At 35.3% G+C, this 57,671-nt stretch carries 59 protein-coding genes and 2 tRNA genes (2 of these 61 only partly in view); 49 read left to right on the top strand and 12 right to left on the bottom strand.

Going from position 1 to position 57,671, the window contains the following annotated elements; genetic code table 11:
* The 9 genes from ESZ47_RS05430 to ESZ47_RS05390 all read left to right on the top strand — a co-directional run.
* Positions 1-307, top strand: the end of a protein-coding gene (locus ESZ47_RS05430) for a valine--tRNA ligase (RefSeq protein ID WP_148605454.1). 2,375 nt of this gene lie to the left of the window's left edge; only the last 307 of its 2,682 coding nucleotides appear in the window; the start codon falls outside the window, past its left edge; it ends in the stop codon at positions 305-307.
* 172 nt (positions 308-479) lie between these two features.
* Positions 480-1,448 carry a beta-ketoacyl-ACP synthase III gene (locus ESZ47_RS05425; RefSeq protein ID WP_148605452.1) on the top strand — a complete coding sequence of 323 codons (969 nt, stop codon included), beginning with the start codon at positions 480-482 and terminating at the stop codon, positions 1,446-1,448.
* Positions 1,449-1,766: 318 nt separating this feature from the next.
* Positions 1,767-3,053, top strand: coding sequence for a LysM peptidoglycan-binding domain-containing protein (locus ESZ47_RS05420; RefSeq protein ID WP_148605451.1), 1,287 nt, complete (start codon positions 1,767-1,769; stop codon positions 3,051-3,053).
* Between the two features lies 1 nt (position 3,054).
* A complete protein-coding gene (locus tag ESZ47_RS05415; protein WP_148605449.1) occupies positions 3,055-3,411 on the top strand; it encodes an NlpC/P60 family protein in 357 nt (118 codons plus the stop codon).
* 183 nt (positions 3,412-3,594) lie between these two features.
* Entirely contained in the window at positions 3,595-4,737 is a 1,143-nt protein-coding gene (locus ESZ47_RS05410) for a LysM peptidoglycan-binding domain-containing protein (RefSeq protein WP_148605447.1), read from the top strand.
* Between the two features lie 76 nt (positions 4,738-4,813).
* A complete protein-coding gene (locus tag ESZ47_RS05405; protein WP_148605445.1) occupies positions 4,814-6,067 on the top strand; it encodes an aminoacyltransferase in 1,254 nt (417 codons plus the stop codon).
* Between the two features lie 87 nt (positions 6,068-6,154).
* A complete protein-coding gene (locus tag ESZ47_RS05400; protein ID WP_148605443.1) occupies positions 6,155-8,197 on the top strand; it encodes a peptidoglycan D,D-transpeptidase FtsI family protein in 2,043 nt (680 codons plus the stop codon).
* Positions 8,198-8,436: 239 nt separating this feature from the next.
* Positions 8,437-10,425, top strand: coding sequence for an ABC transporter ATP-binding protein/permease (locus ESZ47_RS05395; RefSeq protein WP_148605442.1), 1,989 nt, complete (start codon positions 8,437-8,439; stop codon positions 10,423-10,425).
* A 160-nt stretch (positions 10,426-10,585) separates the two neighbouring features.
* Positions 10,586-11,746: an LCP family protein gene (locus ESZ47_RS05390; protein ID WP_148605440.1), complete on the top strand. Its 1,161-nt coding sequence runs from the start codon at positions 10,586-10,588 to the stop codon at positions 11,744-11,746.
* 31 nt (positions 11,747-11,777) lie between these two features.
* Here ESZ47_RS05390 and ESZ47_RS05385 read toward each other — a convergent pair whose 3' ends face one another.
* A complete protein-coding gene (locus ESZ47_RS05385; protein ID WP_148605438.1) occupies positions 11,778-12,176 on the bottom strand; it encodes a YbaN family protein in 399 nt (132 codons plus the stop codon).
* A gap of 59 nt (positions 12,177-12,235) precedes the next feature.
* On the opposite strand from ESZ47_RS05385, the gene ESZ47_RS05380 reads away from it, so the two are divergent.
* The 21 genes from ESZ47_RS05380 (at position 12,236) to ESZ47_RS05280 (ending at position 31,017) form a co-directional block, all read left to right on the top strand.
* A complete protein-coding gene (locus tag ESZ47_RS05380; RefSeq protein ID WP_148605437.1) occupies positions 12,236-13,159 on the top strand; it encodes a Ppx/GppA phosphatase family protein in 924 nt (307 codons plus the stop codon).
* Positions 13,152-14,357 (top strand): hydroxymethylglutaryl-CoA reductase, degradative, encoded by a 1,206-nt coding sequence (locus ESZ47_RS05375; RefSeq protein ID WP_148605435.1) that lies wholly within the window; start codon positions 13,152-13,154, stop codon positions 14,355-14,357. Before ESZ47_RS05380 ends, ESZ47_RS05375 begins: the two co-directional genes overlap by 8 nt.
* Positions 14,341-15,291, top strand: coding sequence for a nitrate ABC transporter ATPase (locus tag ESZ47_RS05370; protein WP_148605433.1), 951 nt, complete (start codon positions 14,341-14,343; stop codon positions 15,289-15,291). The genes ESZ47_RS05375 and ESZ47_RS05370 overlap by 17 nt, the downstream gene beginning before the upstream one ends.
* Before the next feature lie 15 nt (positions 15,292-15,306).
* A complete protein-coding gene (locus ESZ47_RS05365) occupies positions 15,307-16,011 on the top strand; it encodes an NAD-dependent protein deacylase (RefSeq protein ID WP_148605431.1) in 705 nt (234 codons plus the stop codon).
* Positions 16,012-16,100: 89 nt separating this feature from the next.
* Positions 16,101-17,024 (top strand): cation diffusion facilitator family transporter, encoded by a 924-nt coding sequence (locus ESZ47_RS05360; RefSeq protein WP_244307559.1) that lies wholly within the window; start codon positions 16,101-16,103, stop codon positions 17,022-17,024.
* A gap of 377 nt (positions 17,025-17,401) precedes the next feature.
* Positions 17,402-18,793, top strand: a complete 1,392-nt coding sequence (locus ESZ47_RS05355; RefSeq protein ID WP_148605430.1) for an Nramp family divalent metal transporter — start codon at positions 17,402-17,404, stop codon at positions 18,791-18,793.
* 36 nt (positions 18,794-18,829) lie between these two features.
* Positions 18,830-19,300, top strand: a complete 471-nt coding sequence (locus tag ESZ47_RS05350; protein ID WP_148605428.1) for a universal stress protein — start codon at positions 18,830-18,832, stop codon at positions 19,298-19,300.
* Between the two features lie 74 nt (positions 19,301-19,374).
* Positions 19,375-19,677, top strand: a complete 303-nt coding sequence (locus ESZ47_RS05345; protein WP_148605426.1) for an ArsR/SmtB family transcription factor — start codon at positions 19,375-19,377, stop codon at positions 19,675-19,677.
* A 67-nt stretch (positions 19,678-19,744) separates the two neighbouring features.
* Positions 19,745-19,828, top strand: a tRNA-Leu gene (locus tag ESZ47_RS05340).
* A 327-nt stretch (positions 19,829-20,155) separates the two neighbouring features.
* Positions 20,156-21,103, top strand: a complete 948-nt coding sequence (gene rihC, locus ESZ47_RS05335; RefSeq protein WP_148605424.1) for a ribonucleoside hydrolase RihC — start codon at positions 20,156-20,158, stop codon at positions 21,101-21,103.
* Between the two features lie 76 nt (positions 21,104-21,179).
* Positions 21,180-21,899, top strand: a complete 720-nt coding sequence (rsmG, locus tag ESZ47_RS05330; RefSeq protein WP_148605423.1) for a 16S rRNA (guanine(527)-N(7))-methyltransferase RsmG — start codon at positions 21,180-21,182, stop codon at positions 21,897-21,899.
* Positions 21,900-21,917: 18 nt separating this feature from the next.
* Entirely contained in the window at positions 21,918-22,679 is a 762-nt protein-coding gene (locus ESZ47_RS05325; RefSeq protein ID WP_148605421.1) for a ParA family protein, read from the top strand.
* On the top strand, positions 22,669-23,568 hold the full coding sequence (locus tag ESZ47_RS05320) for a ParB/RepB/Spo0J family partition protein (protein WP_148605419.1): 900 nt from the start codon (positions 22,669-22,671) through the stop codon (positions 23,566-23,568). Before ESZ47_RS05325 ends, ESZ47_RS05320 begins: the two co-directional genes overlap by 11 nt.
* Entirely contained in the window at positions 23,568-23,777 is a 210-nt protein-coding gene (locus ESZ47_RS05315; protein ID WP_148605418.1) for a DUF951 domain-containing protein, read from the top strand. Before ESZ47_RS05320 ends, ESZ47_RS05315 begins: the two co-directional genes overlap by 1 nt.
* A 1-nt stretch (position 23,778) precedes the next feature.
* Complete coding sequence (ychF, locus tag ESZ47_RS05310) at positions 23,779-24,879, top strand: redox-regulated ATPase YchF (RefSeq protein ID WP_148605416.1); 1,101 nt, start codon at positions 23,779-23,781, stop codon at positions 24,877-24,879.
* Between the two features lie 46 nt (positions 24,880-24,925).
* Positions 24,926-25,624: a DUF1129 domain-containing protein gene (locus ESZ47_RS05305; RefSeq protein ID WP_148605414.1), complete on the top strand. Its 699-nt coding sequence runs from the start codon at positions 24,926-24,928 to the stop codon at positions 25,622-25,624.
* Between the two features lie 37 nt (positions 25,625-25,661).
* Positions 25,662-26,354: a response regulator transcription factor gene (locus ESZ47_RS05300; RefSeq protein ID WP_148605412.1), complete on the top strand. Its 693-nt coding sequence runs from the start codon at positions 25,662-25,664 to the stop codon at positions 26,352-26,354.
* On the top strand, positions 26,351-27,436 hold the full coding sequence (locus ESZ47_RS05295; RefSeq protein WP_148605410.1) for a sensor histidine kinase: 1,086 nt from the start codon (positions 26,351-26,353) through the stop codon (positions 27,434-27,436). Before ESZ47_RS05300 ends, ESZ47_RS05295 begins: the two co-directional genes overlap by 4 nt.
* Positions 27,437-27,444: 8 nt before the next feature.
* Entirely contained in the window at positions 27,445-28,773 is a 1,329-nt protein-coding gene (locus tag ESZ47_RS05290; protein ID WP_148605408.1) for a D-alanyl-D-alanine carboxypeptidase family protein, read from the top strand.
* Positions 28,774-28,914: 141 nt separating this feature from the next.
* Positions 28,915-29,616 (top strand): glucosamine-6-phosphate deaminase, encoded by a 702-nt coding sequence (gene nagB / locus ESZ47_RS05285; RefSeq protein ID WP_148605740.1) that lies wholly within the window; start codon positions 28,915-28,917, stop codon positions 29,614-29,616.
* A 48-nt stretch (positions 29,617-29,664) separates the two neighbouring features.
* Positions 29,665-31,017 carry a glucose-6-phosphate isomerase gene (locus ESZ47_RS05280; RefSeq protein ID WP_148605406.1) on the top strand — a complete coding sequence of 451 codons (1,353 nt, stop codon included), beginning with the start codon at positions 29,665-29,667 and terminating at the stop codon, positions 31,015-31,017.
* Between the two features lie 46 nt (positions 31,018-31,063).
* Here the strand turns inward: ESZ47_RS05280 and ESZ47_RS05275 are convergent, their stop codons facing one another.
* On the bottom strand, positions 31,064-31,684 hold the full coding sequence (locus ESZ47_RS05275) for a GntR family transcriptional regulator (protein WP_148605404.1): 621 nt from the start codon (positions 31,682-31,684) through the stop codon (positions 31,064-31,066).
* A 215-nt stretch (positions 31,685-31,899) separates the two neighbouring features.
* On the opposite strand from ESZ47_RS05275, the gene ESZ47_RS05270 reads away from it, so the two are divergent.
* Positions 31,900-33,093, top strand: coding sequence for a quaternary amine ABC transporter ATP-binding protein (locus ESZ47_RS05270; protein WP_148605402.1), 1,194 nt, complete (start codon positions 31,900-31,902; stop codon positions 33,091-33,093).
* Positions 33,086-34,801, top strand: a complete 1,716-nt coding sequence (locus tag ESZ47_RS05265; protein WP_148605400.1) for an ABC transporter permease/substrate binding protein — start codon at positions 33,086-33,088, stop codon at positions 34,799-34,801. The genes ESZ47_RS05270 and ESZ47_RS05265 overlap by 8 nt, the downstream gene beginning before the upstream one ends.
* 15 nt (positions 34,802-34,816) lie before the next feature.
* Here ESZ47_RS05265 and ESZ47_RS05260 read toward each other — a convergent pair whose 3' ends face one another.
* The 5 genes from ESZ47_RS05260 to ESZ47_RS05240 are packed head-to-tail and all read right to left on the bottom strand — an operon-like array spanning position 34,817 to position 38,087.
* Positions 34,817-35,281: a substrate-binding protein gene (locus tag ESZ47_RS05260; RefSeq protein WP_148605399.1), complete on the bottom strand. Its 465-nt coding sequence runs from the start codon at positions 35,279-35,281 to the stop codon at positions 34,817-34,819.
* Positions 35,282-35,293: 12 nt separating this feature from the next.
* Entirely contained in the window at positions 35,294-36,517 is a 1,224-nt protein-coding gene (locus tag ESZ47_RS05255) for an ABC transporter permease (protein WP_148605397.1), read from the bottom strand.
* Positions 36,510-37,403, bottom strand: a complete 894-nt coding sequence (locus ESZ47_RS05250; RefSeq protein ID WP_148605395.1) for an ABC transporter ATP-binding protein — start codon at positions 37,401-37,403, stop codon at positions 36,510-36,512. The genes ESZ47_RS05255 and ESZ47_RS05250 overlap by 8 nt, the downstream gene beginning before the upstream one ends.
* An 11-nt stretch (positions 37,404-37,414) precedes the next feature.
* Complete coding sequence (locus tag ESZ47_RS05245; protein ID WP_148605393.1) at positions 37,415-37,882, bottom strand: hypothetical protein; 468 nt, start codon at positions 37,880-37,882, stop codon at positions 37,415-37,417.
* A complete protein-coding gene (locus ESZ47_RS05240; RefSeq protein WP_148605392.1) occupies positions 37,875-38,087 on the bottom strand; it encodes a helix-turn-helix transcriptional regulator in 213 nt (70 codons plus the stop codon). Before ESZ47_RS05240 ends, ESZ47_RS05245 begins: the two co-directional genes overlap by 8 nt.
* A gap of 211 nt (positions 38,088-38,298) precedes the next feature.
* Between ESZ47_RS05240 and ESZ47_RS05235 the strand changes: the two genes are divergently transcribed.
* The 6 genes from ESZ47_RS05235 to ESZ47_RS05210 all read left to right on the top strand — a co-directional run bounded on the left by ESZ47_RS05235 (position 38,299) and on the right by ESZ47_RS05210 (position 42,600).
* Positions 38,299-39,066 carry a helix-turn-helix domain-containing protein gene (locus ESZ47_RS05235; RefSeq protein WP_148605390.1) on the top strand — a complete coding sequence of 256 codons (768 nt, stop codon included), beginning with the start codon at positions 38,299-38,301 and terminating at the stop codon, positions 39,064-39,066.
* 81 nt (positions 39,067-39,147) lie between these two features.
* Entirely contained in the window at positions 39,148-39,363 is a 216-nt protein-coding gene (locus tag ESZ47_RS05230) for a P8 family protein (RefSeq protein ID WP_148605388.1), read from the top strand.
* A 97-nt stretch (positions 39,364-39,460) separates the two neighbouring features.
* Positions 39,461-39,532: transfer RNA gene (locus ESZ47_RS05225), tRNA-Glu, on the top strand.
* A gap of 426 nt (positions 39,533-39,958) precedes the next feature.
* Positions 39,959-40,222, top strand: a complete 264-nt coding sequence (locus tag ESZ47_RS05220; protein ID WP_148605386.1) for a hypothetical protein — start codon at positions 39,959-39,961, stop codon at positions 40,220-40,222.
* Between the two features lie 280 nt (positions 40,223-40,502).
* Positions 40,503-41,309 carry an MBL fold metallo-hydrolase gene (locus tag ESZ47_RS05215; protein WP_148605384.1) on the top strand — a complete coding sequence of 269 codons (807 nt, stop codon included), beginning with the start codon at positions 40,503-40,505 and terminating at the stop codon, positions 41,307-41,309.
* 385 nt (positions 41,310-41,694) lie between these two features.
* Entirely contained in the window at positions 41,695-42,600 is a 906-nt protein-coding gene (locus tag ESZ47_RS05210) for a DMT family transporter (RefSeq protein ID WP_148605382.1), read from the top strand.
* Positions 42,601-42,763: 163 nt separating this feature from the next.
* Here ESZ47_RS05210 and ESZ47_RS05205 read toward each other — a convergent pair whose 3' ends face one another.
* Both ESZ47_RS05205 and ESZ47_RS05200 read right to left on the bottom strand, forming a co-directional pair.
* Positions 42,764-43,048: a YciI family protein gene (locus tag ESZ47_RS05205; RefSeq protein ID WP_148605380.1), complete on the bottom strand. Its 285-nt coding sequence runs from the start codon at positions 43,046-43,048 to the stop codon at positions 42,764-42,766.
* Between the two features lie 462 nt (positions 43,049-43,510).
* A complete protein-coding gene (locus ESZ47_RS05200) occupies positions 43,511-43,879 on the bottom strand; it encodes a nuclear transport factor 2 family protein (RefSeq protein WP_148605378.1) in 369 nt (122 codons plus the stop codon).
* A gap of 519 nt (positions 43,880-44,398) precedes the next feature.
* Between ESZ47_RS05200 and ESZ47_RS05195 the strand changes: the two genes are divergently transcribed.
* Positions 44,399-44,881, top strand: a complete 483-nt coding sequence (locus ESZ47_RS05195) for an HXXEE domain-containing protein (protein ID WP_244307558.1) — start codon at positions 44,399-44,401, stop codon at positions 44,879-44,881.
* A gap of 270 nt (positions 44,882-45,151) precedes the next feature.
* Here ESZ47_RS05195 and ESZ47_RS05190 read toward each other — a convergent pair whose 3' ends face one another.
* Positions 45,152-45,619, bottom strand: coding sequence for a TspO/MBR family protein (locus ESZ47_RS05190; RefSeq protein WP_148605376.1), 468 nt, complete (start codon positions 45,617-45,619; stop codon positions 45,152-45,154).
* A 384-nt stretch (positions 45,620-46,003) separates the two neighbouring features.
* On the opposite strand from ESZ47_RS05190, the gene ESZ47_RS05185 reads away from it, so the two are divergent.
* Positions 46,004-46,453, top strand: coding sequence for a GNAT family N-acetyltransferase (locus ESZ47_RS05185; RefSeq protein WP_148605374.1), 450 nt, complete (start codon positions 46,004-46,006; stop codon positions 46,451-46,453).
* 171 nt (positions 46,454-46,624) lie between these two features.
* Here ESZ47_RS05185 and ESZ47_RS09380 read toward each other — a convergent pair whose 3' ends face one another.
* Positions 46,625-46,777 (bottom strand): hypothetical protein, encoded by a 153-nt coding sequence (locus tag ESZ47_RS09380; RefSeq protein WP_167497044.1) that lies wholly within the window; start codon positions 46,775-46,777, stop codon positions 46,625-46,627.
* 492 nt (positions 46,778-47,269) lie between these two features.
* The gene (locus ESZ47_RS05180; protein WP_148605372.1) at positions 47,270-47,890 is read right to left on the bottom strand and encodes a Type 1 glutamine amidotransferase-like domain-containing protein; all 621 of its coding nucleotides are present in this window, start codon (positions 47,888-47,890) and stop codon (positions 47,270-47,272) included.
* Between the two features lie 503 nt (positions 47,891-48,393).
* Here ESZ47_RS05180 and tgt point away from each other — a divergent pair.
* The 9 genes from tgt to gtfA form a co-directional block, all read left to right on the top strand.
* Positions 48,394-49,614: a tRNA guanosine(34) transglycosylase Tgt gene (tgt, locus tag ESZ47_RS05175; RefSeq protein ID WP_148605370.1), complete on the top strand. Its 1,221-nt coding sequence runs from the start codon at positions 48,394-48,396 to the stop codon at positions 49,612-49,614.
* 91 nt (positions 49,615-49,705) lie between these two features.
* Positions 49,706-50,068 (top strand): preprotein translocase subunit YajC, encoded by a 363-nt coding sequence (yajC, locus tag ESZ47_RS05170; RefSeq protein ID WP_148605368.1) that lies wholly within the window; start codon positions 49,706-49,708, stop codon positions 50,066-50,068.
* 58 nt (positions 50,069-50,126) lie between these two features.
* The gene (locus tag ESZ47_RS05165; protein WP_148605366.1) at positions 50,127-50,861 is read left to right on the top strand and encodes an alpha/beta fold hydrolase; all 735 of its coding nucleotides are present in this window, start codon (positions 50,127-50,129) and stop codon (positions 50,859-50,861) included.
* Complete coding sequence (mprF, locus tag ESZ47_RS05160; protein WP_148605364.1) at positions 50,848-53,382, top strand: bifunctional lysylphosphatidylglycerol flippase/synthetase MprF; 2,535 nt, start codon at positions 50,848-50,850, stop codon at positions 53,380-53,382. The genes ESZ47_RS05165 and mprF overlap by 14 nt, the downstream gene beginning before the upstream one ends.
* Positions 53,383-53,428: 46 nt before the next feature.
* The gene (locus ESZ47_RS05155) at positions 53,429-54,082 is read left to right on the top strand and encodes a YfbR-like 5'-deoxynucleotidase (RefSeq protein ID WP_148605362.1); all 654 of its coding nucleotides are present in this window, start codon (positions 53,429-53,431) and stop codon (positions 54,080-54,082) included.
* A 1-nt stretch (position 54,083) separates the two neighbouring features.
* A complete protein-coding gene (locus ESZ47_RS05150) occupies positions 54,084-54,578 on the top strand; it encodes an NUDIX domain-containing protein (protein ID WP_148605360.1) in 495 nt (164 codons plus the stop codon).
* A complete protein-coding gene (locus ESZ47_RS05145) occupies positions 54,575-55,234 on the top strand; it encodes a histidine phosphatase family protein (RefSeq protein WP_148605358.1) in 660 nt (219 codons plus the stop codon). The genes ESZ47_RS05150 and ESZ47_RS05145 overlap by 4 nt, the downstream gene beginning before the upstream one ends.
* Before the next feature lie 194 nt (positions 55,235-55,428).
* On the top strand, positions 55,429-56,619 hold the full coding sequence (locus ESZ47_RS05140) for an MFS transporter (protein ID WP_148605356.1): 1,191 nt from the start codon (positions 55,429-55,431) through the stop codon (positions 56,617-56,619).
* A gap of 2 nt (positions 56,620-56,621) precedes the next feature.
* Positions 56,622-57,671 carry the 5' portion of a sucrose phosphorylase gene (gene gtfA / locus ESZ47_RS05135; RefSeq protein ID WP_148605355.1) on the top strand. 429 nt of this gene lie beyond the right edge of the window, so only the first 1,050 of its 1,479 coding nucleotides appear in the window; it begins with the start codon at positions 56,622-56,624; its stop codon lies beyond the right edge, outside the window.

Here is a 57,671-nt window from a genome sequence, read left to right as displayed (position 1 = left end):
TAAAACGTTAACAATTAATGATGATGTGCAAGCTCCTGATTTGGCGATGTCACAAGTAATTTCCGGCGCAGAAATTTATGTGCCATTGGCTGAATTGATTGATATCGATGAAGAAATTACACGTCTGCAAGCTGAAGTGAAAAAGTTTGCTGGAGAAGTAAAACGAGCTGAAGGAAAACTAGGAAATGACAAATTTGTTTCTGGAGCTCCTGAAGCTGTTGTTAAGGCAGAAAAAGAAAAGTTAGCCGACTGGCAAGCCAAACTTACTGCAACAGAAGAACGATTAGAAACTTTAAAAGCTAACTAATAATCAGTTTAAAATCACTCCATTAGGGGTGATTTTCTTGTTATGTTAAAATAAATTACGCTAGTATGTTAAGAGTTAAGTAGTGGACTTTTTTTTATAATTCGATACAATAGTTAGAGTATAAAATAGCGTGTAATATATGGCTGTATGCAATTTTTGAAGGAGAGTTACAATGTCCGGAAGTAAAATACTAGCAAGTGCGCATTATGTGCCTAGAGACATCGTGACTAATGATGATTTAGCAGATATCATAGATACCAGTGATGAATGGATTCAAGTTCATACTGGTATCAAAACACGACACATATCCTTGCAAGGTGAAAATACGAGTGATTTAGCAACATCTGCTGCTGAACTAGCATTACATCAGGCCAATATCAAAGCAGAAGATATTGATTTGATTATTGTAACAACATTTACCCCTGATGGATTAGCACCATCAACCGCTGCTTTAGTACAGCGCAATCTACAAGCTAAAAAGGCTTGGGCTTATGATATTATGACTGCTTGTGCAGGTTTTGTTTTTGGATTAAGTACAGCAGATAAGTTCATTAAATCAGGTCAGTATAAAAATGCCTTGGTTATAGCATCTGAAGTTAATTCTAAGATGATGGATTTTAAAGATCGAACGAGTACGGTTTTTTTTGGTGACGGTGCAGGTGCAATTGTTATGACAGCGACTGATGAAGGAATTGTTAAGGCTGAAAAAATGCATACAATTGGCAATGCTGACGTTGTTCATTCAGGAAGAATCGAACCACTAAAAGAATTATCTGTGGATAACTATCCAAAAATTGATGCTTTTTCCCAACAAGGGCGTAGTGTATTTAACGAGGTAACAACCTCAATTCCACAACATATTCGCGAATTTTTGGAAGAGCAAGGACTAACAACAGGTAGTATTGATTACTACATTCCACATCAAGCAAATCTACGTTTGATAGAATATATTGCGAATGATCTTGGTGAACCAATAGAAAAATTTTCAACAAATGTTACTAAGAATGGAAATACATCATCAGCTGGAATTGCTATTGGCTTAGATGAATTAAGAAAATCTGTTGATTTAAACGGAAAAAAAGTATTACTAACCGGTTTTGGTGCAGGATTCACTTATGGTAGTGTGCTTTTGGAATTCTAAAGAAAATATTAAGACGTTTAACGGTGCTTAATATTATAGAAATGCCGAAAAATAAAAATAATTGCTATGAATTGAGCATTTTTATTTGAATTTATCATCTAAATAAGTAAATAATACACTGAAAAAACGTTGATATCTCAACGTTTTTTATTGTTTGAAATATATCAGTAATATTGTTACATTATTGATATAGTGACACAATACATACGTTACAACGAACAGATATACTGATTAATGTTATTAAGATTTGTTTAAATACAAATCTAAAACTTAATTATTAAAAGCGAATTTAATTTCATTCAGGAGTTATATAAGAATATGGGTAAATTTTTTAAGAAGACTTTGTTAACTACTGCCGCAGGTGCTGCCGCATTTGTAGGTGGTCATGCTGCAGCTTCTGCTGACACAGTTGAAGTACAATCAGGCGATACGTTATCAAAGATAGCAGCAGCAAATAACACTACTGTGGATGATTTGGCTAAAGCTAATGGTATCAGCAATAAAGATTTGATTTTAGCTGGTTCATCATTAGAAATTAACGCAACACAAGAAGTTTCTGGTTTATCAGCAGATGGTTCATCATATACAGTGCAATCAGGTGATACATTATCAAAAATTGCTGAAAAAACTGGTGTAGATGTATCAGTATTGTCATCATTAAATAACTTATCAAATACAAATCTTGTTTTGACAGGACAAGAACTTTCGTTGAAGACAGCAGCTACACAACAAGAAACAAGTTCTGAAGCTACAACTGTAACGGCAGCGCAGTCTTCTTCTGTAGACACTAGCAATTTAAAGTATATTGCTGGCGCTGATACAGACAACAATGGTTTTATGACATTAGATGAATATAACACATATGTAGCCAATGGCGGTTCAACTTCCGTAACTGAGGATTCATCATCAACAAACACCTCAACAGCTGCAACATCATCAGTAACAGAAAATATTTCATATATTGCTGATGCTGATACAAACAAAGATGGCTACATGACAATGGCTGAGTACGATGCCTACAAAGCCAACGGGGGTTCAACAAGCTCAGCAACTAATTCCTCATCAACAGCTGATTCATCAACAACTGCAACAGAAAATGTTTCATATATTGCTAGCGCTGATACGAATAACGATGGTTATATGACAATGGCTGAGTACAATGCTTATAAGGCTAATGGTGGCGCAACATCGACAAACACAGCGTCTTCTTCTACACAAACAGCAAGTACGAATACTACTACTACTGCTACTACGACAAATGTATCAACTGGTAGTACCACGGCTGATGCGACAATTAATGCTTGGAACGCTAAGCGTGCTGAACTAGGTTTATCACCAGTTACAGTTTCAGCTTCTTTAACAGCACAAGCACAGAGCCGCGCACAAGCAATCGGCACTTCTTCAAACTGGTTCAGTACACATATGTCTTCAGGTACTGCTGAAGTTGTTGCCAATGGATTTGGCGCAGGTGCTTCAGTAATTAATGCCTGGTATTATGAAACAGGTATGGTGAATGGTGGACATACTGCGTTCATTATTAATCCAAACTTTACACAAGCTGGTGTTGGATACTATAATGGATGGATTGTAATTAACGCACAATAACATGCAAAACGATTATTTAAAATTAGCATTGAGCAATATTGATAAAAAATTTAACGACCACAACAGTGGTCGTTTTGTTGCGCAACAATTAATGGATGCGCGCATACCATTATCTGATGGCAATAAACACTGGGAAACATCACCTGCACAGTTGATTAAGCAAATGCATCATCTTTTGGGTGTTTTACAAGCGACACCAGGTGATTTACTATTTTGGGGAACGCAAAATGCACCATACGAAGTAGGTATTTACGTAGGTGGTAATCAATTTATTGCAATCCATAACAGTGAACACGTAGCCAAAATTCAAAAAATATCAAAAAGTTGGTACCCTTGCATTGCTGGATCTATATTTTGATACAAAAATGTCATTTATTTGTTTGTTTTGTTACAAAAGATATTTTCTTGATATATTGATAACAAAGTGCAAAGTACAAAAAATATCAATGACATAGCTAATTGTTATACTAAGAATTGTCGAGAAGACGGAAAAAATTAACATTTATTATTGAATATGAGTCCCTACTAGGAGTTTACTATTATGAAAAAATCTACTATTGCCAAATCTGTCGTTACAGCTGCAGGAGCATTTGCTGTTGCGGGTGCTGCTCAAGTTTCTGCTAACACTGTTTCAGTTAAATCTGGTGACACACTTTACAGAATTGCAGCAGCGAACGGTACAACTGTTGATGCCTTGGTTAAGGCCAACAATATTTCAAATGCTAATTTGATTTTTGTTGGACAACAATTACAAACTACAGCTTCAACAGCTACTACACAAAGTTCAACAACACAAAGTTCAACTACAACTTCTTCATCTTCTAACGGTTCTTATACTGTCCAAGCAGGGGATACGTTGAATAAGATTGCAGCAGCAAATGGCACAACAGTAGCAAACTTAGTTTCTGCTAACGGTATTTCGAATGCTAATTTGATTACTGTAGGACAAACATTAAAGTTGTCAGCATCTACGTCAACTTCTTCAACTACACAGTCTTCAACCACAACTACAGAAACAACATCAAATGATACAGCATCTGCCACAAATGGTACATATACTGTTAAATCAGGAGATACATTAAACAAGATTGCAGCAGCAAATGGTACAACAGTAGCAAACTTAGTTTCTGCTAACGGTATTTCGAATGCTAATGTAATTACTGTAGGACAAACATTGAAGTTGTCAACAACAACAACTTCAACAACTTCAAACACTTCAAGTTCAACAACACAGAGTTCAACTACAACACAATCATCAACTAATACTACTAATACTAACAATAACGATACTAATAACACTGCTACTAGTTCAACAAACAACAGCACAAATAATAGTTCGTCAGCTACTTCATCAACTACAGCAGACGCCACAATTAATGCATGGAATGAAAAGCGCGCTACGCTTGGCTTGCCAGCCATTAAAATTTCAGCATCATTGACGTCACAGGCTCAAAGTCGTGCACAAGCTCTTGCTACATCTTCTAATTGGTTTGGTTTGCATGAATCATCATCAACTCCTGAAGTTGTTGCTAATGGATTTGCCGCTGGTGCAACAGTAATTAATGCTTGGTACTATGAAACTGGTATGGTTAATGGTGGACACACTGAATTTATTGTTAACTCTAGTTTCACTGAAGCTGGCGTTGGTTATTATGACGGTTGGATTGTTATCGACGCTCATTAATAACACAAAAAAAGTGGATAGTTACTATCCACTTTTTTTGTGTTCTCATGTATAGTAGAGTGCAGAGGTATAAAAAATGTTGTACAAATTTACTGAATTAACAAAAGAAGAATACACTAATTTTGAAAAAAATAGTTCTGTAGGGACTTTTTTGCAATCTAGTGAACAAGCCGAATTGTTACAAAAAAGAGGCTATAAAATATGGTTACTAGGTGTAAAGGCCGACAACAAAGTTGTTGCAGCAGCATTGGTTATGCGTGAAAAAGTACATCTAGGATATATTTTTTCTATTGACCGTGGGCCAATGTTGGATTTTAATAATCATGAGTTATTAGCTTTTTTCATGTCTAATTTTGTTAAATTTTCACGTGAAAACAAAGGACTTTATATCGAAATTCGTCCTAATGTTACTTTAAAGATTACCAATAATCATGGTGAAACTATAGGGGAAGAAAATACTTCCTTTATTGAAGAAATGAAATCGCTTGGATTCACCCATCTACCGTTTGTGGACGGATTCACCACGGCTGGGTCTCCAGAATGGGAATATATCAAGGACTTGTCAGAACTAACTGATGAAAAATCCGTGCGAGCTTCCTATAACAAAAAAGCACAATATTATCTTAAGAAAAATGCACAATTTGGTATTCAATTACGTCAGCTATCTCGAAAAGATTTACCAGAATTCAAAGAACTGACTCAAAAGACTGCCAATCGTCTACATTATAAAGACAAAAATTTGAATTTTTATCAAACAGTTTATGATGTATATGGGGATAATGCAACTTTTATTTTTGCAGAACTCAATTTTGATAAGTACATTAATGAAGAAACTGAAAAAATAGCGCAACTTGACGAAAAATTAGCCAAAATTAATCAGAAGATTGAGAAATATCCAGCAAACGATAAGTTTAAAAGACAATATGCTGAATTTGCTGATCAAAAGAAACAACATAACAAGCGCATTTTAAAGGCAGCACAGCAAAAAAAGGATGCTGGCAAAGCAACTGTTGTTGTTGCTGGCGCACTATTTCTTCAACAGCCTCAAGAAATGAATTACTTGTACTCTGGGACGTATGAAGAATATATGGATTATTACGGACCATATCAAATTCAAGATGTTATGATTAATGAAGCAGTAAAACAAGGATTAAAGCGCTATAACTTCTACGGTATCGCAGGTAAATTTGATGGTAGCGATGGTGTATTAGGATTTAAAACTACTTTTGAAGGTCATGCACGACAATTAGTTGGTAATTTTATGATGCCAGTTAATCCGATTAAGTATAAGTTTTATCGTTTATTGAAGAAAATGTTAGGTCGTGCCTAGTAAAAAAATAGTATTTTTTTAGCGGGCTAAAGTTGATTTGTGGTATGGTAGGTAAGATGATTATTAAACTGGCGGTACAACATACTTATGAAACATAATCCATATCTAGAAGATCGAGATAACAAAAACGATGCGCGGGCTAACCTCCCCACACGTTTACGAATATTGTTATTCATATCATTTATTTTAATGGTTGCGCTTATTGTGCAATTAGGATTTTTAACAATTAAGCAAGGCGCAAATTATTTAGCAGAAGTTAATCGTAGTGAAGAAACTGTTGAAAAAGGTAATACACCGCGTGGATTAGTGTATGATGCTACAGGTCGTGTGCTTGCTGGAAATAAAGCGCAAACGGCAGTTACGTTTACTCGCGGTACGAATATTAGTTCTAGCACTATGCGGAAAACAGCTGTTAAACTGGGTAAATATTTAACAGTTGATACGACACGTCTTAGTGATCGTTCTAAGGCAGATTTTTATTTAGCCGATGCGGCAAATGCGCAAAAAATTCAAAAAATTATTAACAAAAAGCATAAAAGTGGTAGTACTTTAACAACAGCAGAAATTAATGATTTGTCAGTTGCTTATGTCGAAGATCATAAATTAATTAATCATGTTAGCGATAATGATGCTATGATTTTCCAGCGAATGAGTGGTGCTTACTCATTATCGACAACATTCATTAAAGAAGATGATGTGACAGAAACAGAGCTAGCCGAGATTGGCGAACGCTTGAGTCAATTTCCTGGTATTAAAATTGGAACTAGCTGGGCAAGGCAGTATCCAGAAGGTACTGATTTCAAAGCATTGATTGGAACAGTGACTAGTGAAGATAATGGTTTGCCAGATGATCGTTTGCATACATTATTAGCACAAGGATATTCACAGAACGAATCTGTTGGGAGTTCTAATTTAGAATCAACGTACGAATCTCTTTTAAAAGGCTCTGCTTCGCAGACAGTTGTGACAACGACTTCTGATGGCACTGTTAAGTCTTCTGCGATAAAGTATAAGGGTCAATCTGGTGATAGTCTCAAGCTAACAATTAATGCTGATTTTCAAAAAGAAGTTCAAAAAATACTAGAAGATAATCTACCAACTGGCGACGTCCAAGGGGCTTATGCAACGGTAATGAATCCTTATACCGGTGGTGTTTACGCAATGGCCGGTGTGGATAGAGATTATGATACAGGAACTAAAACAGCTGATCCACTAGGTAATATTAATCACGCAATTGTCATGGGTTCTGTTGTTAAGCCTGCTGTTTTAGCGACAGCTTTTCAAAAAAATGTGATTACGCCTTCTAATTCTACTTTGCTAGACCAAGCTATTAAAATCGCGGGAACACCAACAATTACATCGTATTGGAATAAATCTGGAAATCCCGTTTCTATTGATGCACAGACTGCATTAGAACGATCATCAAACACCTATTTCGTTCAGTTAGGGATGAAAATAGGTGGACAGACATATAGCTCGGGGTCAGCTTTAAATTTGAATTCTGATGCGTTCCAGACGCTACGTAATGGATTAGGTCAATTTGGATTAGGCACGAAAACTGGAATTGATGTGAGTGGTGAAACAGCTGGTTATCGTGGAGATACGACGGGCGCAAGTATTGGTAAATATTTGTATGAGTCATTTGGTCAATATGATACTTATACAACACTTCAATTAGCACGTTATGTTTCGACCATTGCAAATGGTGGTTATTTGATTCAACCTCATTTGGTTAGTTCAGTATTACAAAGTTCTTCTAACAGTAGTAAACAACGAACTGTTTGGAATGCAACACCTAACATACAGGGACAGGTCGCACTGGATTCTGATGAATGGAAAGTGATTCATGAGGGTATGAATCGTGTTGCCAATGGTAGTGACACATATAACACTGGTGGAACGGATCTGCATAAATTAGAGCCAAACGTATATGCAAAAACTGGAACTGCTGAAACGACGACGAATGGACACACAACCTATACAGAATCTATTGTTGCTTATGTTCCTGGTCAGCCTATGGTTATGGCCATGGCAATTCCGGGCATGAATAATTATTTGGATGGTACTAACGGAAAGATTGCAGCAAAAATTATTAACGCTTACTGGAAATATGTTCAAAATAAACCATAGTTATGAAAGAAAAACAGTGATAGTAATATTGCTGTTTTTTTGTATTATGTAAATCAATACGGTCATCAATTGTTTTTAAAGTTAGTGGTAATAATTTTTGTCGTTTCAAAATAGCCAACATTAATGTATACTGTATAATAATTAATCTAAATTAGTGTAGTTATAAATAATTACACTATTTGATATTAGGTATATCGTAGTACAGAATGACATAGTACAATCGAAAAGGGAGTAAATATATGTCTTTTTTAGAGTTAAAAAACATCCACAAATCGTATTTCTTGGGAAAAGAAGAATTTCCTGTCCTAAAAGGAATAGACTTATCATTTGAAAAGGGAGAATTTGTTTCTATTCTTGGTGAATCTGGTGGTGGTAAATCAACATTGATGAACATCATTGGTGGCTTGGATCGTAATTTCTCAGGTGACGTATTGATCAATGGTAATCGACTCGATCATCAACAAGAAAAGAAACTAGATGTCTATCGCCGTGAAACAATTGGCTATATTTTTCAAAGTTTCAATTTGATAAATTATCAAACAAACTTAGAAAACGTTGAGACTAGTTTGAATATGACGACACTTTCAGCAGCTCAACGCAAACAACGTGCAATGGAATTGTTGGATAAGGTTGGCTTGGGTGATCATGTTCATAAATATCCTTCACAGCTCTCAGGTGGACAAAAACAACGTGTAGCCATTGCTCGTGCACTAGCAGCTGATCCAGATGTGATGATTGCTGATGAGCCTACAGGAGCTTTAGATTCAGTTAATACAATAGAAGTTCTTGAACTACTTGAGCAGATCGCACAAGAAGGTAAGCTCGTTATTGTGGTAACTCACTCACAGGCTGTTGCTGATTATGGTACACGTATTTTACATATGGCTGATGGGAAAATTGATGAAGAAAAGAATTTGAAAGATAAATTCGAAGTATCATCAAACCCAGACCGCTTAGTATCAAAACCATTATCAGCGTCTTCAATATGGGACATGGCATTTGATCATCTAAAATACAAAAAGTTACAAAATTTCTTGATTATAATGGGCTCGGCAATAGGAATTTTTTCGGTGATATTATTTCTTGGTTTAGGTAACGGTATTAAAGGATATATTAATGATCAAGTTAGCTCCTTGGCCAACCCTAATTATCCAACAGTTATTAAAAATACGTTAGATGACAATGATGCGACAAACAATGAGCGTATGCAAGCCACAACACAGGCAGCTGCGACTAACTACTCATCGACTGTTTTTTCTGACAGTGTGATTAAGAAAATTAATAATGTTAAAAACGTATCTAAAGCATATCAAGGCTATCAATTTAACAATGCTGTTTTCAAATATGGTGATGTACAGTCTCAAGCAGGTACACAAGTTCAAACTTGGTCATCAGCATATGCTGATAAAATCATAAAGGCAGGACATAAGCCATCAGCTGATAATGAAATTGTTATTGATAAGACATTTGCCCAAAAAGCCAATAAAAATTGGAAATCTTTGATTGGTAAGAATATATCTTACACGTATGTTGCATATGATCAAAATAATCAAGCTGTTCCAGTAACTTCTACAATGAAAATTGTTGGTATTACAGATGGTGGACAAGCCGGAACGATATTCGCAACAACATTTGCAGGCATGAAGCAGGATTTGGTAAAAGCTAAGGCCATTACAGAAGCAAATTACTTAACATTAAAGATAAATGATACACAGAATGTTAAAACAGCCGTGAATGCGGTTAATAAGATTAAAGATAATGGTAAACGTGTTGCAGTGGCAATTTCAGTAGGAAGCATACTAGACACTATCAACACAATTACTAGTTTAGCATCATATGTATTGGCTGCTATTGCTGGAATTTCATTGATTGTATCAGCAATTATGATTATTGTTACGACCTACATGTCTGTATCTGAACGTACTAAAGAAATTGGTGTGTTACGAGCATTGGGTGCACGTGCGAAAGACATTCGTGGTTTGTTCACTAATGAGGCTTTGTTGATGGGAATTATTTCAGCAGTGCTTGGTATTGTAACTGCTTATTTAGCACAGTTTGCTATGAATTCAGCACTTTATGGACTAATAAAGTTTAATATTGTTCAGGTGTCAATTGGTAATGTGATTTTTGCTGTAGTGATTGCACTAATTATTGCATTAGTAGCCTCATTTGTTCCATCTCGTCGGGCAGCTAATTTGAATACTATTGATGCGTTAGCGGCTGACTAAACATTTTAAATAAAAAGCATTCATTGATTAGACATTGAATGCTTTTTATTGTGTACTCATAGATGACTACAATAAGGCACAGGTACTGATTTATTATGGCGTTATGACAACTTTTAATGGTATAATTTAAAAATCAGGATATTCCTGGGGGTACAAATCAATGGATAACAATATGAGCCGAATGACTCGTCAAAATCAGGCATCAAATTCAAATAATTTGCAGCCAAAGAAACCGAAAAAACGCCACAAAAAATGGCGATGGATTATTGGCTTTTTAGTTATTTTACTGATTATCGGTGGTATTATCACTACAATGTTGTTAAGTAACATTAAGAAGTCAGTGGATACGATGCATCGGAGCGCAAATATCACAAAAGCACGAGATGTAAATCAAGTTTTGAAAGATGGCAAGCCATTTTCAATATTAATACTTGGGACTGATACTGGTGCGCTTGCTCGTGACCGTACTGGTTTGACAGATTCAATGATGTTAATTACAGTTAACCCAAAGAAGAAAACAACAACAATGATGTCGATTCCTCGTGACATTATGGTTTCTATTGTGGGCAGAGAAGATACTTTTCCACAAAAGTTAAATGCAGCATTTCCTATCGCGGGTGTTGGTGCAACAATATCTACTTTGCAGAATTATCTAAATGTGCCAATTGATTTTTATGCTCTGGTGAACATGGGTGGTTTGGAAAAAGTTATTGATCAAGTAGGTGGCGTGAAAGTTACATCACCTCTAACATTTACTTATCAACCCGAAAACGACAAGTCAGATGTCTATAAATTTTATAAAAACCAAGAAAAATATGAATACGCATCTGACGGTAAGAACTTTAAAACCTACACAACGATGAATGGTTACGCAGCGCTGTCATTTTCGCGAATGCGTTACGATGATCCAGAAGGGGATTATGGTCGTCAAAAAAGACAACGTTTAGTTCTAAAGGCATTATTGAAAAAATCTGCTAGTGCAAAAACATTGTTAAACGCAAAGTTTATGAAATCAATTTCCAAAAATGCAGAAACAGATTTAACATACAATAATATGACTAAAATTGCCCTATCCTATATGGCTGCTACAAAAAATCAAAAATCTGACCATTTGCAAGGTGTTTCAGACATGTATAATGGTGTCAGTTATCAGATGGTCACAGCTTCTGAGAAACAGCGTGCAACTAACTTATTGCGTAAATCCCTTAATCTAACGGCTAAGACAACCGGAACACAATTTGGTAGTTCGGTACCTGCGTTGTCGTATGGTATTGCAGAATATAATTTAAATGTCATCGGTGAAACATTAGATGCACAATAAAAATCCAATTTTTTTAAGAAATTGGATTTTTTTACTTATCTCTTACATTGGTGAAAGGAATACCGTTACGCCAAAGATAACCACGATAATAACATTCCATTGAGATTATTTGTGTTAAAGATGTTAATGGAAGAACGTATTTCAGCCATAGCATGTCGGTTTTAAAGAAAGGAATAGCCATCATACTAGCGGTGACGAGATATATTAATACTCGCCCTTTCAGAGATAACTTACGGTCAAAAACGGCTTCGGTGACATATCTTTGATAATACTTATTTTGATGTAACCAATTATCAAGCCTTTTAGATGATTTTGACCATAAAATAGTCGTTAATACATAGAAACCTGTTGTAGGAAGACCTGGAATCCATATTGCAATCGTGCCAATTGCAAAACTGAGCGCCCCAAGGGCAATTAATAATATTTTCATATATATAGTTTACCATCACATGGTACAATTAAACTAATTAAATTTATTAGGATGTCTATATGAGCTATTTAGCAATCGTTGATCTTGGTAGCAACTCAGCAAGAATGGTCGTTGAAGAGTTGCATGATGATGGTACTCATACTGAGTTAGTCCGCGAAAAAAAGGATACGCGCATTGCTCAAAATATGGGAAAAGAATTACTTTTAAAAGAAGAACCAATCGCGCGTACTATTGCTGCGCTAAAGTATTTTCAATCAAAATATATTGATTTTCATCCAACAGTTCGTGCAATTACAACTGCAGCGGTTCGTATGGCGAAAAATCAATCTGACTTTTTAGAACGAGTTAGGCGTGAAACAGGAATTGATTTTCAAGTTCTAACTGGTGATCAGGAAGCCTATTATGATTATTTAGGAGTCGTGTCTACTCTGAATGTCAATGAAGGGGTAGTATTAGATACAGGGGGCGCCTCTGTAGAATTAATTGCTGTAAATGATGGTCAACAAGAAGCGGCGGTTAGTTTGCCTTTTGGTGCAGTCACTTTATCAGAAAATTTTGATTTAGCTAATGATATTGCATCAAAAAATATTGATGCGGCCAACACTTACATCTTAAGTAATTACGATAGATTATTTTGGTTGGCACAACAGCAACAAAAGCCTGTAATATTGCTCGGCGGAGCTAATCGTTCTTTAGCGCGAATGGCTCGTACAAAATTAGGTGAAAATGAGATTAGTCTTATTCATGGATTTGAAATGTCAGTAAACCAAGTTGAGCAAGTTTTTTCAGAAATCAGAAAAATGACAAGATCCGAAAGAGAAAAAGTCGTTGGTTTAGAAATATCTCGTGCTGATATTATAGTCAGCGGCCTATTACCCTTGTTAAATCTCATGCGAAAAATTAATTCGCCAAAGGTTATATTTTCAGAAAGTGGGGTTCGCGAAGGTCTAATTGCTGAGACTTTAGCGCAAAAAAATGAGTAAAAAATTTTATGAGTTAACGCCTGATGACCGTTTGTTAGAGTTGTCATTAAATGAGCAAACACGTCAAGCATTATCAAATAGGCAAAGTGCTGTTAATGCACAGTTAGTAGAAAATTATATCAGTGATTTTCGTGTACCGATAGGGGTCGTTCATGATATTTTAGTTGATGGAAAGCGCTATAGTGTGCCAATGGCTGTGGAAGAACCAAGTGTCATTGCAGCAGCCAACAATGGTGTAAAGATGTTATCTGATAGTGTACGTGTAAAAATGTCCAGAATGGCTATGATTGGTCAGATGATGTTTAGCAATGCTGTTGATTTGAGTAGTTTTATTTTAACCCATCGTAATGAAATTTTTGAGATAGCAAAACGTGCCAAACCTTCGATTTATCAACGAGGTGGTGGGTTACTAGATTTTAAAATACGTAAAGTTTCAGAAAACGAAACAAGTCTTGACTTTATTATTGACACCAAAGATGCAATGGGTGCTAATATTGTTAATACTATTATGGAAGCTGAATTAGTGTTGTTCGAACAGTTTAAACCATTAGGCGTTATTCTATCGAACTACGCGACTAATCAGCTTGTAACAGTAAGCGCTGCTGTCGAATTCAAGCAAGTTGGTGGTTTTGAGGTCGCTAAAAAAATTGTGTCCTTAAATCATTTTTCGAAAAATGATCCATATCGAGCAGTTACTGAAAACAAAGGCATATTTAATGGTATTAGTGCTGTGGTCTTGGCTACTGGAAATGATTGGCGTGCAGTAGAAGCCAGTGGACACGCTTATGCTAGCCGTAATGGGCAATATCAAGGATTGGCTACTTGGACAATTGTTGATAATAAACTACATGGCGAACTAACATTACCTATATCCGTGGGAACGGTTGGTGGTGCTATTTCTGCAATGCCTGATGCAAAACAAGCGTTATCAATTATTGGTAACGTGGGTGCTGATGATTTACGTGGTATTATTTTATCGGTTGGCTTGGCACAAAATTTAGCTGCTTTAAAAGCCATTGCATCTGGTGGTATTCAACGTGGACATATGCGTATGCAGTATCGAGCACTAGCTATGCAGGTGGGTGCACACAGTGATGAAGTGATACAAGTAGTTTCACACTTAATAAAATTAAAGCAAGTTGATGCTAGTATTGCTGAAAAAGTATTAATGGAGATAAGAAATGAATCCAAAAATTAAAGATTTATTGGACAATGTTAACAATATTTATCCAGGAACAGTAATGACTCGTGTTAATGGCGAGGAAACTGGTGAATTACATATCGATCAGGCTTCACAAGAAATATTAGGGCAACGGTTACTAATTGAGTTGGAAAATAAAACCGAAAGTGATTTTTTACTTGGGAACGAACTATTAAAAATGTTACTGACCCTTAATGGTATTACACCACAAGTGTTCTTTGCGTTAACATTTAATGATGAGACTTTGGATGAGCAATTAATACAAATTGCTACACGTATGCATAGGGTAGTTATACATGCAATTACATACCGTGAGTTGGCAAAGCAACAAATAACAACGCTAGAAACAGCTAATGCTTATTTTGCGGGACTTCATGAAGAGTTGACTCCTGAAACTGGTGAAATTGATGATGAAAGTTTATGGCGACTATTAATGATATTGGATGCATTGGCTTTTGCTGATACAATTAATGCTCAACATTTTGTATCTGACTTGCAAAGAGATTATCCACTAGCTTATACTGCTGCTAAAAAACTAGTACAACCAATTTTATCAGCTGATTTAAAGCAAGCACGTCACATTCGTCATCGAATTATTTCTTTGTTTACTGGTGTTGATGAAGTATTGGTACAATGGGGAAAGCCAACAATAAATGCGAAAGAATATGTTACGGTAACAAGTGTACTTTCAAAACGTCAATTGGAATTACCAGTTAACCAAGTATTTACGATTTTTCATTCAGAAATGACAGATTATCAAACACAAAAAACAGCTTATGTTGGGTTGAGTAAAACTGATACTCAAAATAGTTTTGTGGTTTCACCACCAGAAAATGAAGCTGATAAACCGGATTTCTTCAAAGAACTATATGCTTTAAAAGTGTCTGATCTATTTCGCAAGTTGTCATTGCCATATATTGAAAGATTATAATTTGAAGGGGAATGTATGTTAGTCACAGCAAAAATACAAAAGCGCTTTGACGATGCAAATAATATTTTATTTATGACAGGTGCAGGTATATCGACTTTGTCTGGTATACCTGATTATCGCTCAAAAGGCGGTATTTATGATGGTATTCGCTTACAACCAGAATACCTACTCAGCGCCACAGCCTTTCATAAAGAGCCAAAAAAACAATATCAATTTATGATGGACAATATGTATTTTCCAGAAGCTGAACCGAATGTTATTCACAAAAAAATGGCAACCTTAACAAAAGAAGGACGAGCAAAAATTATCACACAAAATGTTGATGATTTACATGTTAAGGCGCATTCTGATGTAAATCAATTGATTAGATTTCATGGTTCATTATATGACGTATATGCACCTAATGATGGTCAACCAACCCCATATCAAGAATATTTGAATTCAATGGTACGTGAGGACGGTGCTCTATTGCGCCCAAGAATCACATTTTATGAAGAAATGCCATTTGATGTTGAAAAATCGGCCTTATGGGTTCAGAAAGCCGATTTAATTGTTATTGTAGGTACTAGTTTTAAGGTTTACCCATTTGCTGGTTTATTACAATATGCGAATCCTACGGCTCATATTATGTCAATTAATTTTGAGCATATCACAACACCCTTTGATGTTAATCAAGTTATTGGGGATGCCGGTGAGTTTTTCTCAGAATTAAAAGTTTAAATAACAAGTATGAGATATACTTGTTATTTTTTAGATAATATATGAATTATTTTTCAGATAAGTGTTAAAATATAGAGGAGGTAAATAAAATGACAAAACATCGTGAGGATAAACAGAAAACAATGAGACAAAAACCCTATGTAATAGGTATTTCTTTGAATATGATTTTTGTGCTATCCGAATTATTATTTGCTAAATTTGCGCATTCAACGGCACTATTTGCTGATGCCTTTCATAATTTAAGTGATGTATTGGCTTTGATGATTGCTTGGATTGCTGTAGTTGTATTTGGCTTGAGTGCAACAAAACGCCATACTTATGGTTGGCATAATATGTCTATTTTGGCTAGTTTATTTAATACCATATTATTAATATTTGCGGTAATTACTATCTTTTACGAAAGTATTCAAGATATAATCACACCGCCAACATCACCAACAACTGGTTGGTTAGTGATGATTGTTGCAGCAGTTGGTATCGTCATTAATTTTGCGACAGCCATGCTTTTTAAATCATCAGGGGTACCCGATGAACATGGTCATCATCACGAACAAGATTTAAATGCCAAAACTGCCTATATTCATTTATTAGCTGATGCGGGTGTATCCGTTGGTGTTATTTTGGCCGGTTTTCTGATACAAATTACTGGTTTACGTATTATTGATTCTATTGTGTCACTAATTATTGGTGTGATTATCGCTGTTACATCTTGGCCAGTTATGAAATCAACATTTAATTTATCTTTAAATGGTGTACCGGATAATGTGGATGAATCTGCTGTAATGCGTTACTTATCAACACATAAAGGTGTTCATCAACTTCATGATTTACATATTTGGCCACTTTCGACAACTGAAGCAGCGATGACAGTTCATCTTTCTATTAATAAAGATGTTGATGAACAAATATTACTAGCAGACATTTCAAATGAGTTACGACAAAAGTATAATATCAGCCATGTAACAATCCAAATAGAAACAAATAGTTTTGATCAAGCTTGTAATGTAATTTAGAATAAATATAAATAAAACATCGTGTAACCAATTCGTAATATTCTAATAAAATAGCTTTTATGCCCATCAATAATAGTTTTTTTTATCATAATATTTATAGTTAATAATTTTATTTTCTGTGAATATAATTTTGTTGTTGACGAATTTAGAATAGGGTGTATTATAAACTATGTATTAGAGTGAGTATAACCGAGTTAGGTAATTTTCATAAGCTTTCAACAACTGTGTTGAATGAAATTCTTTATGAAATTTATTTAGCACTTGATTTTAGATATTTGGTGTGCATAGCCCATTAAAAATTAAATATTTTTGCGATATTTCAGTCAAGTCGAAATTCGTTTATTTTACTCTGAGGAGAAATCTTAAGGAGAGATAGAATGCAAGATTCTACAAGTGTTGATTCAAAACATCATTTTGTTGAAAAAACTAAAGATGATTTGAGTTTGAGCGACGTTAACAGCTCAATAGAGGCGCCAAAGGATGGTTCTTTTTGGCGTAAGTTGTTAGCATTTTCAGGTCCAGGAGCCTTAGTTGCTGTTGGTTACATGGATCCAGGTAATTGGGTAACTTCTGTGGCCGGTGGTGCACAGTATCGTTATACATTATTATCAATTGTGCTTATATCAAGTTTGATAGCTATGCTGCTGCAATATATGGCTGGAAAATTAGGTATTGTTACACAGGAAGATTTAGCACAAGCTACACGTGATCGGACCAACAAAGTTGGTGGTATTATACTTTGGATCATGACAGAATTAGCTTTGATAGCCACAGATATTGCTGAAGTTATTGGTGGAGCCATTGCTTTGCATTTGTTATTCGGGTGGTCAATGATTGCTTCTGTTCTGACCACGGCTTTTGATGTCGTTTTGTTACTATTATTAATGAAGTTTGGATTCCGTAAAATTGAAGCTATTGTTATGACTTTGATTATTACTATTTTGGTTATCTTTGCTTATCTAGTTATTCTATCAAAACCAGAGTTATCTTCTATGTTCGGTGGATATTTGCCACAATTACAAACTTTGAGTTCTAAGACACCTGTCGGTTCAGGAGCTTCACAATTGACACTAACGTTAGGAATTATTGGTGCAACTGTCATGCCCCATAATTTATATCTACATTCGTCAATTTCTCAGACACGTAAGGTTGACCGCCAAGACAAGTCAGCTATTAAAGAAGCTGTTCGTTTCATGACATGGGATTCTAATATTCAATTGTCATTGGCGTTTGTAATTAATTCATTATTGTTAATCTTAGGTGCATCGTTGTTCTTCGGGCATGCTGATTCTGTTGGTGCATTTGGGGATATGTACCGTGCTTTGGGTAATAGTCAAATCGCTGGAGCAATAGCTTCACCTGTATTGTCAACATTGTTTGCCGTTGCTTTGCTAGCTTCAGGACAAAACTCAACTATTACTGGAACATTAACAGGTGAAATTGTCATGGAAGGTTTCTTGCATTTACGTATTCCAATGTGGTTACGTCGTGTCATTACACGAGGCCTTGCATTAGCGCCAGTTGTTGCCATTACTTTAATTTATGGTGGCGCTGAAGGGAAACTAGATGATTTAATGGTTAGTTCTCAGGTATTCTTAGCCATAGCACTACCATTTACTATGGCTCCCTTAGTTTACTTTACATCTTCTAAAAAGATTATGGGTGAATTTGCTAATCCTAAGTGGGTAGCAATATTGGGCTGGATTTCTTTTGCTGTTTTGACTATATTGAATCTTATGAGTATTTATGAACAACTTATGGGATCATGATTTAGTTAGTATAATTTGAATTAGAGGAGAGATAAAATGAGTGAATTAAACTTAAACATCGAACCAACGCAATTTAAAAACATCTTAGTTGGTGTTGATGAATCAGAACAAGGTTATTTTGCTTTGGCGAATGCGATTCACCAAGCTAGCGAAGATGGCTCAAAATTGACCATTGCAACAATTTTGGAAATGGGTGATTTGTCAACGATTGAAGCACTTCATCTTGACTTCATTAAAGAAAAAAGAGCTGAGTTTGAAGCTAACCTATCGCGTTATAAAGAGTATGCACTTTCAAAGGGTGCAACTAATGTGGAAACTATTTTTGAAGATGGTTCTAAAGCTGGTGAAGTTTTAGTTCAAGAAATAGCACCACGTGTAGGGGCTGACTTGATTATTGTTGGTGCGCACTCTCGTGAAGGGTTCTGGGGATCACTAGGCTCTCAAGCTGCTTATATTGCTCGTCATGCGAACGTGTCATCTATGGTTGCAAGAAAAGAACAGCTATAATTAAAAACCACATTTAGTGGTTTTTTTTTTTGATTATATGCATTAAACTTGATTATCGCTGTTATAATGAGGTTATGAAAAAAGATGCGATTATCGAGTTGGAAAAAATTTTTAAATTACTAAGTAATAAGCAAAGACTTATTATTCTTGAACTGTTAAGAGAACGTCCATATAGTGTCTCAGAGATAACAGCTTGTTTAGGTATGGAACAATCCGCAGTTTCGCATCAGTTGAAATTGCTGAGAGAAGCGAAATTGGTTGAGGCAGAAAAACATGGTCGAGAAATGTTATATGGACTGGGCGATTCGCATATATTAATATTGCTAGATAATGCACTAAAACACGTTCATCATACAATTATTGAACACATCGATTAAATATATGAAAAGGGTTGACGAACAAACTTTTTACTGGTATTCTAATATAGTTGTTTAAATATTTAACGCCGCTGTGGCGGAATTGGCAGACGCGCTGGACTCAAAATCCAGTGGTGGCAACACCGTGTGGGTTCGACTCCCACCGGCGGCATTAAATGAAAAGGTGATGTAGCAATATGCTATATCGCCTTTTTTATATATTATAAATTTTTGATTCAAATAATTTATAAATGAAACTATAATTTGAAAAATAAAAAAACCACGAAGTAGAATCTAAATCAAACTTACTTCGTGGCTACTGCAATCGAATCGACCGCTTTTCCTATTAAGCGGCCAAAACGATTGAGTGTTTTCCGTTAGAATTACTCAAAAGTTATGACCCCCTTTCCTAGATTGACTATATAATAAATCTACTGACTAGAAAAGTCAATGCTTTTGTTCTGGTATAATAAAGGCAATAAAGTTTAGGAGTAATAAAATGACGATTCCAATTATTTTTGACACAGATCCTGGTATTGATGATGCAGCTGCCATCACCGTTTTATTGACAAATAATGTGTTTGATGTACGGTTGATTACATCCGTTGCAGGAAATGTTTCGGTTGATAAGACAACAAATAATGTATTAAAGTTAGCTCATTATTTTAACAGACAAGATATAAAAATAGCACGTGGTGCTGAAAAACCTCTTGTTAAACCTTTTAAAGATGCCTCGAATATACATGGTGAAAGTGGCATGCCAGGTTATGATTTTGGTGAAATTTCAACAAAAATGATTGAAAAAGAAGCTGTTGAAGCAATGCATGAGGTTTTAAAGAATAGTGCAGAAAAAATAACTCTGGTAGCTGTTGGTGCGTTTACTAATATTGCAAAGTTACTTCAAAGGTATCCACAGGATTTGAAAAAAATTGAGAGACTAGTTGTCATGGGCGGATCATTATCTGGTGGTAATCTTACATCAGTAGCTGAGTTTAATGTCTTTACTGATCCAGATGCTGCAAAGATTGTTTTTGAGAGTGAGTTAGATATTACAATGATTGGACTTGATGTCACTGAAAAAGCGTTATTAACATCACAATCTATGTCAGAATTGTTACAATTAAACGAGACTGGTAAGATGTTAATGGCTCTTTTTAATCATTATCATGATGGTTCAAAAGACCGTGGTAAACCAATGCATGACGTGAATACGCTTTATTATTTGTTACATCCAGAAAAATACGAATTGGAAGATTTATGGATAGATATAGTTACTGATGGACCGGCCATTGGGGCTACTGTAGCAGACATTTTACACAGTACACATAGTACGACAAATACTCATGTGGCCAAAGATATTGATGTACCATCCTTCAATGCTTGGTATTTGTTACAAATTGCTCGTATTTCTGATGCAAATATTAATGCTGGAAGGCTTGAAAATTAAGCTTTTTTTAGGTATTCTGGTAATAGCTGAAACTGGCGTTTTTTCGTGCTGAATTAACTGAAATCGGAGCAGAATATTGACAAACGAAGACTTCATTGCAGCATTAAGTAGTGCTGGTATAACTTTGACAGCAGAACAAGTACATCAATTTGAGATTTATTATGAAATGCTTGTCACAACTAATGAGCATGTGAACTTAACAGCCATTACCGAAAAAAAAGAGGTGTATCTAAAACACTTTTATGATTCTTTAACGGTAGCAATGTATGAAAAAAACTTACAAAATTTGGATAGTACTTTAATTGATATCGGTACTGGCGCAGGATTTCCATCTTTACCTTTAAAAATAGCTTTTCCTTCATTACAAATAACCATGGTGGATGCACTCAAAAAGCGTGTTAATTTCTTGCAAGAAGTTGTTGATACGTTGAGACTGACAGGTGTAGAAATTGTCCATGGACGGGCAGAAGATATTGGTCAAAATCCAAAATACCGAGAGAATTTTGATTATGCAACTGCTCGAGCAGTTGCTCGCACAAGTATTTTAGCAGAATATACCTTACCTTTTGTAAAAATTGGCGGTCGGTTTCTAGTCATGAAAGGCTCCGCTGCAAGGCAAGAACTCAGCGATGGGCAGAAAGCTTTAGCAACACTTGGTGGAGAGCTAACAGAAGAGTTTGAATTTTCGTTACCAAATGGTGATAAACGCTATATACAGTTGGTGAATAAAAAAGCAAAGACACCAAAAAAATACCCTAGGCAAGCTGGCACTCCTAGCAAAAAGCCAATCTCGTAAATAAAGGAGGCACCTGAAATGGCGCAAATAATTGTATTAGCTAATCAAAAGGGTGGTGTGGGTAAAACAACAACCAGTATTAATTTAGGTGCAGCACTTGCACAAGCTGGTCAACGTGTTTTATTGGTAGATATTGATGCACAGGGAAATGCCACTAGTGGATCAGGTGTTGATAAGTCTGTCTTGGAACAAGATAGTTATGATGTGATTGTGGAGCATACACCGTTACGTGAAGTCATTGTACCAACCGATAATTACGATCTAGTACCAGCAACAATTCAACTTTCTGGTGCTGAAATTGAGTTGGCAAAGCAGCCACAACGCGAATATTGCTTAAAAAAGTCACTTGAAAGCGTGCGTGATGATTATGATTTTATCTTGATTGATAATCCACCAGCGCTAGGGTTAATGACGGTTAATGCATTTACGGCTGCGGATGCAGTATTAATTCCTGTACAAACAGAATTTTATGCGTTGGAAGGCTTGGGGCAATTGTTGAATACGATTGAACTTGTTCGTCAGCAGTTTAACCCTGATTTGGATGTAGCGGGTATTTTACTCACTATGTATGATGGACGCACTAATTTGGCCAAACAAGTGGCTCAGGAAGTACGTAGTTACTTCGATGATAAAGTTTATGATACAATCATTCCACGCTCTGTACGCTTGAGTGAGGCGCCATCTTACGGACAAGCAATTATTGACTTTGATCCGCGAAGTATTGGTGCACAAATGTATAATAATCTCGCACAGGAGGTTTTGAAGCAATATGGCAAGTAAAAAAGGCGGACTTGGTAAAGGCATGAATTCGCTCTTCGGTGCAAATAATGTTTCAAAAGAAGCAGTTGAGCATACGAAAATTGTAACCAAAGAACAAGAAGCAACGGAACAAGTCGTCAAGTTGCCATTAGAGGATGTTCAACCGAATCCATTCCAACCACGTCATCATTTTGATGACAATAAATTACAAGAGCTAGCTGCGTCTATTACAGAAAATGGTGTTTTGACACCAATTATTGTGCGACAGAACGATTCAAAGTTTGAAATCATTGCTGGTGAACGTCGTGTTCGTGCCTCAAAATTAGCTAGTTTGAAAGAAATATCAGCTATTGTTCGTCAAGTTGACGATGACACTATGGCCGCTCTTGCTTTAATCGAGAACTTACAACGTGATGATTTAGATGCTATTGAAGAAGCACAAGCATTTGATGCCTTGATGAAACGTTTAGACATGACGCAAGCAGAAATTGCTAGCAAAGTAGGTAAAGATCGTGCGACAGTTGCGAATTTGCTTCGTCTATTGAAGTTACCTGAATCTGTTCAAAATTTGATTCAAAATGGCGACTTATCCATGGGACAGGCTCGTGCTCTACTAGGATTAAAAAAGAAAACGCAAATTGAAAAAGTAGCCGAAATAGTGGTTTCCCGCAGCCTCAATGTGCGTCAAGTAGAAAATCTAATTAAGCAAATGAATGAAGGTACGCCAGAAGTCCGAAACAAAGAAGTTTCACCATTTGTTTTGGCATTGTCAAACCAACTGGAAGAAAAATTTGGTACAAAAGTCAAAGTCAACGCTGGTAACAAGGGCAATGGGAAGATTGAAATTAATTATGTATCTAACGAAGATTTGAGTCGTATCTTAGCATTACTAGATATTGAGGTAGATTAATGGCAACATCACTAAATTATCAACTTCATGATATTGTTGAAATGAAAAAACCACATGCTTGCGGCGCTAACTCTTGGGAAATCACTCGTGTAGGTGCTGACATGAAGCTATCATGTACCAATTGTGGTCGAGGAATCATGATGTCGCGTTTTGATTTTAACAAGAGAATAAAGAAAATTTTACAAGTAGCAAATCAGAAAGAAGAATAAAATGGCACTTACTGCTGGAATCGTCGGCTTACCAAACGTCGGAAAATCAACATTATTTAATGCAATCACTAAAGCTGGTGCTGAGATGGCCAATTATCCGTTTGCAACCATCGAACCAAACGTCGGAATGGTAGAAGTTCCAGATAATCGTTTGGCACGTATTCAAGAAATGGTGCCAGCTGATAAAATTATTCCAACGACATTTGAGTTTACAGATATTGCTGGAATTGTTAAAGGAGCTTCTCAAGGTGAAGGTCTGGGAAATAAGTTTTTAGAGAATATTCGCCAAGTTAATGCTATTGTACACGTTGTACGAGCTTTTGATGGGGACGAAATTATTCATGTGAATGGTGTAGTGAATCCGCTAGATGATATTGACACGATTAATACGGAACTTATTTTGGCTGATTTAGAGGCAGTTGATAAGCGTTATTCTAAAGTTGCTCGTGCAGCCAAAGGAAATGATAAAAATGCCAAAGCTGAGTTTTCCGTATTAGAAAAACTTAAACCAGTTCTTGAAATGGGGAAATCTGCTCGTACAATTTCGTTCAATGAAGAAGAACAAAAGATTGTTAAGAGTTTATTCTTATTAACAACGAAGCCAATTTTATATGTTGCGAACTTGGCTGAAGATGATATGGCTGACCCAGAAAACTCAAAGTATTTTAATCAAATTAAATCATTTGCCGCTAGTGAAGGTGCTGATGTGATAGGTCTATCTGCCAGTGCAGAAGAGGAAATTGCGCAACTTCCTGAAGAAGAAAAGGCAGAGTTCTTAGAAATGGCTGGTGTCGAAGAGGCGGGGTTGAACAAGCTGATTCGCGCAGCGTATCATTTGTTAGACCTACGCACATTTTTCACAGCAGGCGGAAAAGAAACTCGAGCATGGACGTTTACTGCTGGTTCAAAGGCTCCTCAAGCTGCCGGTGTTATTCATTCTGACTTTGAACGTGGTTTTATTCGTGCAGAAACGATTGCTTTTTCTGATCTTGATGAATTGGGATCGGTTAAAGCTGTTAAGGAAGCAGGTAAATTGCGTTCTGAAGGTAAAGAATATGTCGTTCAAGACGGGGATATTATTGAATTCAGATTTAACGTATAGTTGAAGGCGCTTGAGGCGCTGTACATAATATTTTAGGAGACATTTCATGTCAGAACAAAAAAAAGAATTGACCAAAAAGAATCAAGATTTTATTTTTCAATTCAAAAAGCAATTAGCTAAAAGTAGTAAATTGAATGGGGAAAAAATCGAAGAGATTGTTGCTGAAGTTGAAGCACATCTTTTGGAAACTCAAGGGAAAGGACAAACTGCTGCTCAAATTTATGGTACGCCAACCTTAGCTGTTCAACAGTACCTTGATCCTAAGAGAACAGCCAAGCAATTATTTGACTATAAGTTTACTACGCTGGCCTTGGACACATCTCTGGTGATTTTTATGCTCTTTGCAGCGGTATTTGGTTTGACACTGCTATTCTCAAAAAATGCTAGTAATCAAGGAGCTGGTATTGTATCGCTACTTCTAATAGCAGTTCTTGGTGGTTCAATTTATACAGGAATCATTTTAAAGTTAACACCTAATCCCAAAGATAAAGGGGAACAAAGCAAAAATATTAGTCGCTGGTTGTACTTGTTATTAGCAATTGTGATTTGGCTTGGAGGATTCTTAGTGTTGGGCATGCTACCACAAGCAATTAATCCAACATTGCCACCATTAGTGTACATTATTTTGGGCCTTGTAGCCTATGCTGGATTCCGTTGGAATCGCAAGAAAAGCGGATTGCCAGGTGGTTTCTTTGCAATTAGCCAATTATCACAGCAAGCGCGTCTAGATTCATCTAAAAAGTAAGTTATTATTGAGGCAGACATTTAAGAGGATAAAATCAATGAAAATTTTAGTAGTCGATGATGATATAGAAATTGCAGAATTACTAGAAATTTACCTAAAGAATGAAGGTTATGAACCGGTCATGGCAGATGACGGTAAAGAAGCTTTGTCTAAACTGAATACGAACCCTGACATTGCACTAATGATTCTAGATGTCATGATGCCAAATATGAACGGGCTAGATGTTGTTAAAACTGTTCGTAAGGATAGTCGTATTCCGATTCTGATGTTGTCAGCAAAATCTGGCGATATGGATAAAATTCAAGGATTAATTACAGGTGCTGATGACTATGTAACAAAGCCTTTCAATCCACTTGAAGTTATGGCGCGTGTGCGATCACTATTGCGTCGCGCAGAAAATGCTGTTCAAGACCAAACACCAGATGTATTGGATATTGGTTCACTAGTGATTAATAAAGATAGCCATGAAGTTAAGACCTCAACTGGCGATTTGGTAAACCTCACTGCCTTAGAATTTGGGATTTTGTACTTATTAGCATCACATCCTAATCGTGTTTTCTCGGCAGATGATATTTTTGAACGTGTTTGGCAACAAGAATCTGTTGTTTCCGCAAAAACTGTAATGGTACACGTCTCACATTTACGCGACAAAATTGAAGAAGCAACAAGTGGCGATCAAGTGATCCAAACAGTATGGGGTGTGGGCTATAAAATCGAAGTGAATCAATGACAAAGATAGCATTGAGTTTAAAACATAATCGTATTAAGTTACAATACATGTTGGCAACGATAATTTTGTTATTGTTATTTAGTTGGACAGTTATGTCTGGATTTGCTACCTTGAGGCAGAATATAACGTTGCTCTCCGTAAATATTTGGAATATTATTGAGTTTTTAGTTTTTGCAATTGGTAATTTAAGTATTATTTCGTGGCAATACTTAAAATGGCGTCGTGACGAAAGTTTACATCGTTTAATTAGAGAAATGCGTACAGTTGCGCGTGAAAATTCTGACATGACCATTTCATGGCAAGCACCTTACGCACCTACAACACAAGCATTAATCGACGTATCAAATACGATTGCTGAAAATACACGTCGTATTCGAGAAGAAGAACGAGAAAGTGAACGTTCAAAAGATGAAATGATTACTAATATCTCACACGATTTAAGAACACCTTTGACGGCTATCATTGGCTATCTAGGGTTAGTAGAGATGGGACATTCATTAAGTGAGCAGGATCGAAAAAAGTATATTCACACAGCCTATAATAAATCAAATCAAATGAAAGTGTTGGTAGAAGATTTGTTTGAATATTCACAAACACAAGCTCAAAATGCTTCGTTGAATATTGCGTCACTTAGTTTAAATGATTTGTTCGGCCAGTTGTTAGCCGGCTATGAGTTAGAAGCTCAAGAAAGAAATATTAAATTAAATCAATTAACAGTACCTGAGATGATTATCATTGAGGCCGATTCAGATAAATTAGCACGGGTGTTGATGAACTTAGTGAGCAATGCGTTCAAATACGGAGACGGTGCTACATTTATTAAACTAACTGCGCAGGTTGATGATAATCATGTGATTATTCGAGTGACTAACGATGGTATAAAAATACCAGATGAGGCAATTGGGGACATTTTTGATCGATTTTATCGTGTTGAAAGTTCGAGGAATAGCAAAACTGGTGGCACTGGATTAGGTCTTGCCATCGTAAAGGGGATTGTTTTACAGCATCGTGGTAGTGTGGCAGTTGAGTCGAATGATGATTTAACATCATTTATTATTACACTACCTTTGAAGCAGATATGAGGGGGAGTATGCAACACAATAAAAAAAATTATGTGAATAAAATTTGGGTGGTGACGGGCACAGTAGTATTAGTGATGATGATTATATTTTTAGGAACAAATCATCATAGTCGGTCAACCAAAAAAATAGTAAAATCTGAAGCTTCAATAATTAAAGATCAACCGGTTCAATTAAATACTACGGCAACGTCTGCTGTAGTGGTTGATTTAACTACAGGACAAATTTTAGGTGAAAAAAATGCTTCTAAACAAGTTGCTATTGCTTCACAAACTAAAATGTTAACAGCATATGCTGTCTTGCGTAGCATTAAGTCCAAAAAAATTAAATGGTCAACAATGGTACCAATTACAAGTAAGTCAGACTTATCAAAAGAGGATGCGCATTTATTTTCACATATTGCTGTTAAAGCGGGTGATAAAGTATCAGTACGTGAATTATATGATGTGATGCTAGCTAATTCAGCGAATGATGCTGCTTTTGCATTGGGGGAGTTTTTAACACCGAAAGGTAAAACAACACAACAGGCATTGCAGTCATGGGCTAATGAATTGCAGCTAGATGATTCGCAGTGGTATAATTCTGCTGGTCAAGTTAACGAAAATGCTTTTGAAAATGAAATTAAAACAGCTTCTGCAAAAGCAGCTAATAAAACGACTTCTGAACAATTAGCAATGATTGCTCGCGCTGATTTACAGTTAGATCCATCTTTACGTCAACTGTCAAAAAAATTGACCGTTTCTTATCATATGACTTCTAATTTTGTGGTGACGGATAAAACAGATTATTGGCAATTAATGACAGAAACAATGCCAAAGTTGAGTAATCCTAATCAATTAGTAATAGAAGGTCTAAAAACTGGTTCGTCTCCTGAATCTGGTGCTGGATTTACAGGGTTAATTAAAGACAAAAGTGGTCATGAGTTCATTACGGTTGTGAATGGCATTGCTAACTATATGGATGAAACGGACCGATATCAACAGTCACTAGCTATTGTTGATCAGGTACTAGATAAAAAGCAAGCAAACTATGTTAAGAAAGGTCAAATTGTTGGAAACTTTAAAACATTAAATTTTTCTAATACTAAACAGGAAAAAATTCCTGTTCGCGCTGCTCAGAATCGCATTTACTGGATGGACAAGGGTAAAAAATTGATGTTTGAGCAACCCGTCTTCGATACTAAAAAATCAAATATTAAAAAGAATCAAATTGTGGGCCAGTCTACTGTAGCCTTGCACGCAAAATATTTACCTTATACTAAAAAATCAGAAAAAAGTGTTGCATTAAAGGCAGCTATTTCATCCAAACCAGCTAGCTGGTTTGCTAAAATTTTTCGCTAAGTAATTGAAATGATATTAAAAAGACCTTGATGGGTCTTTTTATTTTTGATTTTAAATTGAAAATCTTGATACAAAACCATAAAAATGTTATTATATTGGTATAGACCAAATAGGTATAGACCAATTTAAAGAGGTTGAATGATGAAAATTATTAAGGTTAAAAATGTTGAGGAAAGTGCACAGAAAGCACTGGAAATTTATCAAAATGTGCTAAACAATGGTGCTAGAGTATTGGGTTTAGCAACTGGGTCAACGCCAATTCCGTTGTACCAAAAATTTGCTGATAGTTCACTAGATTTTTCGAACTTGATATCAATCAATTTAGACGAATATCTCGGTTTAGATGGTCAAGATAAACAGAGTTATCGTTATTTTATGACTGAAAATCTATTCCAGTACAAACCTTTCAAGTATTCTTATGTACCTGATGGTAAGTCAGGTAACTATGAGGTAGCGACCAAAAATTATGATCAGATTATTGATGACAACCCAATTGATTTACAGTTGTTAGGTATTGGTCGTAATGGGCACATTGGGTTCAATGAACCTGGTACATCCTTTAAATCTACAACACATATTGTAGATTTGACACAGTCTACTATTGATGCCAATGCACGCTTTTTCGAAAAAAAATCAGATGTTCCGACAAAAGCTATTTCGATGGGTATCGCTTCAGTAATGTCTGCAAAAAAGATTCTGTTGATTGCTACAGGAGAAAGTAAAGCTGAAGCAATAGCGGCTATGGTTAATGGTCCAGTTACTGAAAGCGTACCGGCTTCAATTTTACAACAGCATTCTGACGTTACGATTATTATTGATGAAGCAGCCGCTTCAAAGTTGTGATAGAATAAACTTGTAACCGATTTCATAATTTTTTTATAGGAGTAAAAAATGGCACACATTACATTTAACACAAAGAACATTGAGAATTTTGTTGCAGAACATGAACTTGACGAAATGCAACCACTAATCACAATGGCTGATCAACAGCTTCGCCATCGCAGTGGTGCGGGGGCAGAATATTCTGACTGGCTCACATTGCCAACAGACTATGATAAAGAAGAGTTTGCTCGTATTCAAACTGCAGCACAAAAGATTCAGTCAGATTCAAAAGTTTTGGTTGTTATCGGAATTGGCGGTTCATATCTTGGTGCCAAAATGGCCGTAGATTTCTTGAATCCTATGTTTAACAATGAGTTGGCTGACGACCAACGTAAGGGTGTTAAGATATATTTCGCTGGTAATTCAACATCTGCTTCATACATTAATGATCTGGTACGTGTTATTGGTGATCAAGACTTTTCAGTAAATGTGATTTCAAAATCTGGTACAACGACAGAGCCATCAATTGCATTCCGTGTGTTTAAACAATTGTTGGAAAAGAAATACGGTACTGATGAAGCTAAGCAACGTATTTATGCTACAACTGATGCCAATCGTGGTGCACTGCATGATGAGGCAAAGATTTCTGGTTATGAGACATTTACTATTCCTGATGGTGTTGGTGGTCGCTTTTCAGTTTTGACAGCTGTTGGTTTGTTACCAATTGCCGCTTCTGGGGCAGACATCGAGGCATTGATGACAGGTGCCAGAGATGCTCAAGAAGAATATTCTGATGCAGATCTAAAAAAGAATGAAGCTTATAAGTATGCTGCTGTTCGTCGTATTTTGTATGATAAGGGATATACAACAGAATTATTGATCAACTGGGAACCAACCATGCAATACTTATCCGAATGGTGGAAACAGTTAATGGGGGAGTCCGAAGGTAAGAACCAAAAAGGTATTTATCCATCTTCTGCAAACTTCTCAACTGATTTACATTCATTAGGTCAATATATTCAAGAAGGACGGCGCGATTTGTTTGAAACAGTTGTGAAGTTAGACAATCCAGTTTCAAACATTGATTTGCCACATGAAAATGGTAATAACGATGGTTTGCAATATCTTGAAGGTGTGACAATTGATGAAGTTAATACAAAGGCTTCGCAAGGAGTAACTTTGGCTCACGTTGATGGTGGTGTACCTAATTTGGCTGTTCATTTGCCAGCCCAAGATGAATACTCATTAGGCTACTTAATTTACTTCTTTGAAATCGCAGTTGGTGCTTCAGGATATACATTCGGTATTAATCCATTTAATCAACCGGGTGTTGAAGCCTATAAGACAGCCATGTTTGCTCTGTTAGGTAAGCCAGGTTATGAAGATCAAACAAAAGTTTATCGCGCACGTTTAAATCAATAAGGTTAATAAAATAACGTTTATTCTAATGCTAGAATAAACGTTATTTTTATTTGTGATTAAAAAAATTTTGAACGGCATGAAATACGGTTTCGTTACCGACAAAATATAATGTGTCACCACTCTCAATGACAGCATATGGACCTGGCGAGACGACAAGATCTTCTTCATGCAATAAAGCAATTATAGTGGCGCCAGTATTTTGCCAAATGTTTAAGTCCCCAATTGATTTACCTAATTGATCGGAATGATTCGTTAAAATTAACTCATAGGGCGTTAGCGGATTATGGCGTTGAACACGTTGTGTTTGATCAAAAAGCACTGCTAATGAGTCAGAAAGGTTATCTAGTGAAGCACGTTGATTTTCAATGAGATCATTAATTTGATCATGAATAGTTTGAATATTAGTCGTCTCTTGTGCTTGATTTAAAAAATGTTTTGCCTTTTCACGAGATAAAACTTCAACACCACTGCCATGTATTGGTTTAACGATATCTAAATCAGACAAAATATTGATGGCTTTACGAGCTGTTTCAGCTGAAACACCAAAAGTGACTGAGAGTGCTGATCTGGCATGCAGTTTAGAGCCAACTCTGTACTCATTATTGACAATTTTTTCAGCTATTTGAAATGCGATTTTTCTATAGCGAGGTTCTCTAATCTTTGACATTTTTTTATCCTAAATATAATTCAAATTTGACAGAAGTGACAATCTATGTAAAAATTGAAGTTGTCAATTAAAGAGACAATTCATTATAAAATATAGGTTGTCACTATATTTTATATGGAAATTCGAAAAGAATCAAGGAGGAGATGTGTTTGGTGTTGCTACAATGTATACCTTTTTAGGTAGTAATGATTGTGAATCACCATCCACTTTAAAACATGCCAAAAGTAGAAATTAAGCATCTCACTAAAATTTTTGGTAAACGCCCAAAAGCGGCCATGAAAATGGTGAAGCAAAACAAAACCAAGAATGAAATCGTCGAAAAAACAGGCAGTACAGTTGGTGTCTATGACGTTAATATGACAATTGAAGAGGGAGAAATCTTCGTCATTATGGGACTTTCAGGTTCCGGAAAGTCTACACTGATTCGTTTATTAAATCGTTTAATTGAACCTACTGCAGGACAATTGTTTATTGACGGTCAAGAAATTACCAAATTAAATAAAAAACAAATGATAGATATTCGGCGTCAAAAGATGAGCATGGTTTTTCAAAACTTTGCGTTATTTCCACATCGAACTATTTTAGAAAATACAGAGTATGGCTTAGAAATTCAAGGTGTGGCTAAGGAAGAGCGGAGAAAAAGAGCGGAACAGGCCTTAGAAAATGCTCAATTGATTTCCTTTAAGGATCAATATCCAAATCAATTGTCTGGTGGAATGCAACAACGTGTCGGCCTTGCTCGAGCATTGACGAATGATCCTGACATTTTGTTAATGGATGAGGCATTTTCAGCGTTAGATCCATTAGTACGTGGAGAAATGCAAGATGAACTATTAGATTTACAAGCTAACGTTGAAAAGACAATTATTTTTATTACGCACGATCTAAATGAAGCGTTGCGTATTGGGGATCACATCGCCATCATGAAAGATGGTCAATTACAACAAATTGGTACGGGAGAGGAAATTTTGACCAACCCAGCCAATGATTATGTTAAAACATTCGTTGGTGATGTTGATCGCTCAAAGGTACTGACAGCCGATAGCATTATGATTCCTGCGTTAACATCAAATGTAAATGTCGACGGACCGACTGTTGCGTTACGTAAAATGACAGAAGAAGAAGTTTCAGGATTAGTTGCTGTTAATCGACAAAGACAACTAGTTGGTTATTTATCTTCTGATGCTGCCGTGAAGGCACGTCGTGAACAATTGGCATTGTCAGCTGTTGTGACCGAAATGCCAAAAATAACACCTGATACATTAATTATTGATATTATGCCTATTATTTATGATGCACAAACACCTGTTGCTGTTGTAGATAATGCTAATCGTCTAAAAGGAGTTATTATTCGTGGAGCAGTATTGAAAGCATTAGCAGACACAGAAGGAGGAGAAGATAATGAATAATTTATTAACTGTTCCGAAAATTCCGCTTGAAAATTGGGTTAGTTCAGCTGTTGCATGGTTAACTTCAAGTTTTTCTGGATTTTTTAATGCTATCCAGACGAGTGGTCAAGTCATAATGGATGCCTTGACAAACGGACTAACAGCTGTGCCGATGCCGTTAATGATTATTGGTATTACAGTGATAGCAATCGTAACAACTCCTAAGAAAATAGGTTTTTCACTTTTTGCTTTTCTCGGACTGGTTTTAATTGCTAACCAAGGTCTTTGGGACGATTTGATGAATACCATGACATTGGTTATTATGGCTTCTGTTGTCTCCTTGATTATTGGTATACCACTAGGCATTTTAACTGCTAAATCAAACAAAACGGCAATGATCGTACAACCTATTTTGGACTTTATGCAAACTATGCCAGGATTTGTTTATCTTATTCCGGCTGTCGCATTCTTCGGTATTGGTGTTGTTCCTGGTGTGTTTGCTTCGATTATATTTGCTCTGCCACCTATGGTTCGCATGACAAGTTTGGGTATTCGACAAGTCCCAGTTGACTTAGTAGAAGCAGCCGATTCCTTTGGATCAACAACATGGCAAAAGCTAATCAAATTAGAATTGCCAAATGCTAAAAATACCATTCTAGCGGGTGCTAACCAAACAATTATGTTAGCATTGTCAATGGTTGTTACTGCTTCTATGATTGGTGCTCCTGGATTAGGACGTGGTGTATTATCTGCTGTTCAACATGCTGACGTTGGTTCTGGTTTTGTTAATGGTCTTGGATTAGTTATTTTGGCTATTATTATTGACCGCTTTACGCAAAAGTTAAATACAAAACCTGGACAAAAAGCAGCACTACAACCATGGCGCCGATGGACAGTCTGGATTGCTCTACTAGTTATGATTGGCGGTGGTGTTGTAAACGCAATGACTTCTGACAAAACTTCTGGGCAAAAAGTTACTATTGGATATGTTGAATGGGATTCAGAAGTAGCTTCTTCTAATGTTCTTGCTGAATCACTACGTCAGCATGGATACGATGTGACCTTAACGCCACTAGACAATGCTGTTTTGTGGCAATCAATATCTAATAGCCAAGTTGATATTTCGGTTTCAGCATGGTTACCAGATACTCATAAAGCTTTGTATGATAAGTATAAAAATGATGTTACCTTGCTTGGTCCTAATTTGAAGGCCGTTAAAACAGGATTGGTTGTTCCTGACTATATGGATGTCAACTCCATCAGTGACTTAACAACACAAGCAAACAAGACAATCACTGGTATTGAACCAGGTGCTGGGGAAATGGCTACAGCAGCGAAGGCTTTGAAGACCTATTCAAACTTGTCAGGTTGGAACCTATCTTCTTCTTCGTCTGGTGCTATGGTGTCAGCATTAGATAAAGCCTATAAAAATAAGCAAGATATTGTTGTGACCGGTTGGGCACCGCATTGGATGTTTAGTAAGTATCATTTAAAATTTTTATCTGATCCAAAAAATGTATTTGGTTCTGGAGAAACAATTAATACAATTGTAAATAAGAAGCTTAAGACATCTAATCCAAAGGTTTATAAGGTTGCTGATAAGTTTAATTGGACAAAAGATGATATGGAAACAGTCATGCTTGATATTCAAAATGGTAAAACACCAAAACAAGCTGCTGATAAATGGATAAAAGCACATAAAAAACTAGTTGATAGCTGGTATAAATAAAAAGCTAAGCTGATTTCAGCTTAGCTTTTTATCTTGTTTTAGAATAAATTGATTTAAATTTTCATCATTGATGCGTGTAGCATGTTCTCTTAAAAAGCGGTTATATAAGAATGCAATACGTGGTTTAAAAATCAATGTATTAGGAGCTACCAAGTTATCACTAAGCAGTTGGTAACTACGAATGGCACAAGTAATGAGCTGTTGTTCAGATTGCCACTCACTTTCGCTCAACCCATGTTCCTCCGTGAATAAATGCTGTCTTTCGGCGTAGCCTAAAGCTTGCTGGAAGCGATTCAAATCAGTTGGAATAAGAGCAGAGTCAGGAGCAATCGTAATCATAGTTTGTTTGAAACTATCAATTGCTGCAGGTGTAGCTTGCTTTGTTAGTTCAAAACGTTGAAAATCAATACCAGATGCTGTTTGACGTTCTTCGTATCTATACCATTTTTTGTTGGTGAGGAAAAAGGGTGTATTATCCAAAATAAACCTCTTTTATTTATTTTTTCGAAAACTAGCGGTTAACTGTTTCATGATAGATTCATCTGAGTAAGATAGCACATTTTTTGCATACATACCTTGGCCAAACCATAGCAATAAGAAAAGCGTTACAATAGCAAGTAATAAAGCAATGATTGCTGCAGGCCAACCTTCTGTGTCAGTAACTAATCTTACTGGCATCATAGTTTGTGAGATAAATGGTACGTAACTTAATATTCGAATGAGTAAGTTATTGGGCATTTGTGTCATGATGAAGCTAAAGAAGTACCCAATCATAGCAATCATTGAAATTGGTTGAATGGCTTGTTGTACTTGGGCATTATCATTAATTAATGAGGCAATCATTGATGTTAATACTAAATAAAGTGCAACGGCAACTAGAATGAATATCACGGCATAAATAACGAATGATAACGTGACACCACTTAGATTTGTGGATAATATTTTGACAAAGCTATTATCTTTAAAGAAGTTGAAGCCTGCAAAACTAGTAACCACATAAATGATTAGATGAGTTAGTACAAGGCCAAAAATACCAATAATTTTCCCGAAATATTGTACACGAGCAGAAGTTGCTGCTAATAATATTTCCATAATACGTGAGGATTTTTCATTAGCTATGGCATTAGCAATCATTGAAGTATACCACATTACAATGACCATTGTGATAATTCCAATCGCACTAGCAAGCAGTTGATTAGCTGTTTCCGAGTTACCCGTACGATTAGACTTTGTGGCTTGCTTTACGACGGTTTTTAAATTAAAATTTTGTACTAAGTCTGCTGTTTGTTCAGCTGTTAGGCCGTAGGATGTAGCTTTTTTAGAACGCGATAGGTTACCTAAAATTGCAGTTATTTCTTCCTTTGGAATCTGATTACTTTTTGGTTGTGTGGTAATTGTAGCACTATCGTCATTAACTGTTAAAATACCATCTAGTTTTTCATTTTGTAAAGCTCTATTTGCTTTTTGGCGATTAGTTAATTTAGAAACATGAATATCCAATTCCTTTTCTGACTTCACTAAGATGCGACGTATTTCTTGATTACCAATAACGGCAATGTTTGGTGTCGTATTGCCTTGCATTTTTGTGATACCAAAGAAAATTGCTCCGGCACAAGCAATGAAAATCAAGGGAGATAAGACAAGCATCCAGTAGCCACGTGACTTAAAGTGACTTAAAAAAGTGTCTTTAATAACGATAAAAAGTTGATTAGTCATGAATAGCGACCTCCTGGCGGAAAATATCATCGAGTGTTGGTGGCTGTTGGCTGAAAGCGGGGATGTATCCGTCTTTAGTGACTAAATCAAATACACGGTGACCAGCAGCCTCATCTGATAGTATCAAATCGTAACCGACGCCACGAGGAACAACTGAGTTTACACCATCAATGCTTGCTAATTCATTACCACTGATAGGGGACTCAACATAGACACGAGTACGCCCAAATTTTTCGCGGATACTTTGCACAGGACCTTGAAGAACAATTTTACCACGTTTTAGCATTGTTAAATCATCAGAAATTTTAGTAACGTTGTTCATATCATGACTCGAAAAGATAATCATGGCACCATTGTCCCGTAAGCGTAAAATCTCATTCATCATTAGGCTGGTATTCACAGGGTCTAATCCAGAAAATGGCTCATCTAAAATTAGCAACTTTGGTTCAAAGATAAGTGAGGCGATCATCTGTACCTTTTGAGCATTTCCTTTAGATAAAGATTGCACCTTATCAGTGATTTTTCCAACAACGTCAAGGCGTTTCATCCAATCTTTTAATGCAACACGAGCATCGGAACGAGACATACCATGTAACTCAGCAAAGTATAGAATTTGTTCTTCAACTGTGCGTTTTTGATATAGACCACGTTCTTCTGGTAAAAAGCCGATATTTCGTTTGTCACTTTGTGTGATAGGTTGATCGTTCCAAGTAATTGATCCGGAAGTTGGCTTAATAAAATTTAAAAGCATACGAAATGTTGTTGTTTTACCAGCACCATTTTGACCAATTAGGCCCATAACTTTTCCTTCGGTCAATGACATATTCATATTAGATACGGCTATCTTTTGACCGAATGTTTTGTTGAGATTAGTGAGTTGAATCATAATTTTACTCCTTATAATATTTTGTTAAGTATGTATCGTACACTGCTGTTGAATAAATAAATGAATATAATTCCAAGATACAAATACGATGCCCTTCGATCCCAATAGAATGTTGCCCAGCAAATAGCAATATAACTAACAATGAGTAGCATAGTTACTGTTATTGTGTTGGCTTGGTGACTAATTTCTTGTAGTCGCTCATCAGTCGCTTTTATTTTATTTTTATGTAAATATTTACGATTGTGCAGTAAACTTCTGGATATAATTATTGAACCTATACCACCACAGAATATACCAGCCGAAAAACCGTGAAAAAAGCTACGGGAATCTGATGCATTTTGTAGTGATGCTAGAATCATTGTAATAATCACAGCCAAAACAATAATACTTGTCCAAAAGTTAGTTTGATATTTAATTTTTTCGTGATATTCTTCATCGGTTATACCTGCTTTTGGTGCTGTAAATAACTTCTCAATCAATTTTTTTCTCCCCCTTTTCAAAAATAAAGACATCTTCAATTGGTAATTCAAAAAACGCAGCAATACGATGTGCTAATAGCAAAGATGCATTGTACTTACCTTTTTCTAAGGAAATAACTGTTTGACGAGTTACTTCAATTTCTGAAGCAAATTCAGCTTGTGTTAATTTCCGTGCTTTCCTTAGTTCTTGAATACGATTTATCAAAATATGCCTCCTGTTGATGGTTATTCAACAAAAATAGTATAGCGTACTTTACAAAATATGTAAAGTTTTGTTTACATTAAAATGCATAATCAGTGTTTAAATATTGGTTTATGGAATAGAAATAGCATGCTAGTTTTGCTTGCTTTACAAAAGACAGTTTCAATTGCTAGTATTGTAGCTGTTATATCAGTTAAATTAAAAGGTGAGAGATATGAGCTTTAAACAAGATATTAAAAAAATGCGTCTGGAAAAAAACATGACACAACAAGAGCTGGCTGACTACGTTCATGTTAGTCGCCAAACAGTTTCAACTTGGGAAACTGGTAAAAATTATCCCAGTTTAGATGTTTTACGTCTTTTGAGTGTGTTGTTTGATGTATCTTTCGAAAAAATAATATTTGGAGAAGAAGTAAAAATGAGTGGTGAGCAGAAAAGTATTGCGGCAACGATTGATCAGGCTGTTTCATTGAAAAGTAGATATAAAAAGATATCAGTTGTATTTGGAACAGCATTTTTATTACTCGTAGCTTGGATTTTTACATTAACCATTGGGTATCAAAAAGGTATTGGTATAATCGATCGATTTAATCCGTTCTTGCAATATAAAGTTTCTTATACTCAGTTACCCACTGAAAAAATCATTCGTCCGAGAGACTCAAAAAATAGCAGTTATTGGACACGATGGTTTTCGGATAATGAAATGGGAACAGAATGGTCTAAATTAACGTTAACAACTGGTCTTAATCCTGGTGTTCAAAATCCTTATGTTATGGCTTACCACAAGGGAAGTTATGTCAAAATTGCTCGTATAGTACCAGGATCATCTGTGAATGCTGTAATGAAAAGTAATATATCAGCTATTAATAGTATCATGTACACAAAGAGTCGAAGCAACGTAATGACAAATGTCTCTGCTGTTAAAGAGCTAAAACATAAAAAGCATTTTACGGCAACTATTCAAGAGATGGTTGTCCAATAATTGTGTGAGCAAGGTAAGTGGTTTACTTGACAAATGAACAGTAAAAGAACTATAACTAGGTTATAGAAAGGGGGCCGAAACATGGCTGATGAAAAATTTGAAACGTTGGATTTACCAATGAGCAAAGTTTTTAGTTGGAGCGAGGACAAAACCCCACTACGTGATGCATTGTGGAATCATTATATGGACACAAGCAACAAAAATACGTTAGAAACTTTGCAGCACTTAAAGCAATATGAACATATGAGTGCTGATGAAGTAAAAAGTGAAGCTGAAAAGGTTTTACAAAAAGCGTAGTTAGCTTATTAGAGAGTTGGTGTGATGCCAATTCTTTTTTATTATTAAAAAAAGATTGACGTTGAACCTTTTTTTCGGTATACTTAATATTTGTTATGGCGCTATGGTCAAGTGGTTAAGACGTCGGCTTCTCAGGCCGAAATCGAGGGTTCGACTCCCTCTAGCGCTATTTAGCATTTCATGGCGTTGCATAAGGTTTCAAAAATCTTGATGTAGCGCCTTTTCTTATGATTTATTTCATTAGATTACATGGTATTTCAAGAGAAATAACACATGAATTCAAACGATGATTGAGCTACAGAACGGCATTTGAACCGTTTTTTGTTTGGTTAAATAATACATAAATCAGCATGTGGTACATATAACATAAATATGCCAAAAAATGTATATATACATAATTCTTAGATAGTTGGGTAGGTAGATGGGGTGGTATTAAAATGATGCATCAGCTCAAGTTAAATTCCAAAATAGAATGAATTGATAATGGGGCGCTGAAATACGGATACCTAAAATAACTATTTGTTACTTTAGAATAACGACTATTTGTAATAAGCACATTGTTGGAGTAAAATTTCCACTAAGGGGAAACTTCAAAATGTCAAAAAAAGAAAACTTGTTAGAATTATTGCAAAAACTAGATATCAATAGTGATGAACAAGTATATATCAATAAAGCTATTCATCAACTAACAGAGGACAAGCAAAGCGAACAGGCTGTTGCTCGTAGTTTAGCGAAAGACTTTAGATCACTTGCTTTGAAACAGAAGTTATCTGAGCAAGGATTAAAGATGTTCACAGAGTTACAGAAACCTAATTTTGCCGAAGATATTGCTCGCTTATCTACAACAATGTGGTTTTAAATTTATATTTACTTAAAACAAAAATTCCGTTTATTCGGATTTTTTTTTACTTTACTTTAACCGTGCGTGTATAGATCTATATTATAATTGATAAAGGATAGTGGATGGTTACTGACTTAAAACTATACATACATGAACACATTTAGCAACTTTAGCATTAGATTTATTAACGTAATATCTATTAATTGTTATAATACATTAAATTTCCTGATTTGCACTTTAAAAAAATATTTTAGTCTGTATAGTAGCGTAATTAAAGATAAAGGATTGGAAGAAAACAATGAAGATAAATATTTTGGTAGATAATAATACATTTATTGATGAATATTATTTTGGTGAGCCCGCTTTATCTATGCTAATAGAAGAACAAGATGAAAAAATACTCTTTGATATGGGCTACAGCGATATATTTTTGCAGAATGCAAAAACCAAGGGTATTAATCTAAGTGAAACGACTAAGATTGTGTTTTCGCATGGACACAATGACCATACACGTGGTATGAATTTTTTATCAGAATCATCAGGACTTTTTGGTAAGTCGGTTTATGCACATCCACTTTTTTTGAATTCAAAGCGATATGAGAAATTAGATATCGGGTCTCCCAAAAGTATGGAATGGATATCAAATAAGTTTGATTTGAACTTACAAAAGGAACCAATTAAATTAACAAGTAAAATTTGGTACTTAGGAGAAATAGGTCAGTATACTGATTTTGAAGAACGAGAAGCCATAGGTGAACATTTTGTAAATAATCAATGGGAAGATGATTATGTAATGGATGATACAGCGATGGCTTATGAAACAGATGAAGGGCTATTTATTATCACAGGATGTTCCCATAGTGGTATTTGCAATATTTGTGAGCAGGCTAAGAAAGCTACAGGAAAAAACAAAATACTTGGTGTCATTGGTGGCTTCCATTTGTTTGACCTAGATGAACGATTAGAAAAAACTGTTGAATACTTTCAAAATAATAATATTGCACAACTATATCCGAGTCACTGTGTCTCTTTTAAAGCCAAGGCATATATAAATCAATTTATTACTGTTAAAGAAGTCGGAGTTGGATTAGAAGTATATATATAGAATATGTATTTTAACTGTTTTGTTATCGAAATCAATAAGATGACAGGCTTTATTTGGAAAATATTTGAGATCGTTAATAATGTTAGCTGCAAATATTTATATTTTGTAAAACAGACATCTAGAACAACTTAAAAACGATATGGTTCAATCTGCAAACCTAAAACAGCTACGCAGGTTGGACCTTTTGTTTGAGGTTAAATCTAAATCGAGAAAATCAAACAGAGTATTTGAAATAAGCTCATGATGTTGATTTTAATTTAATCAGATCTTATAAACGAGCGTTATAGTAGTTAAAGTTAAAATTATATTAACAATTGATTAGTTTAAAATATTAATGTTGTAATTTTGATAAAATATTCAAGTACGTAAAAAGTATGGGGGAAATATGAATCAAAAGAAGAAATGCGTTATGTACGGTATATTGAGCGCAACACTATTTGGAATCAGCAGTGTCATCGCATCAATCTTGTTCCGCAATAATAATATAAGACCTGAATGGTTAGTGGGCACAAGAATGTTTTGGAGTGGATTAATTTTATTGCTCCTGCTATTTGTTAGAGGTCAATCAATTTTTCAGATTTTTAAGCGCAAAGTGGATGCTTTGTTACTAATTTGCTTTGGTATACTTGGCGTATTATTAGCGCAATCTAGTTTTTTCTTATCAGTTTACTATGGGGATGCCGCTTCAGCAACAGTTTTACAATCCTTGGGCCCTACAGTAATCTTAATATTATTAACCGTTAAAATGAGAGTTTGGCCAAGTAGAAGAGAGATAATCACTATTTTTTTTGCATTAATAGGTGTTTTTTTTCTCGTTACAAATGGCAACGTAAATCATCTTTCTGTACCCTTATCTGCCTTAACATGGGGAGTCATTTCTGCTTTCGGTGTAGCAGGTTATACACTAATACCTAAACCATTGTTATCTTCTCAAAGTTCTTTAGTAGTTGTTGCCTGGGGGCTTTTTATTGGTGGATTTGTTGAAAACTTTATCAATCCTGTTTGGAAAGTGCCTCAGGGGTTAAGTTTCACAGAAATCATTCTTATTGGTGTAGTAACTTTTGGTGGAACGTTGCTGGCATACTCGCTTTATATAGCAAGTCTTTGCCATTTAAAATCTACTGTAGCTAGTTTGTTGGGAACCTTAGAGCCTCTAACTGCAACGTTATTATCTGTTGTAATTCTTCAATTGCATCTGAAGCTATTTCAAGTGTTAGGAATTATTTTGATATTACTAACGGTGATATTAGTTAGTTGGCCTACAAAGCGAGTAAATATCCAAAATTCATAACATTCCAATAGTATAGTTGTTTAATTATCGATAGATATCTATTACTTTAAGAAACTAACGATATGTCTATACTAATAAGCTGCTGTAAAACTAATTGAGTCATTTCAATGTAAAAAGCACACCCTATTATTAATATAGAGTGTGTTTTTGTATTTAAAAGTTATTACAAGTACCCATTTAATTCTTTTGTCCATTTTGAGGGAGTAAAGCTAGTTACGTTAAATTCAGCGATGTTGTTTATAAAGAATGGATCGGTATTATATATTTGTTCTAGTTCATCTACAGATTCTGCTTTAGCCACTATTATTCCACCTGTTCGTGGATTTTTGCGTCCTGACATAATAAAGTGTCCTGATTTATAGTGCTTATCTAAGTATGCGATATGTTCTGGTAAATAACACTCTACTTCAGAAATTGGTTTGATGTAAGTTAATTCAATTATAAACATATTTTTCTCCGAGTAATATTTAGTAGTCCAATAGTACTAAAGTACTTTTTTCTTGTCAATCAGACGAGTTAAACTAAACTTAAAAAGTAGGGTAGGAATAAGGGGTACTTTTTACGGTAGTTTGTGTGTAAAGTGTCTTAGAGCCTTGTGGCTATAGTACTAAACTGTCCCGTTTTAGAAATTAGCAAGCTATAAACGTTGATATAAAGGCATTTTTTTTTTTATAGTAGAATTTACAAACGCTTTTATACCAACGTTTGTGACATATTCATCCCTATAAAAAAGTTTTCAAAATTCAACATTTCTCTAAGGTAACGATACGTGTACGCTCTTTAATCTGGTAATAAGGGGCGGGGGTATCTGTTCAGTTATTATTTATTTGCTATCGTTTCAGAAGATAGCATAACATTCGTTATCATTTTAATTGACTATATGTATGAAAAAAATGGAAGTTATGATTTCTTAGATAGCTGTAACAGTAGCCGAAATTACTTTAATCGATTCATCAATGTTTTTTTGCCATACACGATTATAAATAAGATGGTCCGTCTGTTTTTTATTTCCAAAGTGAGCATGTACTTTTGTATTAGAGACGGAAATGGCGGTATTTTTAAATATAGTGACACTATTTTTGAGCACTTCTATGGCTTCTATATCAAAATCTTTGTCTTTGTGAGACTGGATATCATCCGATTTTTTTAAAATATTGCCGAAGTGGTTTATGAATACAACTTGATCGTCAAGTAAATTATTAAGTGTATTGACATCATGCTGTATCATAGCAGTATTGAGCTTATTTTCTAAAATTTGTATGTCTTCTTGATTTATCATTAACCATATATCCTGTTTAATTTATTTTGTATCAGTATATCTTAAAAAAAATTTGTTTTTGTGATTAAAAAAAATATTTAAAACAAGTTTAATTTGTTTAAGATGAGTCGAATACATATACACTAGGGTTAAAGTATCCATCCCCACCATACACTTATTTGATATATTTGCTGATATTTAACGCAAGCTAGGTTAAATACAGTACGAGTACATTTATGCTAATTCAAAATGCTTAAAACGTCTATTACAGCATTAAAAAAGTATGATTTAAAGTAAACAAAAACCATGTTTTTGTTTACTTTATTGGTATTACCAGTATTAAAAAAATTGTGAGTACCAATTTAAAACGTCACAGGGTGTATCGATGAAAATGAATGTCGTTTATCTTAGTGGTTTGACTGGTTGTTAATAAATATTAACCACATGTAACAATAAACAATTAAAAAAATTTGTTGATTATATACTAGTAAGGCAGTTTGATCATTCTATCATCATACAACTATTTAAGGAGGGCAAAATATGATAGAAATTATGAAAATAATGTCGGTAGCAGCTCCTGTGGCCTATTTACTCCATTGTTTAGAAGAATTTTTAGTGCCTGGAGGTTTCGTGAACTGGTATCATCACTTTAGACCGGCGTTAAACAAACAATCATCAGGGTATTACTGGCGTGTTAACATAATTGCATTTAGCATTGTTTCTGTTACGGGATTTTATGCTTATTTCACAAATAATAATAATTCAGGATTAATTATCTCTAGTAGCTTTTTAGCTTTTAATGCTGTATTTACACATGTTTTTGGTGCAATTAAAACACATAAATATTCACCGGGGATGTTTACAGGTGTATGTCTGTATATCCCTATATGCATTATTTGCTATGTAGCAGCATTTTCTAACCATTTAGTTAATGACAATATGCTCGTTATATATATAATAATAGGTCCGTTGTATGAACTGTGGAACTATAGTAAGTATAAAAGATTAGTCAGAGTTAAATAAGGAACGAATTATTTGGTATACAAGTTATCAATGAAAGCTTCTGTAAATGTTTTTAAATAACAACATCCCCATTGCATGAGTACATCTAACGATGTTTGCTTATATTTGACTCATGTTAGGTAAGATATAGCTTTTTGTTATATTTTATTCCATGATAACTAACAATTTTTAGAACGGCTCCTACAGCGTTAAAGTGGACATAATAAAAACCACAATCTGGATTCAATATTGATCGTGGTTTTTATTGTTTTGAAAATTCACATAGCAAAATTAGTTTAAAATAAGCACTGAAATTGATAAGTAGGTGGCGAATAATAACCATAATAAGTAAGGAACCAATAGTAATTTGATACGTCGTCTATCAACAAATATAATGGCAATAACCAAAATATCCATTATGACAATCATTATTGTAGCTAACAGAAAATTTGAAAGTGAAAAGAATACGACGGTCCAAAATATATTTAATCCTAATTGAACATACATGTAGGTATAGAGTTCGTGACGATTATTTTTCACAAAGTTTAGGTTAGCACAATAAATACCTAGTAAGATATAGAGTAGCACCCATGCAGGACCGAAAAGCCATTTTGGTGGTGCTAGTGGTGGTAAATTAAATGTATCATATATGTTTCCTATCGATATACCTCGTATCCATTCCACACTAAACGATGATAATGTGCCAAGAATTAAAATAACTGCAATAAAAGCTATGGCTTTGACAGATTTTTTCTTCACGTTAAAACTCCTTTTTTTGAATGCATTAACATATCCACAAAGTATAGCCTACTAAAGATCGTATTAAGTTGCTTGTTTAATGTCTTCATTATGGTATTTTCTTATGAATTTATGATTTTCATATATTTATTTTAGTAGGCTAGAGGTAATTCCCAAATATATTTTGGGTAGATGGAGATATTACAGAGCAGACAGTTTGTTAATTAATTGAGTGACTATTTCAACCTTTTTGTGTGATAATATTTTAATATCACGTATAAAATATCATACGTACCAGATAAAATAAGGGCGGTAGAAAACTTAGAAAAGTTAGCTCTTATTAGCCAAATCATCGGTCAATTTTGTACTTCTTTGATTGTGGTATGGTAAATTTAGGAGATTCAAATGGCTTATCGCATTATCAAACTTAAGGAAAAACATATTGATGAAGTGGCATCTCTATATATTGATGTATTTTCAAGGGAACCATGGAATGAGAAAAATGACTTTAAAGAAATCAGGTTATATATTGAACGGATGCTGATTCTAAATAGTAATCAAAGTTTTCTTTATATAGAAAATGAACAAATAATTGGGGTTGCACTAGGATTTGTTAAACCTTGGTACAAAGGTGAAGAATATATTCTCGATACTTTTCTGATTCATCCAGATTCCCAGAAAAAAGGAAGAGGTCAAATATTTTTAACGGAAATAAAGAGGATCTTGAACAATAAGAATGTGGAAGATATTGCTCTAGACACTGATAAACACACACCAGCCGAAAATTTTTATCTGAAGAATGGTTTCAAGCCAAATGAAGAAAGTGTATTTTTATTTTCCTCTACCAAATATTGATAATATTGTATAAATATCAATTTAGAGTATATCTTTTGGCTCGACAAAGAAATATTCAACAGTGCATTGCTGAAGTTAGTATGGGGTGGTTAGTAGTCAAAATATCTCTGAAAGCGTAAAAATAAGCACAATAAAAAACCACACTCTAGAATAAAAATAGAGCGTGGCTTTTTATTTATATACAAAGTAAGTCAAAAAGCTAATGAGACTTGCCAATAACATCATTATTCCCGCCACACGATATTTTTTATTATTCTCATCTTTGCTTAGTATTAAAAATGTTAGTCCACTTATAGCCATTGGAAAGGTTGCTAATAGGTCCATAAAATACTCCTAAGTTATATATTTTTTGACATCACTCTCAAAGCAACATAGGTATAAAAGTACCCCATAAAGTCGTAGAGTTTGTTGTTATAGTGACGTGATTATTTACTTATTTTAGAGACTTCATTGTCTATTATGCACGCACACTGTCTCAGTAAATGTACCACAAAATAATAATGCTTAAAGACCGGTAAAAAACTGTCTATGTATTTATGACGTGGATTTGTTTTTTTGAGTCAGTTTGTCTCTGGGCTATCGTTAGTGGTTTTTAATTTTTGTCTAGATCTCTTTACTGTGATTTTTTGATAGATGGTGTCAGGAGAAGTTGGTCATCTTCGTTAGGTTTACTAAGTTTTCACGCCATAATGAGATTACATTTGTAATGTTCAGTGCGATTTACCCACTTTTATGGTTCTAAATATTGTAATTTATACCACCAAGAAAATTATTTCTCATTGATTCAAATTTTTTTAATAATGTAAGATAACGTAGTTACTTCTGTTTGGGTAGTAAATTATCGTTCAAAATAGACACAGTTTCTTGATTACTTAGTGTGAGAAGGTTGAGTTTATCATGGTAATAATTAAATATAGCATTAGTTTCGCCTTCAAAGGGTGCATCAAGATAATGAGGCAAGACACTAAAATTAGTTACGACAAGTCCAGTATATGTGTTTAAGTTCGGAGCCAGACTGGAGTCATCCATTTTTTTAACATATGTAATATCGGGAGATAAGATGATTGCACCGGCTGATTCACCAATGTAAGGTGTTCCTGTGTTTATTTTGTCAATAAGTATTTTGTCTAGTTTCTGAGACCTTAGCTTTTCTAGAAGATAAAAAGTATTGCCACCTGCAACAAAAATAGCATCTGCGTTTTGTATCTTTTTTCGTGAGATTATGTAATCTGCACTAGCAATATCTAATGTATCAGCAATATAGTTTAAGCTAACTAATGCTGCACGTGCTTCATCTATGTATCCTGTATATTCTTCAACCTTGCTGGCGGTGTCAATAAATAGAATACTTTTGCTAGCGGTGTCTTGACTGGCCATAAATTTTTGAAATTGCCCAATTGTACCAGCAAAGTAAGAAGTTAATAGTATATTTTTCATAGTTTATCCTCAACGACCTTTTTAAAGTCATTCTGCATATTTTTTTACGACGGTGGAAACAGCCTATATAATCAATCTAGTAGCTATATTAATTTTTTTCTGGTAAGCAATTTTTTATTGCTTTCACGACATGTGATATAACTATATGATTTTGAACGCCATACCCAGGCTCGAGTATTAAAAAATTAATTTCGAAGTATTATTGTTTTTCTTATTAATTGTAATATCTTAAAATTATGCTCTAATTATCTCAATCAGCATTATATTATTCTGTTCCATTTTGTACTTTGGCTTAAACAACCATCTATGTAATTAAATACACAATCTCATAGTAACATATCATCTAGCAGTATGTACGTTTGTAAAAATTAAGAGAACGACTTAGACGTTGGACCTTAGATATTCTTGACAATGTTCGGATTTTTCACGTACAATAGTAAAGTATCAAATTACTGTTATTATGGTAATTTCCACTGATGCGTTGTTAGAAATGGAGAAGAAACATGGCCGATCAAAAACATCCCGCGGTATGGTATGAACATCTGCATACAGAAAAATATACAGGTGCTCGTCGCGGTCGTATTCATACGCCGCACGGTACCTTTGAAACACCAATGTTCATGCCTGTTGGTACACAAGGGGCAGTAAAAGGTGTTGGCGCACGGGAATTAAAGGACATTGGTTCGCAATTTATTTTGAGTAATACCTATCACCTCTGGGTGCGTCCAGGGGATGAATTAATTGCTGAAGCCGGTGGCTTGCATAAATATATGGGTTGGGATCAGGCTATTTTAACTGATTCTGGTGGCTTTCAAGTCTTTTCTTTGTCTGATGCACGCAAATTAAAAGAAGAAGGCGTCACTTTTCAAAATCATGTCAATGGCGATAAAATGTTTTTGTCTCCTGAAGTAGCGATGCGTATCCAAAATAATCTTGGATCTGATGTGATGATGCAATTAGATGAAGCAATTCCTTATTTTGAATCTTATGAGTATATTAAAAATTCGATGCAACGCTCATTACGTTGGGCTGAAAGAGCAAAAGTAGCACATAAAAAGACAGACACTCAGGCTCTATTCGGTATTGTACAAGGTGCTGGCTTTAAAGCTTTAAGGACTGAATCTGCAAATAACTTAGTAGATATGGATTTACCTGGCTATGCTGTTGGTGGGTTATCTGTGGGTGAATCTAAAGTCGAAATGAATCGTGTGTTAGACTTTACAATGCCATTATTGCCGGAAGATAAACCACGCTATTTGATGGGAGTAGCAGCACCAGATTCGTTAATTGATGGTGTTATGCGTGGTATTGATATGTTTGATTGTGTTCTTCCTACTAGAATAGGACGTAAAGGGACATTAATGACACGATATGGTCGTGTAGTTATCAGAAATGCAAAATACAAAAATGACTTCACACCTTTAGATCCTGACTTGAGCTATTATTCACCCAACCCAATTCGTAAAGAGCAATTTGGTAATATGGCGCAATATGATATACCGGGTTATAATCCGTTTAAAACATTAACTCGATCCTATTTACATCATTTATTTAATGCCAACGAATTATTGGGAGCGCAATTAGCCTCGGAACATAATTTACGGTTCTTATTGCAATTCATGGAAGATATGCGTACAGCCATTGAAAATGATGAATTACTAGCATTCAGGGAAACCGTAATGGAAGAGTATGGATATAATAAGCCTAATGCACGATTATTCTAATTTTGGTATAATAAAAGTATGAGTAAAATGAGTGTAAATTACTAAGTTAATTTGATAGTAACTACACTCACTGAAGAAAGTAGGAATTAAAATGTCTTGGAATTTGGTTTTGCCATTAGTAATTATTGTGGTAATGTTTTGGTTTATGTCACGTCAGCAAAAAAAGCAACGTGAACAACAACAGAACATGCAAAAAAATATGCAAAAAGGTAGCAAAGTTATCACAATTGGTGGTTTACATGCAGTTGTTGATAGTGTAGATAATGTTGCTAAAACAGTTGATTTAGATGCTGAAGGCGTTATTTTAACTTATGAATTATCAGCAATTCGTTCAATTAGTAACCCAGCAGATTCTGAAAAACCAACAGTGGCTGATATAACACCTGCTACTAAAGTTGAAGATAATAGCGAAAAAATTACTGATAATACTGACAAACCAGCAGATGACAAGTAATCTATAGTGGCAGTATAATAAAAGGAAGCGAAAGCTTCCTTTTATTTATGGAGAAAATATGAGAACTGCTTCAATAACAATGTCAGATGGCACAAAAATTGTATATGATGAGTACGGAAACAATAAATTAGCGACGTTGTTTCTATTGCATGGTAATGGCAGTTCAGCACGTTATTTCAAGCGCCAATTACCGATATATACAGCTTATTTTCATGTGATTGCGATTGACTCACGTGGACATGGCCGTTCTACGAATGCTAAAGAATCTATCGATATGGGTGATGTGATTGATGATATTGAAGAAATTCGAAGGTCATTATCAATTGATATGATTTATATTTTAGGCTATAGTGATGGGGCTAATATTGGATTGAAGTATGCTATTGAACATCCGAATCATGTGACTAGAATGGTGTTGAATGCACCGAATGTAACATCTGACGGTATCTATCGTATTTTATGGTGGGGAGATGCGATTGCGAGATTTAGTACCGAGCTGTTGTCGCCAGTTAGTCAAAGTGCTCGTCGTCGGCACAAGCAATTGCATGTTATGAGTGCGCCACTAAACATTACGCAAAAGCAATTAGAAAATTTAGCATTACCAATATTATTTGTCATTGGACAGTTTGACGTGGTTAAACGACAGCATATTGTGAATATTTCCAAAATAGTACCGTATGGTACAGTTCTGATTTTACATGGTCATGGACATTTTGTGACTTATACAAATCCACGAAAATTTGCAAAATTAGTGGTACCGTTTTTACTTGGGGGAGAATATGAAGGGGATTAAATCTGTCTTATCAAAGCTCATTATATTGGCAATTACGTTAATTCTTATTAGCCAATTATTCATTATGACACGTGAAATAACATGGCATGCTATTTTGTCTACAGTAAATGACATCGCATGGTGGCAACTACTGTTATTGGTTGTTTGTGGTTTCTTGGTTATTGTTCCTACAATATTTAATGATGTTATATTAAAAGAATGGCAAGATTATCATTTATCATTGCGTGAAACCGTGCAGCGAGCATGGCTAATAAATGTTTTTAATATTAATGCTGGCTTTGTTGGTATCTTGAGTGTTTTTTTGAGGCGTATCTTTTATAATGATCAACCCAGAAAAAAACCTATTAAACCATTTGTACAGATGTATATTTTGGGTCAAAGTGGATTGTTATTTACGAGTATCGTGGCTTTTATTGTACTATTGCTACGTTCTACGAATCAGTTAGCTGATCAAATGGTATGGTTAGCGGTGTTTATTCTGATTGCAATTATAGTTATTATTGTGTCATTTACAAAACGTCTAAACACTTGGCAAGGGCTTCACATTAAAGTCTGTTATCATTTGATAGCTAATGCAATTGTTGCATTAGTTGCTCAGATGATTTTATTTATACTTATTGGTCGAATTATTGATATTCACTTATCGGTCACAAATATCATGCTCAGTTTCATTATTGCCAGTACAGTTGCGCTGGTAACGATGACACCTGGAACTTGGGGGTCGTTTGATGTTGCTATTATTATTATGTTGTCATCATTCCAAGTGACACGCGTCGATAGCTTCATTTGGTTAATATTATATCGGGTGACTTATAACTTAGTACCATTGTTTAGTGCAGTTTGTTTACTATTTTTCCGTATTTCTAAACGCATTAATGATAGTTTTCGTGGTGTACCACATTATGTTGCTAGATCATTAGCACATCAGTTCGTGACAGTTGTTTTGTACTTGTCGGGATTTTTGTTAGTTCTATCAGGTACAATGCCAAGAGTTGCAGAACAAATCTTTATTTTTAACCATTTACGCTCATGGCCGGTGACATATGCACTGATTAATCAACTTCCCAATATACTATTTGGTTTTTTAATTCTTATTAGTGCTCGTGGTATTGCTAATCGTGTGAAACGCGCCTATGGTGCAACTATTGTTATCTTGATGATGGTATCTGTATACATTTTTTTCTTTTATCGTTATCTGGCACCTTTCATTTTAATAGGAATTGTTTTATTTGCTGTAATATTCAGTAAACAAACATTATATAGAAAGCAATTTATTCATTCATGGGAAGAACAGTTTGTCGATTTACTTATTTGGGGTACATTAATTATTAGTTATTTAGTGTTGGGAATAGTTAATTTACCAACTGTACACCATCATTTTCATCATGCAGAAACTGTACCGTCATTTCATTGGTGGTACATTGGGTTAATTATTATAGTTGTGGTTGCTATCACTGGGTTATTATTATCTAAATATTTGCATGCTCAGCAAGTACCGCTTGGCGTAGCCTTTGAAGAGTCGAGAGTGCAAAAAGTTTTGGAAATTGGCGATAATCATTACACAAATTTAATATTTTTGGGTGATAAGAGGCTATATTTTTATCAAGTTGATCATCAAGATGTTGTCGGCATGCAGTTCAGGATTATCAATAATAAAGCTATGGTAATGGGTGATCCCTTTGGAAATGAAGAATATTTTGCTCCAGCTATGGAACAATTTGTTAATGAAGCTGATATTTTGGGATATGTACCGGTCTTTTATGAAATTAGTGAAACCATAGCGATGATGGCACATGAATTTGGCTATGACTTCTTCAAGCTAGGAGAGGAAGCGTTAGTTATGTTAGACGATTTTTCTACTGCTGGCAAAAAAATGCAAAATATTCGTTCAGAAATGAATCAAGCCACTCGAGCTGGATTTGATTTTAAAGTTTTAGAAGCGCCTTTTGATCATAAGGTGGTAAAACAATTGCAGGCGATTAGTGAGGAATGGCTTGATGGTCGTGAGGAAAAAGGTTATTCATTAGGTTTTTTTGATGAAAACTATTTACAGAGAGGACCAATAGCCATTCTTGAAAAAGATGGTCAAATCGAAGCTTTTGCAACATTGGTAACATCTCATACTGAGCAACAAATGGCAGTTGATCTAATGCGGTTTACAAAATCTGCACCAAATGGTGTCATGGATGTTTTGTTTGTTCGAGCGTTTCAATATGCTCAAGATAAAAAGTTTAAAATATTCAACCTTGGTATGTCACCATTAGCTAATGTTGGCCAACACCGGCAAAGTTTTGGGCGAGAACGTTTAGCAAATTTGGTTTATCAGTTTGGTTCCAAAGTTTATTCGTTTGAAGGTTTGCATCATTATAAGAATAAATTCACTAAAGTTTGGCAGCCAATGTATATCGGTTACTCAAGAAAAAGCAGTATTGTTGCTGTGATGCTTGGTCTTTTAAGGATTGACAACAAGGGTGTGGCACATGCACCAAAGATCGATATGAGATATACTAGAAACAACTAAAGTAGGAGGAAAAACATCTAGTATGAATTAGATGTTCTGATAAAATATGCCGATGCACCAATACTTCATGGGAATGAGCCAATTAGAACTTATCAATAGGGCACCAGGTTTTTTTAAATATCAACCACATAATGTTGCAGCGCATTCATGGAAAGTGACACAAATTGCACAATTTTTAGCTGATGTGGAAGAACAGGGTGGTGCTACGATTAACTGGAAATCAGTTTATGAAAAGGCGCTAAATCATGATTATACTGAGCGATTTATTGGTGATATTAAAACACCGGTTAAATACGCGACGTCCACTCTTCGGTCTATGTTGGCTGATGTAGAAGATTCTATGACGGAAAATTTTATCAAGTCAGAAATTCCAGAACAATTTCAAGCAGCGTATACGCGACGCTTGGGAGAAGGGAAAGATAGCACTATTGAAGGTAAGATATTGTCAATTTCTGATAAAATTGATTTACTTTATGAAGCTTATGGGGAATTAGAAAAATTTAATCCAGAACCGGTGTTTGTTAATATTTTTCAAAGTAGTTTAGAAGCATTAGCAGAATTCAAAGATATGGCTAGTGTGAAATATTTGGCAAAAGAAATTCTACCTGAAATTTTCAAAGAAGAATTTATTCATAAAAACTTACTGTTCGATTTAGCGAAAAGTTTATTACCTGATTTTGCTGAGGTCATTAAGGATTAATATGGACAAAAATTATATAGCACGTATGCGTGAAAAAGTTGGCCATGAGGGCATGATATTTGTATCGGCCTTCGGTGTATTGTGGAACGAGGCCCATGATGCGATTTTGCTCGAGAAGCGTTGGGATTCAGACGAAGGTTGGGGATTCCCAGGTGGATACTTAGAGTATGGTGATTCACCTATGCAAGCGGTTAAACGTGAATTTAAAGAAGAAACTAATTTAGATGTTGAAATAACTCGTGTGCTAGGTATTGCTACACACGAAACAAGCAAAAATTCTTGGGGTGATGCGCAAGAAACTATTGGCATTGGTTTTGAAGTAAAACATGTGGCTGGTGAGTTATTAAAGGATGGTACTGAAACATTGGATTTGCAGTTTGTGCCTATTAACCCAGAGCCTAAGATGTTTGTACCACAAGCTCAAAAAACCATGCATTTGATTCTGACTGACAATGAAATTAGTGATCAACCTTGGATGAGGGAGAAAAACGAATGAAACTTTATGTTGTAAGGCATGGGCAAACCATATTTAATACACTAAATAAAGTACAAGGGTGGGCAGATACACCACTGACTGAAAAAGGTGAAAATGACGGCAAGTTAGCCGGTGAAAGGTTGAAAAACGTCAAATTTGATGCTGCGTTTTCGTCAGATACTTCACGTGCCATGCATACTGCTGAATATATTCTTGCTGAAAATAATTATCAAACTCCCAGTTTAGAAATTGCTCCTGAATGGCGAGAATATTTTTTTGGAAGTTTTGAGGGTGGTAGTAATGATGTCATGTGGGGTGCTGTCGCCAAAGCCTTTGGTGTAGCAGAAGAGACACCAGATGCGATTGCAGCTGAAATTCAAGATATGACGGCGATTATGGATAAAATTCATGCAGTTGATCCACAGCATATTGGTGAGGATGCAACCCGCTTTTGGCAGCGTATCGATGGTGCATTAAAAAAACTTACAGCTTCTCAAAAGCCTGATGATCATATTTTGTTAGTAACGCATGGTCAATTGATTGGTAATCTTGCACAACATTATGGTCATTTATTAGGAGCAGCACGACCTAAAAATGGTGCAGTGGCGGTTTTCAATCTTGATGATAATGGGTTACAAGTTGAACATTTTAATGACACTGAAACGTATTTTCATTAAAAAGTATGCAGATTAATATTTTCTTTAGAATTTAGTTGAACTAAAACAAATCCTATATTGTTGATGTTTTCACTATTCTTTCAGAAAACACACTCGTTATTTTCTTCACAAAAATTCTAATAAACGATTGACATTTTTAGGTGGAACCGGTTACAATATTATGGTAAGCGATTATCATAATTGAAGGAGATAATATGGTTAAACAGGATAGCCTGCTCACTAAAATTGCGTTTTTGGGCATTTCATTTGTGTTAACAAGTGCGTACGCTATTAATGGCGCATTGCCACAAATGACAGAGGCATTGCATATTTCATCCACTGAGGCGCAAGTATTGGCCACAACGCCATCTATTACTGTGACTATTTTTGTTTTGTTGAGTAGCTTTATAGCTGCGAAACTAGGAGATAAAAATACAATCATTTTAGGGGTGACGCTGGTTGGTTTTGCTGGAATTGTACCATTTTTTACTGATTCATATGTGATTATTTTAATATCACGTACAGTTCTGGGTGCTGGATTTGGAATTTTTAATTCACTAGCAGTATCAATGATTGCTGTGATGTACAATGGTAAAACACGTTCATCAATGCTAGGATATCGTGCTGCAGCCGAACAGGTAGGACAAGCAATATTAACACTATTAGCAGGTTTGTTACTAGTGTTCGGATGGCATGCAACATTTTTGGTTTATTTAATTGCATTCCCAATTCTATTTTTGTTTATGAAGCGTGTTCCTGATACATCAGAAATGACACCGCTCAACACTGAAGAAACAGCAAGTGAAAATGTGGAAGAAGTTACTCATATTAGTCCATTAGTGCTAGTACTAACATTATTTGCTGCTTTTCTCGTGATTGATTATATGGCTATTCAACTTAGCTTCCCATTTATGGCTACTGATTTAAAGGGAGATGGATATAATACATCGCCTATTCTATCAGCGATGTTGATAGCAGCAACCATTGGTGGTGTAACATATGGTTGGTTTGTTGCCAAGTTCGGTCGTTTCACATTACAAATTGGATTAGTGTTGATGGCAATTTCAAATTTCTTAGTCGCTTTTTCACATGGCAACTTTGCGATGCTGATTGCAGGAGTGTTACTGATTGGCTTCCCATTACAGTTAATTTCACCATTTATTTTCAACCAATTACCAAAATTAGCTCCACTTGCACGCCAGTCTCTGGTCACATCAGTGATTTTAATAGGATTTAACGTAGGTGTGTTCGTTGAACCAATGGTTGTTGCTGCATTTGCAAAAATTATTGGCCATGGTGGTGGTAGTGCTGCAGCTTCAGCCTATGCAACCATTCCATATTTGGGATCAGTACTTCTTATTATCGCAATTATTACAATTATAACTAACAGAAAGCAGGAAAAATAATTATGGAAATTCAAAACAAAGCAATGCTTATCACATATGCTGATTCATTGGGTAAAAACCTTAAGGACGTTCATAAGGTGTTGAAGGAAGACATTGGTGACGCCATTGGTGGTGTTCATTTGTTACCATTCTTCCCATCAACGGGAGATCGTGGTTTTGCACCTTCTGATTACACGCGTGTTGATTCAGCATTTGGTGATTGGAGTGATGTCGAAGCGTTAGGTGAAGAATATTACTTGATGTTTGATTTCATGATTAACCATATTTCACGTGAATCTGTTATGTATCAAGATTTCAAGAAGAATCATGATGATTCCAAGTATAAAGATTTCTTTATTCGTTGGGAAAAGTTCTGGGCCAAGGCTGGTGAAAACCGTCCAACACAAGCTGATGTTGACTTGATTTACAAGCGTAAGGATAAGGCACCAACTCAAGAAATTACTTTTGATGATGGTACAACTGAAAATTTGTGGAACACATTTGGTGAAGAACAAATTGATATTGATGTAAATTCAGCTATTGCTAAAGAATTTATCAAGACAACTCTTGAGGACATGGTAAAGCATGGTGCCAATTTGATTCGTTTGGATGCCTTTGCATATGCCGTTAAGAAAGTTGATACAAACGACTTCTTCGTTGAACCAGAAATCTGGGACACATTAAATGAAGTTCGTGAAATTTTGACACCATTGAAGGCTGAAATTTTGCCTGAAATCCACGAACATTATTCAATTCCTCAAAAGATTAATGATCATGGTTACTTCACATACGATTTTGCTTTGCCAATGACAACGCTTTATACATTGTATTCAGGTAAGACAAACCAGTTGGCTAAGTGGTTAAAAATGTCACCAATGAAGCAATTTACTACATTGGATACACATGATGGTATTGGTGTTGTTGATGCACGTGATATCTTGACTGATGAAGAAATTGATTATGCTTCAGAAGAATTGTACAAGGTAGGCGCTAACGTGAAGAAGACTTATTCTTCTGCATCATATAACAACTTAGATATCTACCAAATTAACTCAACATATTATTCAGCTTTG

Origin of the sequence: Leuconostoc litchii (assembly GCF_008107645.1) — a bacterium.
Classification (GTDB): Bacteria; Bacillota; Bacilli; order Lactobacillales; family Lactobacillaceae; genus Leuconostoc; species Leuconostoc litchii.
This window is presented reverse-complemented; position numbering and strand designations above follow the sequence as displayed.

Bases quoted from the DNA above. Each gene is read 5' to 3' on its own strand.
- ESZ47_RS05425 (WP_148605452.1), top strand. From the start codon at position 480: ATGTCCGGAAGTAAAATACTAGCAAGTGCGCATTATGTGCCTAGAGAC.
- ESZ47_RS05420 (WP_148605451.1), top strand. From the start codon at position 1,767: ATGGGTAAATTTTTTAAGAAGACTTTGTTAACTACTGCCGCAGGTGCT.
- ESZ47_RS05415 (WP_148605449.1), top strand. From the start codon at position 3,055: ATGCAAAACGATTATTTAAAATTAGCATTGAGCAATATTGATAAAAAA.
- ESZ47_RS05410 (WP_148605447.1), top strand. From the start codon at position 3,595: ATGAAAAAATCTACTATTGCCAAATCTGTCGTTACAGCTGCAGGAGCA.
- ESZ47_RS05405 (WP_148605445.1), top strand. From the start codon at position 4,814: ATGTTGTACAAATTTACTGAATTAACAAAAGAAGAATACACTAATTTT.
- ESZ47_RS05400 (WP_148605443.1), top strand. From the start codon at position 6,155: ATGAAACATAATCCATATCTAGAAGATCGAGATAACAAAAACGATGCG.
- ESZ47_RS05395 (WP_148605442.1), top strand. From the start codon at position 8,437: ATGTCTTTTTTAGAGTTAAAAAACATCCACAAATCGTATTTCTTGGGA.
- ESZ47_RS05390 (WP_148605440.1), top strand. From the start codon at position 10,586: ATGGATAACAATATGAGCCGAATGACTCGTCAAAATCAGGCATCAAAT.
- ESZ47_RS05385 (WP_148605438.1), bottom strand. From the start codon at position 12,176: ATGAAAATATTATTAATTGCCCTTGGGGCGCTCAGTTTTGCAATTGGC.
- ESZ47_RS05380 (WP_148605437.1), top strand. From the start codon at position 12,236: ATGAGCTATTTAGCAATCGTTGATCTTGGTAGCAACTCAGCAAGAATG.
- ESZ47_RS05375 (WP_148605435.1), top strand. From the start codon at position 13,152: ATGAGTAAAAAATTTTATGAGTTAACGCCTGATGACCGTTTGTTAGAG.
- ESZ47_RS05370 (WP_148605433.1), top strand. From the start codon at position 14,341: ATGAATCCAAAAATTAAAGATTTATTGGACAATGTTAACAATATTTAT.
- ESZ47_RS05365 (WP_148605431.1), top strand. From the start codon at position 15,307: ATGTTAGTCACAGCAAAAATACAAAAGCGCTTTGACGATGCAAATAAT.
- ESZ47_RS05360 (WP_244307559.1), top strand. From the start codon at position 16,101: ATGACAAAACATCGTGAGGATAAACAGAAAACAATGAGACAAAAACCC.
- ESZ47_RS05355 (WP_148605430.1), top strand. From the start codon at position 17,402: ATGCAAGATTCTACAAGTGTTGATTCAAAACATCATTTTGTTGAAAAA.
- ESZ47_RS05350 (WP_148605428.1), top strand. From the start codon at position 18,830: ATGAGTGAATTAAACTTAAACATCGAACCAACGCAATTTAAAAACATC.
- ESZ47_RS05345 (WP_148605426.1), top strand. From the start codon at position 19,375: ATGAAAAAAGATGCGATTATCGAGTTGGAAAAAATTTTTAAATTACTA.
- rihC (WP_148605424.1), top strand. From the start codon at position 20,156: ATGACGATTCCAATTATTTTTGACACAGATCCTGGTATTGATGATGCA.
- ESZ47_RS05325 (WP_148605421.1), top strand. From the start codon at position 21,918: ATGGCGCAAATAATTGTATTAGCTAATCAAAAGGGTGGTGTGGGTAAA.
- ESZ47_RS05320 (WP_148605419.1), top strand. From the start codon at position 22,669: ATGGCAAGTAAAAAAGGCGGACTTGGTAAAGGCATGAATTCGCTCTTC.
- ESZ47_RS05315 (WP_148605418.1), top strand. From the start codon at position 23,568: ATGGCAACATCACTAAATTATCAACTTCATGATATTGTTGAAATGAAA.
- ychF (WP_148605416.1), top strand. From the start codon at position 23,779: ATGGCACTTACTGCTGGAATCGTCGGCTTACCAAACGTCGGAAAATCA.
- ESZ47_RS05305 (WP_148605414.1), top strand. From the start codon at position 24,926: ATGTCAGAACAAAAAAAAGAATTGACCAAAAAGAATCAAGATTTTATT.
- ESZ47_RS05300 (WP_148605412.1), top strand. From the start codon at position 25,662: ATGAAAATTTTAGTAGTCGATGATGATATAGAAATTGCAGAATTACTA.
- ESZ47_RS05295 (WP_148605410.1), top strand. From the start codon at position 26,351: ATGACAAAGATAGCATTGAGTTTAAAACATAATCGTATTAAGTTACAA.
- ESZ47_RS05290 (WP_148605408.1), top strand. From the start codon at position 27,445: ATGCAACACAATAAAAAAAATTATGTGAATAAAATTTGGGTGGTGACG.
- nagB (WP_148605740.1), top strand. From the start codon at position 28,915: ATGAAAATTATTAAGGTTAAAAATGTTGAGGAAAGTGCACAGAAAGCA.
- ESZ47_RS05280 (WP_148605406.1), top strand. From the start codon at position 29,665: ATGGCACACATTACATTTAACACAAAGAACATTGAGAATTTTGTTGCA.
- ESZ47_RS05275 (WP_148605404.1), bottom strand. From the start codon at position 31,684: ATGTCAAAGATTAGAGAACCTCGCTATAGAAAAATCGCATTTCAAATA.
- ESZ47_RS05270 (WP_148605402.1), top strand. From the start codon at position 31,900: ATGCCAAAAGTAGAAATTAAGCATCTCACTAAAATTTTTGGTAAACGC.
- ESZ47_RS05265 (WP_148605400.1), top strand. From the start codon at position 33,086: ATGAATAATTTATTAACTGTTCCGAAAATTCCGCTTGAAAATTGGGTT.
- ESZ47_RS05255 (WP_148605397.1), bottom strand. From the start codon at position 36,517: ATGACTAATCAACTTTTTATCGTTATTAAAGACACTTTTTTAAGTCAC.
- ESZ47_RS05250 (WP_148605395.1), bottom strand. From the start codon at position 37,403: ATGATTCAACTCACTAATCTCAACAAAACATTCGGTCAAAAGATAGCC.
- ESZ47_RS05235 (WP_148605390.1), top strand. From the start codon at position 38,299: ATGAGCTTTAAACAAGATATTAAAAAAATGCGTCTGGAAAAAAACATG.
- ESZ47_RS05230 (WP_148605388.1), top strand. From the start codon at position 39,148: ATGGCTGATGAAAAATTTGAAACGTTGGATTTACCAATGAGCAAAGTT.
- ESZ47_RS05220 (WP_148605386.1), top strand. From the start codon at position 39,959: ATGTCAAAAAAAGAAAACTTGTTAGAATTATTGCAAAAACTAGATATC.
- ESZ47_RS05215 (WP_148605384.1), top strand. From the start codon at position 40,503: ATGAAGATAAATATTTTGGTAGATAATAATACATTTATTGATGAATAT.
- ESZ47_RS05210 (WP_148605382.1), top strand. From the start codon at position 41,695: ATGAATCAAAAGAAGAAATGCGTTATGTACGGTATATTGAGCGCAACA.
- ESZ47_RS05205 (WP_148605380.1), bottom strand. From the start codon at position 43,048: ATGTTTATAATTGAATTAACTTACATCAAACCAATTTCTGAAGTAGAG.
- ESZ47_RS05200 (WP_148605378.1), bottom strand. From the start codon at position 43,879: ATGATAAATCAAGAAGACATACAAATTTTAGAAAATAAGCTCAATACT.
- ESZ47_RS05195 (WP_244307558.1), top strand. From the start codon at position 44,399: ATGATAGAAATTATGAAAATAATGTCGGTAGCAGCTCCTGTGGCCTAT.
- ESZ47_RS05185 (WP_148605374.1), top strand. From the start codon at position 46,004: ATGGCTTATCGCATTATCAAACTTAAGGAAAAACATATTGATGAAGTG.
- ESZ47_RS09380 (WP_167497044.1), bottom strand. From the start codon at position 46,777: ATGGACCTATTAGCAACCTTTCCAATGGCTATAAGTGGACTAACATTT.
- ESZ47_RS05180 (WP_148605372.1), bottom strand. From the start codon at position 47,890: ATGAAAAATATACTATTAACTTCTTACTTTGCTGGTACAATTGGGCAA.
- tgt (WP_148605370.1), top strand. From the start codon at position 48,394: ATGGCCGATCAAAAACATCCCGCGGTATGGTATGAACATCTGCATACA.
- yajC (WP_148605368.1), top strand. From the start codon at position 49,706: ATGTCTTGGAATTTGGTTTTGCCATTAGTAATTATTGTGGTAATGTTT.
- ESZ47_RS05165 (WP_148605366.1), top strand. From the start codon at position 50,127: ATGAGAACTGCTTCAATAACAATGTCAGATGGCACAAAAATTGTATAT.
- mprF (WP_148605364.1), top strand. From the start codon at position 50,848: ATGAAGGGGATTAAATCTGTCTTATCAAAGCTCATTATATTGGCAATT.
- ESZ47_RS05155 (WP_148605362.1), top strand. From the start codon at position 53,429: ATGCCGATGCACCAATACTTCATGGGAATGAGCCAATTAGAACTTATC.
- ESZ47_RS05150 (WP_148605360.1), top strand. From the start codon at position 54,084: ATGGACAAAAATTATATAGCACGTATGCGTGAAAAAGTTGGCCATGAG.
- ESZ47_RS05145 (WP_148605358.1), top strand. From the start codon at position 54,575: ATGAAACTTTATGTTGTAAGGCATGGGCAAACCATATTTAATACACTA.
- ESZ47_RS05140 (WP_148605356.1), top strand. From the start codon at position 55,429: ATGGTTAAACAGGATAGCCTGCTCACTAAAATTGCGTTTTTGGGCATT.